The 57671-nt window shown below is 44.1% G+C and carries 52 protein-coding genes, 1 rRNA gene and 1 riboswitch (1 of these 54 running past the window's edge); of the genes, 26 read left to right on the top strand and 27 right to left on the bottom strand.

Translation table 11 applies throughout. From position 1 onward, the window contains the following. Window positions 1–167: ribosomal RNA gene (locus tag VXQ92_RS02765) — 16S ribosomal RNA — on the bottom strand; the annotation flags it as partial. A gap of 541 nt (window positions 168–708) precedes the next feature. On the opposite strand from VXQ92_RS02765, the gene VXQ92_RS02770 reads away from it, so the two are divergent. The 6 genes from VXQ92_RS02770 (at window position 709) to VXQ92_RS02795 (ending at window position 5258) form a co-directional block, all read left to right on the top strand. Continuing rightward, window positions 709–1608 (top strand): VacJ family lipoprotein, encoded by a 900-nt coding sequence (locus tag VXQ92_RS02770; protein WP_064094696.1) that lies wholly within the window; start codon window positions 709–711, stop codon window positions 1606–1608. A gap of 102 nt (window positions 1609–1710) precedes the next feature. Further along, window positions 1711–2679 (top strand): RsbU family protein phosphatase GigA, encoded by a 969-nt coding sequence (gene gigA, locus VXQ92_RS02775; RefSeq protein ID WP_064094697.1) that lies wholly within the window; start codon window positions 1711–1713, stop codon window positions 2677–2679. 112 nt (window positions 2680–2791) lie between these two features. Then, window positions 2792–3310, top strand: a complete 519-nt coding sequence (gene gigB, locus VXQ92_RS02780; RefSeq protein ID WP_064094698.1) for an anti-anti-sigma factor GigB — start codon at window positions 2792–2794, stop codon at window positions 3308–3310. Window positions 3311–3330: 20 nt separating this feature from the next. After that, entirely contained in the window at window positions 3331–4158 is an 828-nt protein-coding gene (locus tag VXQ92_RS02785) for a carbon-nitrogen hydrolase family protein (protein WP_416680312.1), read from the top strand. Between the two features lie 102 nt (window positions 4159–4260). Beyond that, window positions 4261–4686, top strand: a complete 426-nt coding sequence (locus tag VXQ92_RS02790) for an organic hydroperoxide resistance protein (protein ID WP_064094700.1) — start codon at window positions 4261–4263, stop codon at window positions 4684–4686. Between the two features lie 179 nt (window positions 4687–4865). After that, a complete protein-coding gene (locus VXQ92_RS02795) occupies window positions 4866–5258 on the top strand; it encodes a DUF4951 domain-containing protein (RefSeq protein ID WP_064094701.1) in 393 nt (130 codons plus the stop codon). A gap of 50 nt (window positions 5259–5308) precedes the next feature. On the opposite strand, the gene gspE is transcribed toward VXQ92_RS02795, so the two are convergent. Then, window positions 5309–6796: a type II secretion system ATPase GspE gene (gspE, locus tag VXQ92_RS02800; RefSeq protein ID WP_416680314.1), complete on the bottom strand. Its 1488-nt coding sequence runs from the start codon at window positions 6794–6796 to the stop codon at window positions 5309–5311. Between the two features lie 102 nt (window positions 6797–6898). Here gspE and VXQ92_RS02805 point away from each other — a divergent pair, with 102 nt between their 5' ends. Both VXQ92_RS02805 and VXQ92_RS02810 read left to right on the top strand, forming a co-directional pair. Then, a complete protein-coding gene (locus tag VXQ92_RS02805; RefSeq protein WP_416680316.1) occupies window positions 6899–7720 on the top strand; it encodes a hypothetical protein in 822 nt (273 codons plus the stop codon). Between the two features lie 9 nt (window positions 7721–7729). After that, a complete protein-coding gene (locus VXQ92_RS02810; RefSeq protein ID WP_219308520.1) occupies window positions 7730–8653 on the top strand; it encodes a mechanosensitive ion channel family protein in 924 nt (307 codons plus the stop codon). Window positions 8654–8693: 40 nt separating this feature from the next. On the opposite strand, the gene VXQ92_RS02815 is transcribed toward VXQ92_RS02810, so the two are convergent. Then, complete coding sequence (locus VXQ92_RS02815) at window positions 8694–11402, bottom strand: DUF2339 domain-containing protein (protein WP_416680318.1); 2709 nt, start codon at window positions 11400–11402, stop codon at window positions 8694–8696. A gap of 161 nt (window positions 11403–11563) precedes the next feature. Here VXQ92_RS02815 and polA point away from each other — a divergent pair, with 161 nt between their 5' ends. After that, entirely contained in the window at window positions 11564–14326 is a 2763-nt protein-coding gene (gene polA / locus VXQ92_RS02820) for a DNA polymerase I (protein WP_064102321.1), read from the top strand. Between the two features lie 240 nt (window positions 14327–14566). Here the strand turns inward: polA and VXQ92_RS02825 are convergent, their stop codons facing one another. Genes VXQ92_RS02825 through ppx form a run of 5 tightly spaced genes read right to left on the bottom strand, consistent with a single transcriptional unit; the run spans window position 14567 to window position 19683 of the window. Continuing rightward, window positions 14567–15136 carry a YggT family protein gene (locus VXQ92_RS02825; RefSeq protein WP_064094707.1) on the bottom strand — a complete coding sequence of 190 codons (570 nt, stop codon included), beginning with the start codon at window positions 15134–15136 and terminating at the stop codon, window positions 14567–14569. A 19-nt stretch (window positions 15137–15155) separates the two neighbouring features. Next, entirely contained in the window at window positions 15156–15995 is an 840-nt protein-coding gene (proC, locus tag VXQ92_RS02830; RefSeq protein ID WP_064094708.1) for a pyrroline-5-carboxylate reductase, read from the bottom strand. Between the two features lie 2 nt (window positions 15996–15997). Continuing rightward, entirely contained in the window at window positions 15998–17371 is a 1374-nt protein-coding gene (gene tilS, locus VXQ92_RS02835) for a tRNA lysidine(34) synthetase TilS (protein WP_416680320.1), read from the bottom strand. Next, the gene (locus VXQ92_RS02840) at window positions 17308–18132 is read right to left on the bottom strand and encodes an acetyl-CoA carboxylase carboxyltransferase subunit alpha (RefSeq protein ID WP_064102318.1); all 825 of its coding nucleotides are present in this window, start codon (window positions 18130–18132) and stop codon (window positions 17308–17310) included. Before VXQ92_RS02840 ends, tilS begins: the two co-directional genes overlap by 64 nt. A 30-nt stretch (window positions 18133–18162) precedes the next feature. Then, window positions 18163–19683: an exopolyphosphatase gene (ppx, locus tag VXQ92_RS02845; protein ID WP_416680322.1), complete on the bottom strand. Its 1521-nt coding sequence runs from the start codon at window positions 19681–19683 to the stop codon at window positions 18163–18165. A gap of 261 nt (window positions 19684–19944) precedes the next feature. On the opposite strand from ppx, the gene trxA reads away from it, so the two are divergent. The 3 genes from trxA to VXQ92_RS02860 all read left to right on the top strand — a co-directional run bounded on the left by trxA (window position 19945) and on the right by VXQ92_RS02860 (window position 22553). Further along, window positions 19945–20271 carry a thioredoxin gene (gene trxA / locus VXQ92_RS02850; RefSeq protein ID WP_064094712.1) on the top strand — a complete coding sequence of 109 codons (327 nt, stop codon included), beginning with the start codon at window positions 19945–19947 and terminating at the stop codon, window positions 20269–20271. Between the two features lie 324 nt (window positions 20272–20595). Next, a complete protein-coding gene (gene rho / locus VXQ92_RS02855; protein WP_004278267.1) occupies window positions 20596–21864 on the top strand; it encodes a transcription termination factor Rho in 1269 nt (422 codons plus the stop codon). A 401-nt stretch (window positions 21865–22265) separates the two neighbouring features. Further along, the gene (locus VXQ92_RS02860; protein ID WP_064094713.1) at window positions 22266–22553 is read left to right on the top strand and encodes a hypothetical protein; all 288 of its coding nucleotides are present in this window, start codon (window positions 22266–22268) and stop codon (window positions 22551–22553) included. Between the two features lie 99 nt (window positions 22554–22652). Here VXQ92_RS02860 and VXQ92_RS02865 read toward each other — a convergent pair whose 3' ends face one another. The 3 genes from VXQ92_RS02865 to pheS form a co-directional block, all read right to left on the bottom strand. Continuing rightward, a complete protein-coding gene (locus tag VXQ92_RS02865) occupies window positions 22653–22949 on the bottom strand; it encodes an integration host factor subunit alpha (protein WP_004783565.1) in 297 nt (98 codons plus the stop codon). Beyond that, the gene (pheT, locus tag VXQ92_RS02870) at window positions 22946–25327 is read right to left on the bottom strand and encodes a phenylalanine--tRNA ligase subunit beta (protein WP_416680324.1); all 2382 of its coding nucleotides are present in this window, start codon (window positions 25325–25327) and stop codon (window positions 22946–22948) included. Before pheT ends, VXQ92_RS02865 begins: the two co-directional genes overlap by 4 nt. A gap of 134 nt (window positions 25328–25461) precedes the next feature. Next, window positions 25462–26442: a phenylalanine--tRNA ligase subunit alpha gene (pheS, locus tag VXQ92_RS02875; protein ID WP_004278272.1), complete on the bottom strand. Its 981-nt coding sequence runs from the start codon at window positions 26440–26442 to the stop codon at window positions 25462–25464. A gap of 159 nt (window positions 26443–26601) precedes the next feature. Here pheS and VXQ92_RS02880 point away from each other — a divergent pair, with 159 nt between their 5' ends. Beyond that, the gene (locus VXQ92_RS02880; RefSeq protein WP_416680326.1) at window positions 26602–27627 is read left to right on the top strand and encodes a hypothetical protein; all 1026 of its coding nucleotides are present in this window, start codon (window positions 26602–26604) and stop codon (window positions 27625–27627) included. Window positions 27628–27977: 350 nt separating this feature from the next. Here VXQ92_RS02880 and VXQ92_RS02885 read toward each other — a convergent pair whose 3' ends face one another. The 6 genes from VXQ92_RS02885 to VXQ92_RS02910 all read right to left on the bottom strand — a co-directional run bounded on the left by VXQ92_RS02885 (window position 27978) and on the right by VXQ92_RS02910 (window position 30779). Beyond that, window positions 27978–28460 (bottom strand): GNAT family N-acetyltransferase, encoded by a 483-nt coding sequence (locus tag VXQ92_RS02885; RefSeq protein ID WP_416680328.1) that lies wholly within the window; start codon window positions 28458–28460, stop codon window positions 27978–27980. A gap of 152 nt (window positions 28461–28612) precedes the next feature. Then, window positions 28613–28972, bottom strand: a complete 360-nt coding sequence (rplT, locus tag VXQ92_RS02890) for a 50S ribosomal protein L20 (RefSeq protein WP_004647525.1) — start codon at window positions 28970–28972, stop codon at window positions 28613–28615. Between the two features lie 11 nt (window positions 28973–28983). Beyond that, window positions 28984–29178, bottom strand: coding sequence for a 50S ribosomal protein L35 (gene rpmI / locus VXQ92_RS02895; RefSeq protein WP_004278281.1), 195 nt, complete (start codon window positions 29176–29178; stop codon window positions 28984–28986). Between the two features lie 185 nt (window positions 29179–29363). Then, on the bottom strand, window positions 29364–29786 hold the full coding sequence (locus VXQ92_RS02900; protein WP_004278284.1) for a YqaA family protein: 423 nt from the start codon (window positions 29784–29786) through the stop codon (window positions 29364–29366). Between the two features lie 7 nt (window positions 29787–29793). After that, window positions 29794–30084: a hypothetical protein gene (locus tag VXQ92_RS02905; RefSeq protein WP_416680330.1), complete on the bottom strand. Its 291-nt coding sequence runs from the start codon at window positions 30082–30084 to the stop codon at window positions 29794–29796. A 74-nt stretch (window positions 30085–30158) separates the two neighbouring features. After that, window positions 30159–30779 carry a glutathione S-transferase N-terminal domain-containing protein gene (locus VXQ92_RS02910; RefSeq protein WP_064094718.1) on the bottom strand — a complete coding sequence of 207 codons (621 nt, stop codon included), beginning with the start codon at window positions 30777–30779 and terminating at the stop codon, window positions 30159–30161. A 282-nt stretch (window positions 30780–31061) separates the two neighbouring features. Here VXQ92_RS02910 and VXQ92_RS02915 point away from each other — a divergent pair, with 282 nt between their 5' ends. Both VXQ92_RS02915 and VXQ92_RS02920 read left to right on the top strand, forming a co-directional pair. After that, complete coding sequence (locus VXQ92_RS02915) at window positions 31062–31517, top strand: Hsp20 family protein (RefSeq protein ID WP_416680332.1); 456 nt, start codon at window positions 31062–31064, stop codon at window positions 31515–31517. Window positions 31518–31620: 103 nt separating this feature from the next. Next, a complete protein-coding gene (locus VXQ92_RS02920) occupies window positions 31621–32172 on the top strand; it encodes a hypothetical protein (RefSeq protein WP_416680334.1) in 552 nt (183 codons plus the stop codon). A gap of 42 nt (window positions 32173–32214) precedes the next feature. Here VXQ92_RS02920 and VXQ92_RS02925 read toward each other — a convergent pair whose 3' ends face one another. The 5 genes from VXQ92_RS02925 to VXQ92_RS02945 all read right to left on the bottom strand — a co-directional run bounded on the left by VXQ92_RS02925 (window position 32215) and on the right by VXQ92_RS02945 (window position 38195). Next, window positions 32215–32901, bottom strand: coding sequence for an HAD hydrolase-like protein (locus tag VXQ92_RS02925; protein WP_416680335.1), 687 nt, complete (start codon window positions 32899–32901; stop codon window positions 32215–32217). Window positions 32902–33033: 132 nt separating this feature from the next. Beyond that, on the bottom strand, window positions 33034–33531 hold the full coding sequence (infC, locus tag VXQ92_RS02930; RefSeq protein ID WP_004647518.1) for a translation initiation factor IF-3: 498 nt from the start codon (window positions 33529–33531) through the stop codon (window positions 33034–33036). A gap of 59 nt (window positions 33532–33590) precedes the next feature. Further along, complete coding sequence (gene thrS, locus VXQ92_RS02935) at window positions 33591–35513, bottom strand: threonine--tRNA ligase (RefSeq protein WP_416680337.1); 1923 nt, start codon at window positions 35511–35513, stop codon at window positions 33591–33593. Between the two features lie 227 nt (window positions 35514–35740). Further along, entirely contained in the window at window positions 35741–36898 is a 1158-nt protein-coding gene (locus VXQ92_RS02940; protein WP_416680339.1) for an alanine racemase, read from the bottom strand. A gap of 10 nt (window positions 36899–36908) precedes the next feature. After that, the gene (locus VXQ92_RS02945; protein WP_416680341.1) at window positions 36909–38195 is read right to left on the bottom strand and encodes a D-arabinono-1,4-lactone oxidase; all 1287 of its coding nucleotides are present in this window, start codon (window positions 38193–38195) and stop codon (window positions 36909–36911) included. Between the two features lie 233 nt (window positions 38196–38428). On the opposite strand from VXQ92_RS02945, the gene VXQ92_RS02950 reads away from it, so the two are divergent. Further along, complete coding sequence (locus VXQ92_RS02950) at window positions 38429–40069, top strand: acyl-CoA synthetase (RefSeq protein ID WP_416680343.1); 1641 nt, start codon at window positions 38429–38431, stop codon at window positions 40067–40069. Between the two features lie 128 nt (window positions 40070–40197). On the opposite strand, the gene trpB is transcribed toward VXQ92_RS02950, so the two are convergent. Further along, window positions 40198–41442, bottom strand: coding sequence for a tryptophan synthase subunit beta (gene trpB / locus VXQ92_RS02955; protein ID WP_144724093.1), 1245 nt, complete (start codon window positions 41440–41442; stop codon window positions 40198–40200). Continuing rightward, entirely contained in the window at window positions 41423–42067 is a 645-nt protein-coding gene (locus VXQ92_RS02960; RefSeq protein WP_416680344.1) for a phosphoribosylanthranilate isomerase, read from the bottom strand. Before VXQ92_RS02960 ends, trpB begins: the two co-directional genes overlap by 20 nt. Before the next feature lie 144 nt (window positions 42068–42211). Then, window positions 42212–42423: riboswitch (cobalamin riboswitch) on the top strand. A 36-nt stretch (window positions 42424–42459) separates the two neighbouring features. On the opposite strand from VXQ92_RS02960, the gene VXQ92_RS02965 reads away from it, so the two are divergent. The 7 genes from VXQ92_RS02965 to VXQ92_RS02995 all read left to right on the top strand — a co-directional run bounded on the left by VXQ92_RS02965 (window position 42460) and on the right by VXQ92_RS02995 (window position 50078). Further along, a complete protein-coding gene (locus VXQ92_RS02965) occupies window positions 42460–44295 on the top strand; it encodes a TonB-dependent receptor plug domain-containing protein (protein ID WP_416680346.1) in 1836 nt (611 codons plus the stop codon). Window positions 44296–44387: 92 nt separating this feature from the next. Beyond that, window positions 44388–44972, top strand: coding sequence for a cob(I)yrinic acid a,c-diamide adenosyltransferase (locus tag VXQ92_RS02970; RefSeq protein WP_064102308.1), 585 nt, complete (start codon window positions 44388–44390; stop codon window positions 44970–44972). Between the two features lie 142 nt (window positions 44973–45114). Continuing rightward, entirely contained in the window at window positions 45115–45828 is a 714-nt protein-coding gene (locus VXQ92_RS02975) for a glycerophosphodiester phosphodiesterase (protein WP_416680347.1), read from the top strand. Between the two features lie 443 nt (window positions 45829–46271). Then, window positions 46272–47438, top strand: coding sequence for an acyl-CoA desaturase (locus VXQ92_RS02980; RefSeq protein ID WP_064094732.1), 1167 nt, complete (start codon window positions 46272–46274; stop codon window positions 47436–47438). A gap of 133 nt (window positions 47439–47571) precedes the next feature. After that, complete coding sequence (locus tag VXQ92_RS02985; protein WP_416680348.1) at window positions 47572–49017, top strand: protein adenylyltransferase SelO; 1446 nt, start codon at window positions 47572–47574, stop codon at window positions 49015–49017. A gap of 73 nt (window positions 49018–49090) precedes the next feature. Next, a complete protein-coding gene (locus tag VXQ92_RS02990) occupies window positions 49091–49459 on the top strand; it encodes an MmcQ/YjbR family DNA-binding protein (RefSeq protein WP_416680349.1) in 369 nt (122 codons plus the stop codon). Between the two features lie 64 nt (window positions 49460–49523). Further along, entirely contained in the window at window positions 49524–50078 is a 555-nt protein-coding gene (locus VXQ92_RS02995; protein ID WP_416680350.1) for a GNAT family N-acetyltransferase, read from the top strand. A 233-nt stretch (window positions 50079–50311) separates the two neighbouring features. On the opposite strand, the gene VXQ92_RS03000 is transcribed toward VXQ92_RS02995, so the two are convergent. Both VXQ92_RS03000 and baeS read right to left on the bottom strand, forming a co-directional pair. Beyond that, on the bottom strand, window positions 50312–50998 hold the full coding sequence (locus VXQ92_RS03000; protein WP_064094738.1) for a response regulator: 687 nt from the start codon (window positions 50996–50998) through the stop codon (window positions 50312–50314). 13 nt (window positions 50999–51011) lie between these two features. Further along, window positions 51012–52664: a sensor histidine kinase efflux regulator BaeS gene (gene baeS, locus VXQ92_RS03005; protein ID WP_416680352.1), complete on the bottom strand. Its 1653-nt coding sequence runs from the start codon at window positions 52662–52664 to the stop codon at window positions 51012–51014. Between the two features lie 135 nt (window positions 52665–52799). Here baeS and VXQ92_RS03010 point away from each other — a divergent pair, with 135 nt between their 5' ends. The 3 genes from VXQ92_RS03010 to VXQ92_RS03020 all read left to right on the top strand — a co-directional run bounded on the left by VXQ92_RS03010 (window position 52800) and on the right by VXQ92_RS03020 (window position 57460). Continuing rightward, window positions 52800–53405 (top strand): hypothetical protein, encoded by a 606-nt coding sequence (locus VXQ92_RS03010; protein ID WP_416680354.1) that lies wholly within the window; start codon window positions 52800–52802, stop codon window positions 53403–53405. Window positions 53406–53706: 301 nt separating this feature from the next. After that, window positions 53707–55509, top strand: a complete 1803-nt coding sequence (locus VXQ92_RS03015; protein ID WP_416680355.1) for an acyl-CoA dehydrogenase C-terminal domain-containing protein — start codon at window positions 53707–53709, stop codon at window positions 55507–55509. 169 nt (window positions 55510–55678) lie between these two features. Further along, entirely contained in the window at window positions 55679–57460 is a 1782-nt protein-coding gene (locus VXQ92_RS03020) for an acyl-CoA dehydrogenase C-terminal domain-containing protein (RefSeq protein ID WP_416680356.1), read from the top strand. A gap of 57 nt (window positions 57461–57517) precedes the next feature. Here the strand turns inward: VXQ92_RS03020 and VXQ92_RS03025 are convergent, their stop codons facing one another. Next, a protein-coding gene (locus tag VXQ92_RS03025) for a hypothetical protein (protein ID WP_064094743.1) crosses the window boundary here: on the bottom strand, window positions 57518–57671 show its 3' portion. It continues 53 nt past the right edge of the window; only the last 154 of its 207 coding nucleotides appear in the window; the start codon falls outside the window, past its right edge; the stop codon is at window positions 57518–57520.

The raw sequence follows: 57671 nt of genomic DNA on the forward strand, positions 1-57671 counted from the left end.
ATTAGCATCCCTTTCGAGATGTTGTCCCCCACTAATAGGCAGATTCCTAAGCATTACTCACCCGTCCGCCGCTAGGTAATGTAGCAAGCTACATTTCCCCGCTCGACTTGCATGTGTTAAGCCTGCCGCCAGCGTTCAATCTGAGCCATGATCAAACTCTTCAGTTTAAAATCAGTAGTACCTTTAAAGGGTACCAATCTTGACTCATCAATTTTCTGACAAATATTTCTCAAATAAACTTCGAGTAATTTCTACCATCAATCAATGAAAATAATTTCGATCAATCAACCAGTAAAAATCCACACAAGTTGTTCTTCATAATCTCTTAATGATCTTCTTGCTGATTCGTCACCAGCAAGCTAGGTCGGCTATATTACTCTCTATCTCTAGAAAGTCAACCAGTCATGAACATTATTTTTAAACTTTCTTTCTAAAACCCAACTCAATCAATCTTAACTAAGTCACTGTTTTATCAGAAGTTTTAATCTTCATCACCGCCGATGGATGTGCATTCTACAGCATTTCACATCCCTTGCAACCCCATTTTTTAAAAAATCATTTTGTATGTATATTTTTTAATCTTTTCGTGTGTTTTCATTCATTTTTTATACAAATTTGCTTAAATGATGTCTATTCGTGAATATAACGTTTATTATTTTCATCCTAATAAGTAGTGCTACTTACCCAGAAAAGGCCTCAGGTTACTTTATGCATCGTTCTATTTACTTCTCTATATGTTTATTTTCTTTAGCCATAACCCCACAGGTTTTTGCTGAGACGACTACCGATGTGGAAAATCTAAACGACGAGCCTGCAAAAACACCGCTTAGAACGAAAATCTCGAATAAAGCCCAACAATTACAGACACAATTGAAAGTCGATGCTAGAGCAGCACAGGCCGAAGAGGTTAAAGATCCTTTTCAGCCATTAAACCGAAAGATCTATCAGTTTAATGATGTAATTGACCGCACTGTGTTACGTCCTGTAGCCGTACAATATGTGGAAAAGGTTCCTCAAGATGTTCGCGGCAGTTATAACCAGTTCCGCAGTAACCTGGGTGAACCCTGGAATGTGGTCAACCAGTTGATTCAGGGTCGTCCTGCTCGTGCCGCCAAGTCTTTGGGCCGTTTCACGATTAATACCTTAACTACTTTAGGGCTGGCAGACCCGGCACGTCGTCTGGGCTTAAGTCATGAAGATGAAAAGTTTGGAATTACTTTAGGTTATTATGGGGTGCCTTCCGGCCCATATATCATGCTGCCATTTTTAGGTCCAAGTTCTGTTCGTGGAGTAATTGGTAGCGTTGTAGATAGCCAGGCCCGTCCACAAAAATATATTCTCGAAGATAACGACGGTCTTTACTGGAGTGACCAGTTTTGGCGTGTGGTTGATACTCGGTCGGAACTACTGGACGTTGAAGGGGTACTGACGGGTGATCGTTATGCACAGATTCGCGATATTTATTTGCAACGCACCAACTATACGATTGCAGAAAAGAAAGGCACAGAACAGGATACTCTATTCCTGGAAGATGATTTTGAAGACGAAAATTCGGATGATGTACCTTTTAGTGAGGACACTATTGAATCTTCCCCCGACGCTCCTTAAGTTTATGTTTCATGTATGATTGCTAGTGAAATCTCTTCGCTAGCCATCTTTTGCTTGTTATAGTAGCTCTTATAACCAATCCCGGGATTGAATCACTTTTTTATGTACTTCATTCAACCGACTCGTGATATTCCTTATTTAGATCAAGTACTTGATACGCTTCCGCATGTTCAGATGATCTATCTGGATGATCATGAACTTTATGACTCTACAATTATCGCGATTGCAGATGTGCATGACTATCTGCAATACAAATGGAATCTGCCCACGATTGTACTGGCCTTAGAGAATGAAGGTACCGCTTTAGCTCAAGCTTGGGAACAAGGAGCTTTAGCCGGCTGGATCTGGAATAAACTTCCTGATAATCCAGATCTGGCGCTGCAAAAAATTGACGCACAATACAAGCGTAACCAGGATAGCCGGGATCTTCCCTCTGCAGCAGAATTACAAAAAAGATTGTTACCGAATGCGATTGAACTAAACAATTATAAGGTCGAAACCTATTTTCAGCCTTCTGCCTATCTTTCAGGAGATTGGTATGATTATTGGAAAATTAGCGATAAAGAAGTCATTTTCTATTTAGCCGATGTGTCGGGACATGGAGTGACGAGCAGTTTGCTGACCTCCTGGATGGCTGCTTTTCATGGACGCTCCAAAACCCCGCGCGAGCTGATCAAGAAGCTTAACGGAATGCTGATGCAGGAGAATATTGAAAAACACATCACCATGATTGCTGGGATTCTCAATCTGGAAACCCACGTATTGAAATGGTCCAGTGCCGGACATTATCCGCCACCCATTATATTTGAACCCAATCAAGAACCTAAAATTTTTGCTACGAGCAGCTTCCCTTTAGGCCTGACTGAAGAGCTTGAGGTTGAGGAAAATGAATGGGTATTAAGCCGCAATTCCCGTTTTATTATTTGTTCAGATGGTGCACTGGAGCCTTTTGATGGCGGATTAAATGAACAATTCTCGCAATTATTACACCATTTACAACATCAGTCTTTTCAGGTACCAGAACATGTGGCCGACGATATCGCCTTTTTAAGTTTTATAAGAGTGAATTAATACTATATTTACAGACTTTATAAGCACTTAATTTGATTACTACTTTCAGCCACTTGAGTATCCCTGGACCCTATGGGATAATTTAATATCCTTCTCTGCAAATGGCATTTATATGTCAACAGGTCATGTTGAATATGCAAGTCTGAATGGAACGCATATTTTTAAGCTTATCGGCGAAGTGCGTGCCCAGTCTTGTATTAGTCTAGACAAATTACTGAACAGAATTGAACAGCAAGACAACGTAGTTGGCGCTATCGTTGATTTAACCGAAACCACTTTTATTGACAGTACTGTACTGGGTGTTCTGGCAAAGCTAGGCCTAAAGCTCAAACAAGTACATAATATTCAAGCTGTTATGCTTTCTACCAATTCTGACATTACTACTCTGGCCAACAGTATGGGACTGAGCCAAGTGTTTGTAATCCTGAATTATTGTGGCGATCCTAATGTATGCACACGCGCCCTGATGGAAGAACATATTACCCATCAGAATATGTTGAATACTGTTCTGGATGCGCATAAAACCTTGATGAAGCTGAATCAAAGTAACAAGAACATGTTTGAACCTTTAGTCAAACAGTTACAGAAAGAGCAAGATAGTTTGGATAAAGTTTCCGAACAAAAGGTATAACCATCTTCCAAGAGGACACTATGACTTTACTTTCTGTTGTACAAATGAATTCTCAAAATGAAATTAATGCCAATTTCATGGAGATTGAATCTTTAATTCAACAAAGTAAGGCCAATGGCGCTGAACTTATTGTGTTCCCTGAAAACTTTGTCTGTTTTGCCGCAGGAAAACAGCGTGAAACTGCTGCCCAGTTTGAAGCCATTCAGCAACGTCTTGAACAGCTTGCCCATCAATACGAAACCTGGATAGTGGCTGGGACCTTACCCTGTCCCTATCGCCCAGACGGCTCAGTCATTGAAGACGGTCGGGTACGTACTGTCAGTCTTTGTATCAGTCCAGAACGCACTGAAGCGCGTTATGACAAAATTCACCTGTTTGATGTACAAGTGGGTGATGCAGTTGGTGGTTATCAGGAATCCAAGTTCTTTGAGCCTGGCACAGATGTGGTAGTAGCAAAGACCCCTTTTGGCAATATCGGTTTAATGGTCTGCTATGACCTGCGCTTTCCGGAACTGGCTTTAAACCTGCGGGCCAAAGATGCAAATCTTTTAACTGCACCTTCTGCATTTACCTACACCACCGGTGAAATGCACTGGCAGCTTCTGCTGCAAACACGTGCTATGGATACCCAATGCTCGGTGCTTGGTGCAGCCCAGCAAGGCTGGCATGGTGAAAAACGTCAGACTTGGGGTCATGCAGCTGCCACCAACAGTCGCGGTCAGCTTCTGCAGATGATCCATGCAGAGGGTGCAGGTCTGATTACGGTAGACTTTGATTTAAACGAACAACAAAAAGTGCGTGAATCCATGCCTTTAATGCAACATCGTAAATTGCTCCAGCTCTCTTAAAAACTTTTTTATATTTGCATAAAATAACAAAATCCCTGCTTATTCTTCGAGCAAAATAGCTGAGCATGAAAGCTCCATAAAAAATAAGCAGGAATTTATCTCATGTCATTAGAAAAAGCAGTATATACCGCACATGCCAAAGCCACCGGCGGTCGCGATGGCCATGCGACCTCTGACGATCAGATTCTGGATGTACAATTGGCGGTGCCCAAAGAAATGGGCGGCCCAGGCGGTGGAACTAACCCAGAACAACTGTTTGCTGCAGGTTACTCAGCCTGCTTTTTGGGTGCCATGAAGTTTGTGGCCAATCGCGACAAGCTCAATATGACTAAAGATGCTTTTATTGAAGGTGATGTCGGTATTGGACCGATTCCTACCGGGTTTGGTATTGAAGTGACCTTAAATATTCATCTTGAAGGCATGGATCAGGAAGAAGCGCAAAAACTGGTAGACGCGGCTCATATCGTCTGCCCATACTCAAATGCGACCCGTAATAATATTGATGTGAACTTAAACGTCATTACCTAAACTCTTTTGCTTAACTGCTATCCTGAAAAAGAGTTTCAGGATAGCCAAGCTTCAATTATAAATTTCAACTTTTAGTTGCTTCACTTTCCCTGAACATCCAACTTCCTTTTCAAAACAACAGCAAAAACTTAAGAAATTATATATAATGATTCTTATTTTCATTTATCTGATTTATATTGATGTTCAAACCTGTTCTTTTAAGTTCTTTCTTACTGACCGTTGCTACCGCCTCTTTTGCAGATCTTCATCTCTCAGAAAAAATCCGCCCACAGGTAAATTCTCTGATCAATACAGAGATTGAACGCTTGCCCATTCCACCTACCCCAAACAACATGAACTTACCCGAATTTGGTCAAGGAATTATCGGCTGGGGAACAGGTCCCGATGGTGCGCAAGCCCGTTTTTTCAATATCACTCAGGCAGATGTTGAAACAATGAAACAGGAGGGACTGACTTTAGAAATGATTCAGACTTGGCAGACATTTTATGAAAATGAAACTCTGCGCAATCCGGGCAATCCGACTGCACCACTTCGTGCCCAGCTCATGAAAAAAATCGCCAGCCTTTGGTAAATTTCCAAAAGTCCTGACGATCCTTATAATGAAAGTAATAGATTAAAAGATTAATCTGCCGCTTCGTTGGTCACTCGCAATACTTCTTCAATCGTAGTTTTACCTGCCAATACTTTGCGTAAACCATCATCACGAATGGAGCCTGATGACTGTCGGGCATAGCTTTCTATTTCATATTCAGCCGCATTGCCGTGAATTAAACGACGCATATGATCATCGACGGACACAATTTCATAAATTGCGGTACGCCCGCTAAAGCCCATATTGCCACAGCGCTCACAGCCTTGCGGTTGAGGGAGTTTTAAATCCTGGGGATGTTCAATATGTTCAAACAGATTCTTCTCAAAAGCATCTGCTTCACGCCAGGTTGCGCAATGTGGGCATAGGGTTCTGACCAGACGCTGTGCAATCACGCCAATCAGGGAACTTGAAAGCAAAAATGGCTCAATTCCCATATCTTTAAGACGGGTCACTGCACCAATAGCAGTATTGGTATGCAAGGTGGATAACACCAGATGCCCCGTCAATGAAGCCTGTACCGCAATTTCTGCAGTTTCCAGATCACGAATCTCGCCGACCATGACTACATCTGGGTCCTGACGCAGCATTGCTTTTAACGCACGGGCAAAAGTCATATCTACTTTGCTATTAACCTGAGTCTGACCAATCCCTTCTAACTGGTATTCAATTGGATCTTCAGCGGTAAGAATGTTTTTGGAACCATCATTGAGGTCCGAAAGTGCCGCATATAACGTCGTCGTTTTACCCGAACCCGTCGGGCCGGTCACCAGAATAATTCCATGCGGACGATGTACCAGATGAGTTAAGCGTTCATAGTCCGGTTGCATCAAACCCAAATGGGTCATATTTAACCGGCCAGCCTGCTTGTCTAATAGACGCATCACCACCCGTTCACCATAAGAAGATGGCAAGGTGGAAACACGCACATCAACTTCACGCCCTGCCAGACGCAAGGAAATACGGCCATCTTGCGGAATACGCTTTTCCGCAATATCCAGTTTGGCCATGACCTTGATACGTGAAACCAGAAGCGGGGCCAGTTCACGGCGTGGCTGGACAATTTCGCGTAACTGGCCATCGACCCGTAAACGTACCGACAGTTTTTTCTCAAAAGATTCAATATGAATATCGGAAGCCCCGACACGAATTGCTTCGGATAATAGCGCATTGATCAGACGCACAATCGGCGCATCATCTTCCTGATCCATCAGGTCTTCAGCTTCAGGTACGGAATCGGCCAGACTGAGTAAATCCGGATGATCTTCCAGACCGGCAGCCACCTGCTGTGATTCCCCGCTATCGCCGGCAAAACTGGAACTGAGCAACTGGTTAAATTCCTGTTCACTACACAGCTGAAAATGGGCCGGATAGCCGAGCAGACGGCGGGCTTCCTGCAATGCAAGCATAGAGGTATTGTCACGACGCAGAATAAAGGCCTGATCTCCCTCATAACGCAACAGCACTCCATGGCGCTTGGCGAAGCTATATGGGATTTGTAATTGTTTAAGTACTTGCATCGCGAATTATAATAATGATGAAAAAATTTAAATTGAGTGTACTCTAAGCATATGACAGCGTGAAGTATGTTTTCAAAGATTTAGCAAGAAAGGGTGCCAAGATTGCCGCAAGATAAAGATGAATTAATCCCGAATATAGCGAAAATACGCTGGTGGGGAGAACAGAATTTTGAAATAAATCAATCCAAAGCCTGGCAGTTTGGCTCCTTGCTGTTTCGTCTGACCCGAGGCATTCAGGAGTGGCGACTGGAATATTATCGTCCTTCCGTACAATACGATTATGAGCAGCAATGGCATCAGATTGATGATCCAAATTTTGCCTTTCCACCGCCCGTGAAAATTGAACGCTATATGTTCAAATCCACACAAAATAACCTGCAACTCATGCCACGTCTTGCAGACCGTTCTGTGGTGATCAAGCCAGTCGATCCGATTTATATTCCTGCCGGACAGCGCGGTACGCTTTATATCAGCACGCCCTTATGGATTGCCGGTTTTGTCGAGGGGCAGCGCGAACCGATTTTCGATTTGCCGGTAATCTTGCCAAAAGACACCTGGTTTGGACCCAATCACCGTTCGGGGGAAATCTGTTATGCCACCGCAGTCGATGGCAGAACCGAACTGAAACAGTTACATCCGCGAGCCTTTCGTGCAGTCACGCCAATTGAATTTCACAATACCAGTAACCAGCAATTGCGCTTTGACCGAATGAATGTGCCAGTGCCTGCCCTGCCGCTTTTTTACAGTGAAAGTACCGGCCGCTTATGGACCTCACAAATCCGGGTCTTGCATGAGAGTTCGGATCGTCCGCCGCGGATCCGGGTGGAAAACCGCACGCCACCAAATGCTGGTGAAGTGGCCTATTTGCATCCACCGCGTGATCCAGCAGGTGCATTATTTAATATGTTTGATTCATTTTTCTAAGGGCGTCTGATGCCAAGTTCAAATATTCCGACCGAAGTCACCAATAGCCTGAAGGGAGTATTTACCAATATCAATACCGATCGTTTGACCGAAGTTCTGGTGGCGGTGGTGTTGTGCTTTATTGGTTTCCTGATCGCACGCTTTATTTCCAATACCTTTATTCGCACCATTGGTGTCCGTTTTAATGCCCATCAGAAACTGGTCTGGCGCCGCGGAATTTTCTATTTTATCTTCCTGCTGTTTGTGATGGCTAGTCTGAAAGAAGCCGGTTTTAAACTCAGTGTCTTCCTTGGCGCTGCAGGGATTTTAACGGTCGCACTGGGTTTTGCTTCGCAAACCTCAGCATCCAACCTGATCAGTGGTCTGTTCCTGATTGGTGAAGGTTCTTTTGAAGTCGGTGATACCATCCAGATTACCTTGATTCGTGGGCATACCATTGAAGGCGAAGTGATTTCGATTGATCTGCTCTCGGTTAAGCTTTTGACCCAAGATAATATTTATGTACGGTTGCCAAATGAACAGCTGATTCGGGCACCGGTACAGAACCTGTCAAAATTTCCGATACGGCGTATTCCAATTACTTTGGCAATCAATTTCCATGAAGATATTATCAAGGTACGCGAAGTTCTGCTGGACGTTGCCAATAAGTATCCACTGGTTCTGGCCGACCCGAAACCGGCCGTCACCGTTACTGCGTTCCGTGAATCTTCGATTGAACTGCTGTTTGCGGTGTGGTGCCAACAGGAAAACTACCTGAAAGTACGTGATGAAATGCAGGAACGGATTCGCAACGGCTTTGTCGATAACCAGATTGAAATTCCGGTGCCAAAAATGGGCTTTGTCGATCCTCCACTTTCCCGTCCTCTAGAAAATGAAGAAATTGATCAATACGCCAATGACAAGGCTCTCAAAAGAGAGTCTGGTCTGAAATAATCCTTAGATTCCCTCTCCTTTTTTAGAGGAGAGGATTCAATCAATCAGTTTTCTCTGGCATCGGTGCAATATACGCAATCAGCAGCATTACCCCGCCCGCCAGCAAGAAGGAAATCACCCGGGTCAGGGTGCCAATATGTGACAGGTCAAATAGTACGAGCTTCAAGGTCACAATCACCAGAATACTGCCGCCTAAAATCCACATCGGTTTCAGTTTTTTGAGTGTCGCCGTCCACATGGTAATCCAAGCCAGTAATACCCAGAGTATGGTCAGACTGAGCTGAACTGTTGCATTGTTCCATAATGCCAGCTCATTAAACGGTGTCTGCAGGTACACATGCAAAGCTCTTAAAACAATATAACTGGAAAGCCATAACAGGCTTAGTACCATTAAAACTGCAATCATGCCTTTATCACGTCCCACCTTGATTTGCTGTAACAGCATCCAGATAAAACTGGCAAACATGGCAATACTGATCAGGTCAAAAGGATTGAGAATCGGCAGCCAGTAATATTGAAAAGCTTGCTGGCTAAACAGCTGTGAACAAACCAGCCAAGTTGCCATCAGCAATAAACAGCTCTTGGTTTGCCAAAGCTGCTGCCAGCCTGACTGCACATCCTGCCGATAGCACCACAGGCAGAATAATAAAGGTAAAATCACCATGCTCAGATAAGGCATGTTCGGGATCAGGCATAAACTTGCCAGAGCCAGGCTGCTAAAAACACCAAAGCTCATCCATTCCTTGGAGAGCTGCAAGCCAGCCAGCGGTCTAAGCCACAGAATGGCCAATAATATCGCTGAAAGTGCAGAAACTCCACGTTCCAGATCACTATTCCAGACAATCACCGCATTTTGACTGCGATCCAGGGTCAGAATCGCTGCAATGACCAGCAAAGGCGAGATGCCGCTCCACTTCGGCAGTAACCAAGACCATTCCTGATTTTTGCGCAGGATCATTTCATTGAACAGTACATAACCCAGTGTGATGATAAATAAACTCAGCACATAGGCATGCTGACTCGGGAATTCATCTTCCAGCAAGGCAAATAGCATCAGACTGGCCGCGACACTCACGCTGCTTAAAAAACTGACACTCAGACTATCCATCTGCTGCTGGTATTGCTTTTTAAGCTGGCTGATGACCACGACTGCCACATAGCACAGACTCAAAATCCAGAAAATGATTCGCGGTGTTGGATTAATCTCGACCAGATAATACAGACTGCTGAATCCGGCCATCAGTAATAAGCCCATGCTCAGATAGTGTGCTACCCGGACATTTTTTTCCAAGGCCCATAAATAAATCAGCACACCTTCAACTGCCCAGCCAATCACACTCCATTGTTCTGTCAATAAGATCGGTGGCACCAAGGCCAGGAAAATCAGCATCAGGCTCAGATAGCTCTGCGAAATGAGCTGGATAGTTTGTTTACGGCGCAGCAGTGTCCAGCAAGCGGCAAAGACCAGTGCAAAGAACAGGCTTAATCCAGCTTGCCAGAGTTTTTGATTGGGCTGATTAAAATGAATCAGATACAGAAAAATATATGCCGTGATCGGTGCAGCGAAAATCAGCGCTAAGTCCAATACCGGTTTTAACTGAAAACGTGAGAGATCCTGTCGTGCCAGCAACTGGCTAAAGCGGAAACCTAGCCAGATAAACAGCGCACTATGTGCCAGAATCAGCGCAGTCATGGCATAACGCTCATATGTATAACCATGAATCAGGCTATATATCCCGCCCACGACCGCAGTCACTAAAAAGGCAATTTGATTGAGAATCTTCCATGGCCGGAAACTGCTCAGTACTGCCACCCCGATATTGATCAGCAGATAATAGCTGATCAACTCAACAGCAGAAGCATCGCGGGTCGGCAAGGTAAACGGCGCCAGATAAGCAATCAGCAAAGCCATCAAGGCCAGTTCGATGCTTTCCTGTTTCAGGCTTAAATATAGAGTGATGGCCAGAATGATGATGAATAACAAAGTCGCCAACGGTAACGTGGGAATCACCAGATTGTAATAGGCAAAAAATAAGGTCAGGAACAGACTCCCCAAACCTAGCCCTTCCAGTGCCAGAGCAAAACTCCGATTTTTCTGCATCAGGCGATAACCCAGCCCTGCTATACACCCACTTGCTAGTGCAACAAGGCCTAATTTTGCAGCCAGACTGAGTTGCCAGTGCTCAGTGGCAAAACGCAGCAGTAAAATAATCCCAATCACTAAAATACTGATTGCGACTTTTAAGACTGGATTTCCCTGGAAAAGCCAGCGCTGCAGTTGATCTACCAGATGAGGAGAGTCATTTACCTCTTGGGCAGGCTCAGTTTTCACGAATGGAACAGAATCGGATCGATCCGGTGATCGCTGTAAGGGATCGGCAGAATGGGATTGCGATTGCAGCTGTATCAAACGCCCTTCCAGACGTTGCAGCCACCTGAGCAAAAAGAATACCCAGGCCGTAATCCCGATGCCCATCAGCCAATCCAGTTCAGCCAGTCCACCAACAATGGCAGTAATTGAGGAAATATATAAAGGAACTTTAGAGTTATGCTCCAAGGACATCTGCTGCTGTCCGGCCAATTGATTCATCGATGCTTCTACCGCAGTGACATATTGCATCACGCTAAAGATAAACCCCAAACCACACAGATAAGTCACAATCTGATAACCCAGATACCAAGCGCTGATCCCGGCAATCAGCAGGGTAATCAGCCAGATCATGCGCAACTCATTCCGTCCTGCAGCCATTCTTATATTTCTCTTTCCTGAATCGCTCCATCATACAACAGCTTGTGCTGCTTATTTCATCTTCGGCCGATATTCGCTAAGCTGTAAACTCAGACTCGTCTCAGCGAGCGCGGTAAAAATCACGTACAATAGCGCTGTATTTTGAATAAGGAATTGATTACATGCCACCATTTGTCTTGGTCGATGGCTCTTACTTTTTATTTCGTGCCTTTCACGCACTGCCACCATTAACCACGTCAACCGGTTTACATACCAATGCAATTCGTGGTGCGATTTCTGCTATTCAAAAACTGATGCGCCGGACCCAACCGACCCATATGGCGGTGATTTTCGATACCCCAGAACCGACCTTCCGGCATGAGCTGTCACCGATTTATAAAGGTGACCGTCCCAGCATGCCAACGGAATTATCCGAACAGATTCCTTATCTGCATGCCTTGATCCGTGCTTTGGGCATTCCGCTGCATACCTTGCCGGGTGCCGAAGCCGATGACATTATCGGGACACTGGCCAAACGTGCCGAGGCGATGGGACATCAGGTGCTGATCTCTACGGGCGATAAAGATATGGCGCAACTGGTGACCGAAAAAGTTACCCTGGAAGACAGCTTTAAAGAAAAACCGCTGGATGTCGACGGCGTGTTTGAAAAGTTTGGCGTTTGGCCAAATCAGATTATTGACTATCTGACCCTGATGGGCGATGCATCGGATGGCATCATGGGCGTGCCGGGTGTGGGTGCCAAAACTGCAGCAAAACTGCTTAACGAATATGGCTCGATTGGTGGCATTTTAGAAAATGTCGACAAGATCAAAGGCAAAGTCGGTCAAAATATTAAAGAACATGTCGATGGCATTGCACTGGACCATCAACTGGCCAGTATTGTCATCGATCTGGATCTTAACTTTGGTTATGACGATTTAAAACTGGGTGAGCCGAATGTCGAGACCTTACGTCATTTATACACCGAGCTGGAATTCCGTAACCAGCTGCAGTCCTTAGATCACCCGAACAACCCGAATAATTCAAACTACAAGCAGGCGGCAAAATCTATTAACGCCAAAGCGGTTACAGTACCAGAACCTCTGGAAGACCATGCGTCTGTGACCAGCAGTGATGACCAGTTAGGACAAGCCACCTATCACACGGTATTAAGCCAACAAGATTGGGACACACTGTTTGGGCGCTTAAGCACCGAAAAACGTTTTGCCTTTGATACCGAAACCACCAGTCTGGATTATCGTATTGCACAGATTGTCGGTTTCTCGGTCGCCTTCGATGCGCAGGATGCTTATTATGTTCCCTTGGCACATGATTATGAAGGCGCACCGGAGCAGCTGAATCGTGAAGTAATTCTGGCGCAAATCAAACCAATTCTGGAAGATGAGTCTGTAAAGAAAATTGGTCATCATCTGAAATATGATGCACATGTCCTAGAAAATCATGGCATTCATCTGGCAGGCTGGTATTTCGACACCATGCTAGCTTCCTATGTCCTGAATTCTGTCGCAACCCGTCATGGCATGGATGATGTGGCCCGTCTGTATTTGAGTCATCTGACCACGACTTATGAACAGGTAGCCGGTAAAGGTGCCAAACAGAAGACCTTCAACCAGATTCCACTTGAAACTGCAGCGCATTATGCTGCAGAAGATGCACATGTTACCTATCGTCTTTATGAAGTCTTGAGCAGCAAATTACAGGCACATCCTGAACTGGTAAATATTCTGCATAATATTGAAGTTCCGGTCGCACGTGTACTGACGCAAATGGAAGAAAACGGCATCGAACTGGATCTTGCTTTTCTGGATCAGCTTGGGGGCGAATTTTCCAACACCATGCAAAATCTGGAAAACCAGATTATGGAAATTGCCGGTGAAAGCTTTAATGTCAGCTCACCTAAACAGGTCGGTGAAGTGTTATTTGAAAAGCTGGGCCTAAAAGGCGGTAAAAAAACCACCACCGGACAATACAGTACCAGTGAAAGTGTACTGGAAAAAATTGAACATCCGATTGCCCAGCTGATTCTGGAGTATCGTGGTTTGTCCAAGCTGAAAAGTACCTATACCGATGGCTTATGCAAACAGGCCAATCCTGATACCCACCGGGTGCATACCAGTTATCATCAGGCATTGACTGCAACTGGCCGTTTATCATCGACTGATCCAAACCTGCAGAATATTCCGATTCGTGCCGAAATTGGCCGTCAAATCCGCAAGGCATTTGTGGCACCTGAAGGCCGTGTCTTGCTGGCAGCCGATTACTCACAAATTGAATTGCGTCTGATGGCCCACTTATCTCAGGATGAAGCCCTGCTGGATGCATTTATTCATGGTCAGGATGTACACCGCCGTACCGCAGCGGAAGTTTTGGGCATTCCTTTGGAAGAAGTGACCAATGACCAGCGCCGTCAGGCCAAGGCTGTTAACTTCGGCCTACTTTACGGCATGTCCGAGTTTGGTCTGATCCGACAGTTAGGTTTTACCCGTCAGGAATCACAGGATTATATCAAGCAGTATTTCCACCGTTATCCGGGCATTTATGAGTATATGCAACGTACCCGTCAGGTTGCATTAGAACAAGGTTTTGTTGAAACCCTGCTCGGACGCCGTTTATATACCCCAGATATCGATGCCCGTAATATGATGGTGCGTAAAGCGGCAGAACGTGCCGCAATTAATGCCCCGCTACAAGGTTCGGCTGCAGATATCATTAAAATGGCGATGATTGAAGTCGACAAGATGTTGCCAAAAGATCAGGCCAAAATGCTGCTACAAGTGCACGATGAACTGGTGTTTGAAGTCGATGAAGACATTGCCGATGAACTGGCACCTAAACTGGCTGAAGTGATGCAATCGGTACTACAGATTTCTGTACCGTTAGTGGTAGAAGTCGGTAAAGGTAAAAACTGGGATGAGGCGCATTAAAGGGTTTCCTCACCCCAGCCCTTCTCCCTCTGGGAGAGAGTGTGAAAACCAATATATTAAAGGTATCCACTCTCCTCTCAGGAGGGGGTTAGGGAGAGGTTAATATCCCATCTTCTTCTTGTACTGCGCTTAAAACTTATTCACGGTTGGGGAAGTTTAACAAATCCCTACACCTTCCTTTTCTAAAGGGAGGAGCAAATTAAAAAAGGACGCTTCAGCGTCCTTTTCTTTTCATTCAGATTAAAAACCCGTTAACAATACAATTGCTACCTGGTTCATGATCATTTCAATCACAATCAAGGCCAGAATCGCCAGGATTGGAGACAGGTCAATCATGCCCATATTCGGCATAATCCGGCGGAAAGGTGCCAGCAATGGCTCGGCAAGTTCCTGAACTACTTCAATATAAGGTGAACGGGATTGGGTAAACATCACCACCCAGCTTAAAATAATGGTAGCGAAAATCAAGTAACGACAGAAACGGATCAAATCCTGCATCATGGTGACAAAAGTCAGAATGAGCAAATGCACAGGACCATTCGGCATGCCACCCGACAGATACATCATGCCGAAAATTTTCAGCAAATACAGCACCACTAAAAGTGCCAATGCCGCAGTATTAACCCGCCCTTTGCCCATCGTCGGGAAAATACGCCCGAATACATCTACAATTTTGGTTGCTTTGACGGTAGACAGAACGACGGGATTGTAAGGACTTACCGCAGCCAATTGCATTAAAAAGCGGAAGAATACGAGCAAAATCGCGACGTTAATGATAATGCCAAAAATTAGCGCAGAATTTGCACCCATACTTGAACTTTCCTAAAAATTAAACTGAAGATTTGCTGCTTTCACTGAGCTCTTGAGCCAGTTCCTGACTGCGTTTTTGCGCAGCAGCAAGTGCTGCCTGAATATTCTGAGAAATTTGCGCACGGTCGAACACTTCTAGTGCTGCCTGAGTCGTTCCATTTGGAGAGGTGACGTTTTTACGTAGCTCAGCCGGTGTATTTGAACTGGTGATGGCCATTTGTGCCGCCCCCAAAGCCGTTTGCAAAGTGAGTGCTGTGGCTACTTTTTCATCCAGACCTAAATTCTTGCCAGCACGAATCATACTTTCCATCATATAGAAAAAATAAGCAGGTCCCGAACCAGATACTGCAGTGACCGCATCAATCTGAGCTTCAGAGTCTACCCAAATTGTCAGGCCGGTAGAAGCTAAAACCTGACTCGCCAGCTCGCGATCTTCTGCCTTTACTTCATCTTTAGCAAATAGGCCATGTGCACCGGTTTGTACGAGTGCTGGTGTATTTGGCATGACACGGACAATACGGTCAGTCCCCAATAGTGCAGACAATGTAGCAATCTCGGCACCCGCAACGATCGAAATAACCAGCTTGCCGTCCAGCAAACCCTGCAATGGTTTCAATACCTCAGCCAATACCTGTGGTTTGACTGCAAACACGACAATATCCGCATTTTTGATAGCAGCACGATTATCATCGGTGACATTCACTTCTTTTTCTGCAAGCAGTGAACGTACTTTCTCGACCGGATCAGAAACTGTAATACGTGTTGGTGGCAATCCCCGTGAAATCAGCCCGCCAATCAAGGCTTGAGCCATATTACCGCCACCAATAAAGCCAATATTACAATTTAAAGCTGCACTCATGTTTAATGCTCGTCGTTGAATTCTAAAGTTGAAGAAACCGAAATGGGTAGCCACCCCCCTGCTTCACAATATGCAGATTGAGCTAACCAAAATCCTTTAGGTGTAAACACGCCTAGCATAACATTATCTGTGCTTAATATTTGAATAGTATGCCGAGTCCATGGAAATATTTGCGCTTCCTGAATGGCTTTCTTCAGAGGCCAGTGTCCAATCCGGCCATGCAGATGAATTTTCTCCCCGCCTTTGCGTGTGCGCAAATATAAGCGTTGACCGAATAAGGCGGCAGATAATCCGAAAGTAGCTGTTTGAATCTTAAATTGTCCTGAAGGCAGCTGAACCTGATCCTGTTCACGTAAAATAATCTGCTGTTCGGCTAGCTTCGGTTGCTGATCCGCCCGATAGACCTCAGCTTTTAGACGATGCAAATGCTGCTGATAACGCACATAATAAAAGCCTTGCCAATGTAAAGCTGCCTGCGCATCCAGTTTTGCCGCAATTACTTCATTCTGTACTCGCTCAACCATTTCTAGAGAAGGACGATATTGCCCTTCTCCTTTCATCCAGACAGAAAGTAGTTGGCGCTGCCGGGCTTTAGATAGGTTTAAAAATGCAGATAAATTCAGACTTTCGGCATTGCCACAGCATTTTAAATCCTGCTCCAGCACTTCCTGCAGAATATGCTGTGCATCCTGCATCAGCTCGCTGGTACGTACCAGGGCAGACTGCATTTTAGGATAACGTTCACTTAACATCGGCCAAAGAGTTTGACGGGCCCAAGCCCGGTCATAATGTATGTCCTGATTGGTCGGGTCTTCGATATTCTGAACATTCAGACCCGATGCCCATTGGCAAATCTGCTCACGGGAAACATCCAGCAGTGGCCGCCAAATCGTGAGATTTTCACGTATATCCAGCTGTTTCATTGCAGCCAGACCATCTATACCGGCACCCGATAATAGACGCAGCATCAAGGTTTCCGCCTGATCCTGCTGATGATGTCCGAGCACCAGAATTTCATCTTGCTGTAAATGTTGTAGATAGGCCTGATAACGTGAATTACGCGCTTGCTGTTCCAGGTTGCCATGAGCCACATGAACAGGCTGGAGGATGCAGGGAATATCCAGTTGCTGACACTGCTGCTGGACAAAAGTGCCCCATGCCCTGCTGATACTTTGCAGCTGATGATCCACATAGATTGCCCGAATTTTTCCCGGGCATAAAAAAAACATCAGATGCAGAAGCAGCATAGAATCTACGCCGCCACTGCATCCGATGAGAAATTTTGTTCCTGCAGGAAACTCCTGCAGCTGCTTTAAGATGCCAGACCTAAATTGTCGCTGCCAAACTTCATTAAACGCTGGTAACGTGCTTCGCATCGTGCTTGTGGTTCCATAGCTTGCAGTTCATTTAAGGCTTCTTTCAGTACCGCTTTCAAGCTGTTCATGACCTGATCCGGATTTAAATGAGCACCTTCACCCTCATCCACCACATATTCTACAATACCCATCTTCTGCAGTTTTTCTGCAGTCAAGGCTAAGGCTTCACTGGCCTGTTCCGCTTTTTCTGCAGTCTTCCATAGAATGGAGGCACAACCTTCCGGTGAAATTACCGAATAGATACTATGAGAGAGCATTACCACACGGTCAGCTACGCCAATACCGAGTGCACCACCTGAACCTCCTTCACCCAGGACAGTCGCAATTACAGGTACTTTCAGGTTAGACAGTTGCGCTAGACTGGTTGCAATGGCTTCAGCCTGACCACGTTCTTCTGCACCTACACCCGGGTAAGCACCCATGGTATCAATAAAGGTGAAAACAGGCAGATTAAAACGTTCTGCCATATCTAGCAGACGTTGTGCTTTACGGTAACCTTCCGGATTACTCATGCCAAAATTATGCTGTAATTTTTCACGGGTACTACGACCACGGTGCTGACCTACGATCATCACTGGCTGTCCATCAAAACGTGCCAGGCCACCGATCATTGCACCATCATCACCATAGAGACGGTCACCATGTAAAGCATCAAACTCAGTGAATATTTCACCAACATAGTCCAGAAATTGTGGACGTTCCGGATGACGAGCAATCTGTACTGTCGTCCATGCTTTTGATGGGGTAGCTTTATTTTTCATAGGTCAACCGTTTTCATCCCTATAAAGGTATTAATTAACAAATTGTTCAGATAGAACCGAGAGCTCAATCTCCCAATTTTTAAACTGCACCTGTTCATCATGCAGTTCAGCAATCAATAATGGCCATTGTTTGGCATCACCCGAAATGCTGAGGTGCCATTGTTGCGCATTTTCAACCTTGAGTTCAATGGCAGGAAGCATCTCATCGCTACGACTGTGATTGACCAAAACCGACAGACGAAGCAGCAAACATAACCATAAAAGTTTAGATCCACCGACTTTCATCACATCAATCTTGGCATCAGCGCGCAATTTACGCCGATGATGCGCGACCAAATGTGACAAATGATTCTGATCAACCTGTGAAAAACCGGCAATGTCAGAATGCTGCAATAAATAGGCACCATGACGATGGTAACCACTATGACTAATCGCCAGACCGATTTCATGGAGATACGCGGCTCGACGGAGTAGGTCACTATCATCACTATTCAGGCCAAGATCAGCCGCGACATCATCAAACAGTTTTTGCGCCGTTTGTACCACACGTTCTGCCTGCTTGGCATCGGCATTATAACGACCAATCAGGGCATGGACTGAACGATCACGGATATCTTCATGTTTGAAACGGCCTAACAGGTCATACATGACACCTTCACGTAATGCCCCATCAGAATAAGTCAGATACTCAATATCCAGCACATCAAAGACCGCATATAAAATGGCAATTCCTGCCGGCAAAACTGCACGGCGATCCTCTTTCAGACCTTCGAATTCCATATCCGAGACATATTTATATTTGAGCAGCTTATCTTTAAGCTTTTCCAGGCCTTCTCGCGTCAGCTGTTCGCGATCATTGCTCCATCCCATATTAATACAGATTTGGCGGCAGGCTTTAATTGTACCACTCGATCCGACGACAGCATCCCAACCGGCAGATTTATAGGTATTGGCAATTCCGGAAATTTCTTTACGTGCCGCAGTGACTGCTTTGTCAAAAGCTTTGGCACTGATTTCCCCATCCTGAAAATAGGCCTTAGTAAAGGCTACGCAGCCCATCTGTACTGATTCAGTATAAATAGGCTCGAACTCTTCACCGATAATCAGCTCAGTCGAACCACCGCCGATGTCAACCACCAGACGACGGCCGCTATTGGCCATGGTATGCGATACCCCCAGATAAATCAGGCGGGCTTCCTCACGGCCGGCAATAATTTCGATCGGTTTCGGCAAAATTTCTGCGGCTTTCTGGATAAACTCATGACCATTTTTGGCTTGCCGTAGAGCATTCGTTGCCACGATCCGCAAGCGGTTCGGCTGAACCGCACCTAAACGCCCGACAAAACGGGCCAGACAGGCCAAACCGCGTTGCTGTGCGGCTTCCGTTAAATTTTTATTTTCGTCTAGTCCTGCGGCAAGCTGAACTTTTTCTGACATTGATGCCACTTTCTTCACTTCGCCATGATCTACACGAGCGATGGCCAAATGAAAGCTATTTGATCCCATATCGATGGCGGCAAGTAATTCTTCATCAATCAAAAAGTCAGACATTCCAGAAATAAACCTTTAACGAATTGTGCTTAGAGTAATTCACATGCATGCAATTTAAAAGCCATTTGTAACGACATTTTTATGCCTTATTCTTTTTATGCATCGGGAATAATAGTGAGACACGATCATCACTATCGTGATCATCCATTAGACAAAATAACATTAAGCATTGAAAATTTACAGATTCCCCTACATTGTTAAAGATGGCTATGTAATACTAATAATTAGTTATCTTTAAAATATTAATCTGGAGCACATTCCATGTCTGGCAACATCGTAAACACTACTGACGAAAACTTCGAAGCAGACGTTCTTCAATCAGACGTTCCTGTACTGGTCGACTTCTGGGCAGGTTGGTGTGCACCATGTAAAGCAATTGCACCTGTACTAGAAGTACTTGCTGATGAATATCAAGGCAAGGTTAAAATCGTGAAAGTTGACGTAACTTCTTGCGAACAAACTGCTGTAAATTTCAACATTCGTAACATCCCGGCTTTGCTGATGTTCAAAAATGGTGAAGTTGTTGCGACTCAAGTCGGTGCTGCACCAAAATCTAAACTGACTGCATTTATTGATGACAATATCTAAGCAGATCATTTTTTAGTAAAAAAATACGCGACTTATGCTCGCGTATTTTTTTCGGCTATAAATTGACAAAGTCAGCATTTTCTCTTATATTTGCTACTCAAGAGATAAAGGATCCTAAATCCTGCCAATTTCTTACAAGACACATTACATAAGATGCCGCTCGGCAATAGAAATTGTTTTTCACATTTTTCTTTGAAACACTCAAACAGATCTCTGAATTGTTCTTTTTCAAATTCAATGGCTTTCGTTTGAATGCTTGTATGCGGCCGAATGTTACTCCCTTTCCAACCTGTACCTCAGAACTTTGATTCTATCTGACCACCTATGAATTTAACCGAACTCAAGAAAAAACCGATTGGCGAACTCATCAAGATTGCCGAGTTTATGGGCCTTGAAGGTATGGCCCGTAACCGTAAGCAAGACATTATTTTTGCCATCTTAAAACGTCATGCAATGAATGGCGAAGAGATTTTTGGTGATGGCGTTCTAGAAATTTTGTCAGATGGTTTTGGCTTTTTACGCTCAGCCGCAGGTTCTTATTTAGCAGGCCCTGACGATATCTATGTCAGCCCTTCTCAAATTCGTCGTTTTAACCTACGCACTGGCGACACCATTACCGGCACCATTCGTCCACCAAAAGAAGGCGAACGTTATTTTGCCTTACTTAAAGTCAACCAGATTAACTACGACACTCCTGAAAACTCACGTAACAAGATTCTGTTTGAAAACCTTACGCCATTATTCCCGACTGAACAGTTGGTGATGGAATTAGGCAATGGTACCACTGAAGATTTAACCACGCGTGTGATCGACTTAGTCGCACCGATTGGTAAAGGCCAACGTTCAATTATTGTGGCTCCGCCGAAAGCCGGTAAAACCATGCTGCTGCAAAGCATTGCTCAATCGATCGTTCGCAATAATCCTGAAGTCATCCTGATCGTTCTGTTAATTGATGAACGTCCAGAAGAAGTAACCGAAATGGAACGTACGGTTCGCGGTGAAGTCGTGGCTTCTACCTTTGATGAATCACCTGCGCGCCATGTTCAGGTTGCAGAAATGGTCATTGAAAAAGCGAAACGTCTAGTTGAGCATAAAAAAGATGTGGTGATTCTGCTTGACTCAATTACCCGTCTGGCACGTGCCTATAATACCGTGATCCCTTCATCAGGTAAGGTATTAACCGGTGGTGTGGATGCACATGCCCTAGAACGTCCCAAACGTTTCTTTGGTGCGGCACGTAATATTGAAGAAGGTGGCTCTCTAACCATCATTTCTACTGCCCTGATTGAAACTGGTAGTAAAATGGATGAAGTGATCTACGAAGAATTCAAAGGTACAGGTAACCAGGAAATTACCCTTGATCGCCGTATTGCTGAAAAACGCGTCTTCCCTGCAATGAACATCAAGAAATCTGGTACTCGTCGTGAAGAGCGCCTGATGTCAGAAGATAATCTTCGTAAGGTCTGGATTCTGCGTAAGCTGCTGCATACGCAAGATGAATTGGCGGCAATGGAATTTTTGCTGGACCGTATGAAAGAAACCAAAACCAATGATGATTTCTTTGATCAGATGAAACGTAAAGCTTCAAATTAAAATTTCAAATGAAAGGTCACCTAAGCGGTGGCCTTTTTTAAGTTGACATGAATTACACAATGAAACAATCGAGCTCTATTTATGTAAACTTATTTTTAAGTTTTTGATTAATAAAATAATCAGATTAAAAATTGTATAACTTTTAAAAACTTACCAAGCCTTTCTCCAATCTAAATGTTTCATTCCATTGTTATTTTCTGTTAAAAACTTCTTACTTTTTAGCATATTTCAGTACTTTTTTAAGCCTTGCTAGTAGCATTTAAAAAGGCGCAGTGATAGCATATTTGCAGACCAGTTAGACTGCTCCTGCATTGTTAGTACCTAACATAATTAGGAATAATAAAAGCACTTAACAGACTAACTTAGGTTTTTTTTAATCTCAATTTTTAGAGAGTGATGCCATGTTATTCAAAAAAATCGCTATTGCTGCTGCAGTTGCTACTACTTTAGCTTTCGTTGGTTGTGCTAAAAAAGCTGACGACGCTGCTGCTGACGCTAACCAAGCTGCATCTGAAGCTGTAGAAGCTGCATCTGAAGCTGAAGCTGCTGCTGACGCTGCTGCTGTAGAATCTACTTCTGAAGTTGCTGCTTCTGAAACTGCTGCTGTTGCTGAAGCTGACGCTGCTGCTGCTGTTGCTGTTGACGCTGCTGCTGACGCTACTGCTGCTTCTGAAGCTGCTGCTCAATAATCTTTTAGATTATTCAGTATAAAAAAAGAGAGCCTTGGGCTCTCTTTTTTTATTTTAAATACTGAAATTTAAAAAATAGCAGAATTTAAAAAAAGCAGATCAGTTGATCTGCTCATTTCCCACACGTTGACGAAACTTCTGTCCCGCACGGAAGGTCACTACACGGCGTGCAGAAATCGGAATCTCTTCACCCGTTTTCGGGTTACGGCCTGGACGTTGACGCTTGTCACGCAACTCAAAATTACCAAAACCCGAAAGTTTTACTTGCTCGCCTGAGATGAGCGCCTGGCTAATCTCATCGAAGAACAACTCAACCATTTGTTTTGCTTCACGACGGTTTAAACTCGTGAGCTCACTTAAATGATCAGCCATTTCTGCTTTAGTTAGTGCTGTCATGAAGCCCTCAATGTCGCTTGGTAAGTGTTTTCTAACACTTGAAGGATATTATCCATACCTGATTTAATTTCAGCATCTTCCAGTGTACGGCTTGGATGCTGCCAGAGAAGTGCAAATGCCAGTGAGCGTTTCCCTTCTTCTACTCCTTGTCCAGTGTACACATCGAACAACCAAGTTGAGTCTAAAAGCTCTCCGCCTGTTTTTTCGATAAGTCCCTGAATTTCGCTAACATTAATCTTATCATTAATTAAAAGAGCAATATCACGTCGAACCGATGGAAAACGTGATAATTCTGTAAAATTAGATACATAAGTTTGCAAAACAGCCGCTTGATCCAATTCTGCTACCCATGTGGTTGCCAGATCAAGCTCGTCTTCAAGTGAGGGATGTAAACGACCCAAGTAACCAATTGATTGACCATTCACGAGAATCTCTGCGGATTGTCCTGGATGCAACCAGCTACGCTCTGAACGTATATATTCCACTTTGACACGACCAGCAGCCAGAATTTCCTCTATATCGCCCTTAAAGTCAAAGAAGTCCATTGGCTGTGCCTTGCCATGCCAAGACTCAGGGGTACGTGCACCCGTTGCAATCAGGGCAAAGGTTGGAATCTGTTTTAAATCATGAATACTGTTCGCTTCTTGATAGTCAAAACGCAGACCTAGCTCGAAGAAACGTACCCGACTTTGCTGACGATTGATATTGTATTGAACACAAGGAATCAGGCTAGAGAGCAAGGTTGAACGCATTACCGCTAAATCACTTGAAATTGGATTCGCTAATGCTAAAGGTTTCACATGAGAATTAAGTTGCTTTTCAAGTTTTAGGTCTGCAAAACTAAAACTGATTGCCTCTTGGTAACCCAAAGTTACCGCGGTTTGACGAAGTTGGCCCAATTCGAATTGATCTTGATATTTGGCCAGCTTCACATCAATCACAGGCAAACTGATTTGAATATTGTCATAACCATGAATACGAGCGACTTCTTCAATCAAGTCTTGGTAAATCACCATATCATAACGATGTGATGGCGGCACTACAGACCACTCGCCTTCTGCTTTTACTGTAACTTCACAACCTAAACGGCTTAAAGCATCAGTAATGAACGCTGAGTCAACACTATAACCTAGCAGTTGATCAACTTGGGCTTGATTCAACTCAATTGCGTCGCGTGTTGGCAATAGGGCTGCATTTTCGGCAACTGTAATTGGCCCGAACTCACCGCCCGCAAGTTCCGCAATCAATTGTGATGCGCGGTGCATAGCGATCAATGGTAATTCAAAATCGACACCACGTTCATAACGCTGAGAAGCATCAGTATGCAGGCCAAAGCTACGCGCACGACCGGCAATATGCAGTGGCGCGAAGAATGCAGATTCCAGGAAAATTTCAGTGGTTGCATCGCTGACTGCTGAAGACAAGCCGCCCATAATACCAGCAATGGCCAATGCTTTTTCATCATCTGCAATCACCATCACTTTTTCGTTGAGTTCAACTTCTTGTTCATTGAGCAAAACTAACTTTTCAGCTTCTGTCGCTTGACGTACATGTACCGCACCTTGCACTTTACCACCATCAAATGCATGTAGCGGTTGACCCAGCTCCATCAGCACATAGTTGGTAATATCTACCAGAATGCTGTGCTGACGAATACCAGAGCGAGCCAATGCTCGCTCCATCCATACAGGAGTCACAGCCTTGGTATTGACGTTCTTGATCACACGACCCAAGTAGCGTGGGCAGCCTTCAGTCGACACAACGACTTTCTTTTCGTCGCTAATAGTCGCAGCTACTTCTTTAATTTCAGGGGCAGTCACTGGCAATTGGTTGATCACCCCAATTTCACGTGCGATCCCGCGAATACTGAAGCAGTCCCCACGGTTCGGCGTAATGCTGATGTCAATCACGTTGTCATCAAGATCCAGATATTCACGAATGTTCATACCCACTGGTGCATCTGCAGGCAGCTCTAAAAGACCGTCGATTTTATCTTCCAGATCAATTTCTGAAGCGCCGCACAGCATACCTTGTGACTCGATACCACGTAGCTTGCCTTTCTTGATTTTGAAATCGCCTGGAAGTACTGCACCAATGGTCGCAACTGGCGCTTTCATGCCGGCACGTACGTTTGGCGCACCACATACAATTTGCAGTGGCTCACCTGAACCGATATTGACAGTGGTCACACGCAAGCGATCTGCATCAGGATGTTGTTCTACTGTCAGGACTTCACCAACCACTACACCAGTAAAGGGTTTAGCTGCAGGTGCAAGCTCATCGACTTCCAGACCCAACATGGTCAATTGATCAGAAAGTTTTTCGCTATCGATGGCTGGGTTGACCCATGTGCGTAGCCAATTTTCGCTAATTTTCATTGATATAAAACCTGTAATTCAAATCTCTAGAATCCCCTCTAACTCCCACTTTCTTCCAAAGAGGGAGAGCCCTATGTCATATCTAGACACCCGTCTCCTTTTAGGAGAGGTTAGGGAGAGGTATAAATTTGTTTTTAAGCAAACTGGCGTAAGAAACGCACATCGTTTTGGAAGAACATACGTAAGTCATTCACGCCATAACGCAGCATTGCAAAACGTTCAACACCCAGACCAAAAGCAAAGCCTTTGTATTTTTCAGGATCAATGCCTGCAGCTTGCAGCACATTCGGATGCACCATACCGCAGCCCAGTACTTCCAGCCAGCGACCCCGTTCATCCATAATATCCACTTCCGCACTTGGCTCGGTGAACGGGAAATAAGATGGACGGAAACGTACTTTCAAATCTTTTTCGAAGAATTCGTTCAGCAGGTTAATCAGCAAACCTTTCAGTTCCGCGAAGCTGGTATTTTCAGCCACGTATAAACCTTCGATCTGATGGAACATCGGCGAGTGGGTTTGATCCGAATCACAACGGTAAACACGGCCTGGACACACGATCTGGATTGGTGGCTGCTGGGTTTCCATGGTACGAATCTGCACACCAGACGTATGCGTACGCAGCAAATGGTTCACATCAAAATAGAAAGTATCATGCATAGCACGCGCTGGGTGATGACCTGGAATGTTCAGTGCTTCAAAGTTGTGATAGTCATCTTCAACTTCAGGACCTGTTGCAACCGTAAAACCTGCCTTGGTAAAGAACTGGCAAATACGCTCTTGCACTTGGGTCACTGGATGGATACTGCCCACCTGCTGACCACGACCTGGTAAAGTAATATCAATGGTTTCGCTTGCCAGTTTTTGTTCTAAGGCAGCTTTATGCAGTTCTGCCTGACGTGATGTCAATGCAGCGGTAATGGTTTCACGTACAGCATGGATTTGTGCGCCGAAGACTTTACGTTCTTCAGGATCCATTTTACCAAGCGACTTAGATTGTTCCGCGAGCTGGCTTTTTTTCCCCGTAAATTGCACTCGTACTTGATCAAGTGCAGCAAGGTCTTGAGCTGCTGCAATCGCAGCGAGCGCTTCAGTGGTCAGGGCTTCCAGTGACATAGTAACTCTCAAAGCAACAGGTTAAAAAATATTTTAAAAACCCCACATTCTAACAGTTTTTAGACACTTTGATGAAGATGCGTTTTAAGGAAAATTAGATTGGCATGATTAAATATAAAAAGTATAAGATAAACACAATATCAATCAGATCAAATCACTATGGCACTCGATCAAATTTGGAAACAGCAACTGACCCTGGTCACTTATGGCAATGAATATTTGTCTCAGGGCCTGAGTTTCAATCGTTGGATTCAACATGCCATTTTTAATCAGCATCAGTTTGCCTTTCGGGATCTGATGTCACAACACCTGCTGGCTCAGCATTTTCAGATCTGGCTGGAAGGCCTGAAAAAACAAGGCGTACGCCGACTGAGCTTGCATCGCTCTGATTTACTGATTGATGAAAAAAATCCGAATGCCAATATCGAGCTATTACCACTGGCGCATTTTATTGTCAGTCATGGTGCCAAAACCAAAACAGCTTGGATCATCGGCAAGGAACTGCCTGAATGGTACAGCGCAGACAATGATTACGAAGCTCCTAAATCACAGCAGTCCCCTTTACGCCATGAAACTTTCTGGTGTTATGAGTTAAATCCTAAACTGGCCAAGCGCATTGATGTCGATCTGGAAGCCCCAAACTGGGATGATATCCAGGCTTATACCGATCATGAACTGTTTGAAAGTAGCCTTGCCCAAGATTTTACCGAACCAGCGTATACCAATTTGCCCTATTACGGCACCATGCCTGCCATTCAGGCCGATAACGAAAGTCATTTGGCCTTAATTCCCACTGACTATTCAGCGGATTATGCTCACCAGACTTTGTACCGCCTAGACGCCTTAAATGACTTTATTCAAACAAAAATCCAGCATCCCTATCGTGCAGATGGCGAAGTACTCAGCCCGGAGCAGCAACTTAACCTGCGACATTTTTCGCAAAAAATTGATGATTTAAGTGCTAAATTCATCAGCAAAGTCGCCAACCACTATAAAACGGCACAGCTAACACCTAAAGTTGCGCCTGATCCATTTGTGGGTATGAGTACCGAAGACCGCTCACCAAAAATTTCTAAAGCAGAAAAACCTCAGGACCCAGGAAAATCCAGTTCGTCTGCAAATGTGCTGACCTTAATTGTGATTACCGTGATTATCTGTCTGATTGGCTACTATTTCGGCCTTTAACATTTTGCCAGAAAAGCTTACATCCCGGGCAGAATTCAATAGAGACGTTGATACTCAGGAGCAGACATCAGCTTGAAATAATGCTGAAGATTTTGTGATAGGTTTTGATTATCCAACCTATGATGGAATTAAGGTCAAGCAGCTGTCTGAAAATTGCAGCATTGTCGGAATGAGACCAAAGCTGTTATTTATGCTGATCGCCCGGAAATGCCCTTTTGATTGACTGGTGGAGATATTGAGATAAAAGGATAAATCAGCCCTACAGTGCAAGGGCTGATTTATTTCCCATCGTCTTTTTCCAGGGTTTAGATTTTTCTACGTTGAGCCAGCTTGCCCAGAGTCTTCAAAAATTAAATGTCCCACTGATAATATAAATCTTTAAGATTCTCACCCAGATCACTGGCATCTCCTTCACTGACAAAATAGGCGCCGGTCTTTTCATAAAAATAACGACTGGAATTCAGGTTCAATACGCTACATTGCATATGCTGATAGGATTTTTCTCGACTTAAGCCCAGACCCAATTGAACCAAATCACGTCCAATGCCGCGACCTTTAATATTTTGAAGCAAATAAAGTGCTCTCAATTCACTGATGGGTGCATCTACCGGAAAATTGAAAGCAGCAAAGCCCAGCACCTGAGCATTTTCTTCATAGACAAATACCCGTCGATTTTCCTGTTCAAGCACAGAACGCCACAAAGCGGTTCTTTGTTCTACACTCAACTTATCGAGAATTTCTTGTTTGATGATGTTTTTATAGCTTTCACGCCAGCTTTGTACGTGCACTTGAGCAATCGGCAGGACATCCTGTTGAGTGGCAAGTCGAATCATTATTTTTAAGCCTTATTTTTGATTATGCAATTTAACAATGACTAAAAAATATAGGATTTACAATACTGATTTTTAAATAATATTTAAAATGACTACTTTTATTTAAGCATAAAAAAGACCGCTAAAAGCGGTCTTTTTCAAGTCATAAAGACTTATGCAGCCAATGCATCTTTAGCTTTAGAAGCTAAAGCAGCAAACGCAACTGCGTCATGCATAGCGATGTCAGCAAGTACGCGACGGTCGATAATCACTTGAGCTTTTTTCAAGCCAGCGATCATACGGCTGTACGACAAACCATTTTGACGAGCACCAGCGTTGATACGTGCAATCCACAAAGCGCGGAATTGACGTTTCTTCTGACGACGGTCACGGTAAGCATATTGACCAGCTTTGATTACCGCCTGGAACGCTACGCGGTAAACGCGTGAACGAGCACCATAGTAACCTTTAGCGCGAGCAAGAATTTTTTTGTGACGGCGATGAGCCTGTACACCACGTTTTACACGAGCCATTTATAATCTCCTTAGATGTACGGGCACATACGACGAACTGAAGCAACGTCACTTACGTGAACCATTACACAGCCGCGCAATTGACGAATACGCTTAGCAGATTTTTTGGTCAAAATGTGGCGTTTGAACGCTTGTTTACGCTTAAAACCGTTAGCAGTCGCTTTAAAGCGTTTAGCTGCACCACGGCGAGTTTTCATCTTAGGCATAACAACCTCTTTTGAACACCTGTTCGGCTCGTTTGCACCATTACAAAACGACCTGCAGGTAAGGGAGCGAGTATTCTAAAGCATCTTTGTTTAAAACAAAAGCATCTTCAGCCAATAAGCGAATTTAAAGAATGATTTCGCTCTGAAATAATATCCAAGACTGAATCAAGAAAATAGCTTCAGGCTTAGAATAAGGCAAAGGCCGCATAGACAAACAGATAACGTCCAATTTTAGCGATGCTGACCATCAGCAGAAAACGGGCGAAGTTTTCTTTTAATAGTCCCGCAATCAGGGTAATCGGATCACCAATGATAGGCACCCAGCTCAGCAGTAAAGACCAGTAACCATATTTCTGATAGGTCGTTTGCGCCTTGAGCATCTTGTCTGCCGAAACCGGAAACCACTTTTTATTCTTATAATGTTCAATCTTGAGGCCCAGATACCAGTTCACACACGACCCCAGAATATTCCCCAGACTGGCCACCGCAATTAACAGCACTGCATGCTGCTTGTTCTGCACTAAAAGACCCAGCAAAACAGCTTCAGACTGTAAAGGCAATAAGGTCGCTGCACCAAAGGCCGACAGAAATAGCAGCAACAGACTCATACAGCTATTAACGGCTCAAACCCAACTTTTTCTTGGCTTTGCTGTATTCCCAACTCGACCAAATTACTGCTGCTACCATGACAATAATCCGCCCCCATTTATACTGCTGAGTAATGGGTTCAATCGCTGCACGGAGAATTTGCTGATCTTTGGTATTCAAGGCTGCAATCACCTGATCAATATGCACAATTTCAGCAATGTAAAGCACTAGACATGCAGCAATTCCAAAGAGGATACTCCAGTAAATTTGGGTATTACTTTCAATAATCTTGGTAAAGTTCAGAAGAAAATCGTTCATATATCCATCCAATAAAAAACCACCGTAAGGGTGGCTTTATTTGCTTAAGACTATTTTAGCATAAAGGCTACAGCTTAACTGACCTGTATCGCCAGCGCTTTCTGAACTGCAGGACGTGCATTCAAGCGATCAATATATTTGGAAACCTCAGGATAATCTTCCAGGTTGATCTGCTGCCAGTCATATCGCAATAACCACGGAAATATCGCCATATCGGCAATCGAGTATTCGCCAGCCACATACTCCTGCCCGACCAGCTGTTTATTCAGCACACCATACAGACGTTTGCTTTCATTGACATAACGATCTGTTGCATAAGCAATCCGCTCAGGCGCAAAACGGCTAAAGTGATGATTTTGTCCGAGCATTGGTCCCAGACCGCCCATTTGCCACATCAGCCATTGTTCCACCTGAACACGCTTTACTTCATCAACTGGATAAAACAAACCTGTTTTTCGACCCAGATACTGCAAGATCGCGCCTGACTCAAAGATTGAAATCGGCTGACCATTCGGCCCATTCTGATCAACGATTGCTGGGATTTTATTGTTGGGAGAAATAGCCAGAAAATCGGACTGGAACTGATCATTTTCTAGAATATTGATGGGAATAATTTGATATTCCAGCCCCATTTCTTCCAAGGCTATACTGATTTTGTGGCCATTCGGAGTGCCCCAGTAATATAAATCGATCATTTTCTTTTAATACTCCCTGCACTTGTCACGTGCGATGATGTCTCCAACATAGAGGATTTAGAAGGAAACAACAAGCCTAGAGATAAAAATTATTTTATAATAAAAATCAATATATTATTAAAATTTTATATTTTTTATATTGGATATCTTGAAAATTTCAGCCACATACACATATTTATTTTTGCATAAGAATTAAGTCAGTCTTCTGCACTGTAGATGCCTCACCTGACAGATCTTATTTTCTTGTTTTTATAACTTTACTTAAATGAGAAGGTTCTAATCATGAGTAACTTAAATCTTCATCCCTTGTTTCGTCGTAGTATTGGTTTTGATCGCCTGAATGACTTTATTGATTACGCCATGCAAAGCGATACACCGAATTATCCGCCGTATAATATCGAAAAGCATGGTGAGAATAATTACCGCATCGTGGTGGCAACTGCGGGTTTTCGTCAGGAAGAACTCGACATTCGTCTGGAAAACAGGTTGCTGACCATCTTGGGGCAACCTGAAAATCAGGACAATAACGCTATCGAATTCCTGCACAAAGGAATTGCACGACGCGCGTTTAAATTGTCTTTACGCCTAGATGAGTATATTGAGGTACAACAGGCAGACTATGAAAATGGGTTGCTGATCATTGACTTGCAGCGCATTATTCCAGAAGAGAAATTACCTCGACAAATTCCGATCGGCAAGAAACTGCTCATTGAAAATATTGAAAAATCAGTGGAATAAGCTTGATTAGGCTAAAAAGCAAGGTCCGAAAGGGCCTTTCTTTTTGGCTACGGATTACCTAAGCTCATTGAGGCAATACGCTTTCTGATCATTAAAATAAGCCATGAATGCGCCAGAAAATATCCTGTTTCATCAAGCCAGCCCGATCATGCGCGCAACTGGATATCTGCTACTGTGCTGTCCGGTTGGAATATTCAGCATTTTCTATTTGAGCAGTACGGGTAGCAATTCCAGTTTTCTTCAAGGGCTGCTATTTTTATGGCAGGAGGCTCCTGGCTTTTATATTTATATTGGTGGCTTTCTTGGTCTTGCCGTACTTATGCTTGGAACTAAATTAAAAATTACCTCACACGCCATTTATTATACTCTGGCAGGTTTCCGAATCAGCCTGTGCTTAAAACGGCACTCGGTACAGTATAGTTTTCTGAATCCACACTATGATTCTCTCAAAGCACATCTCAAACGCTGGCTCTATAACATGCCAGCGCATGTCATCAGTCAACGCGATGGCACTTTGGATTTTAAATTGCACCACCCCGGTCGGATAAATCAATTTTGTCTTGGATTTTTCCGGATTCAACTGTCGATGTTTTCTCGTCAGCAGGCTCAACAGATTATGCAGGCCATACAAAGTGCCTGGAATTTCAGAGCATAAAAAAGCCATCAACTGAATACTTTTTTATACCGGGTAAACAGGTTATGGTAATAAACACGCTGTCAATTCATCCACTGTTTGACACAAATAGGTTGGTTTGGCCTCTGCCAATGCATGTGCATGGTTAAATCCCCATGTCACCGCGGCCACAGGCATACCTAAGGCTTGTGCGGAATGAATATCTGAAATTTGGTCACCAATATAAATGGCGCGTTGTGCTGAGCAATGGGTATGGCGTAATACCTTTCTAATTTGTCGCTGTTTACCATAAATTGAGGCATTTGGTATAATCCAGTCGAACAGAGCAAGACGCTGTTGGCCAAGACTGGCATGACAGTTCTCCAGCGAATTGGAGGTCACGACCGCCAAGCATATACCAGCTTGCTTTAACTGTTGCAGCAATTGATCTATTCCGTCGAACACAACAGGTTGCGGGCTGTGCTGTATACTCCGTTTACAATCCAAGGCTAAACGAATCGCGCTTAAACGTGACAAGCCCAACTCTCTACGAATGGTACGCGGTGGAAAAGATCTTAAATATTCAATGCGCTCAGCATTCAACTCAGCATATTGGTACTTGCTAGCATGCCGGTTGAATAAACCAATGAAGAGCGGGAAAGAATCGACCAAAGTACCATCCACATCAAAAATCACCACTTGATAGGGCAAGTGATGCTGATAATCTATCATCGAATCATTTTTAAAAAACTCTTTAACCCACTGCATCATAAAAAAATTATTAAATAATAAACGAATCAGGCTATAACAATTTTAATCTATCTGATTGTTTTATACTTTACATTTTCTGATTTTAATAAAAAAAGCCCTGCTGATGCAGGGCTTTTTTCGCTTAATGAGAGCTTACTTTTTCTTTTTAGGACCAAGCAGCATACCCATTTGACGGCCTTCCATTTTCGGCATCTGTTCAACAGTACCGAATTCAGCCACGTCAGCTTCAATTTTTTGCAATTGAGCTAGACCCAACTGTTGGTGTGCCATCTCACGACCACGGAAACGAAGCGTGATTTTCACCTTGTTACCTTCTTCAAGGAACTTGATGATTGCACGTAGTTTTACGTTGTAATCACCAACATCAGTACCCGGGCGTAGCTTGATTTCTTTCACCTGGACTTGATGTTGTTTTTTCTTCGCTTCTTTCTGCTTTTGCTTAAGATCAAACAAATGCTTGTTGAAGTCCATGATCTTACATACAGGTGGCTCAGCATTTGCTACGATCTCTACAAGATCAAGTTCAACACTTTCTGCTGCACGTAGGGCTTCAGCTAAGCTTACAATCCCTTTTTGCTCACCATTTTCGTCTACAAGACGGACTTCTTTCGCACGAATTTCATCATTCAAGGCAGGACGGTTTGATTTGTTACCGCCCTGTTGATTACGGTCAGGCTGTTTAATCGCTGTTACTCCACAATGTACCGGCCGCGTTCGGCTACGGCTGTTTTTACTAGATCAACGAAAGCATCGATTGACATAGTACCCAAATTTTTTCCTGAGCGGGTACGTACGTTTACTGTACCTTCCTCTACTTCACGGTCCCCAAGTACCAGTAAGTATGGAATACGCTCTAATGTACGTTCACGAATCTTAAAGCCGATTTTCTCATTTCTCAAGTCAGAAATTGCACGGATACCGTTTTCTTTAAGTTTTGCGACGACTGACTCACATGCCTCAGCTTGAGAATCGGTAATGTTCATTACACATGCTTGCATTGGTGCCAACCAAGGTGGCATGAAGCCTGCGTAGTGTTCGATCAGTATACCAATAAAACGCTCGAAACTGCCAAGAATTGCACGATGTAACATTACTGGCTGATCGCGGTCATTATCTTCAGTGACATAAGACGCATCCAGACGTTCTGGCAAGTTAAAGTCACACTGAATGGTACCACACTGCCAGACACGACCTAAGCAGTCTTTCAGAGAGAATTCAATCTTCGGACCGTAGAATGCGCCTTCGCCTGGTTGAAGTTCCCACTCAAGACCTGCAGCATCTAAAGCATCTGCCAAAGATTTTTCTGCCATATCCCAAAGCTTGTCATCACCCACACGTTTTTCAGGACGCGTCGACAACTTCATTTGTACTTCTTCAAAGCCAAAGTCTTTGTATACATCCAGTGTCAATTTGATAAAGTTTGCAACTTCAGGACCAATCTGTTCTTTGGTACAGAAAATGTGCGCATCATCTTGGGTAAAGCCACGTACACGCATAATGCCGTGTAATGAACCCGATGGCTCGTTACGGTGACATGAACCGAACTCTGCCAAACGAATTGGAAGATCACGATAAGATTTCAAACCCTGGTTGAACACCTGCACGTGACATGGGCAGTTCATTGGTTTCACCGCATAATTACGGCTTTCTGAATGCGTGGTGAACATGTTGTCTGCGTAGTTCGCCGCATGACCCGATTTTTCCCACAAGCTAAAGTCTACGATTTGTGGTGTTTTAATCTCTAGATAGCCATTGTCCTGCTGGACTTTACGCATGTACTGTTCAAGGACTTGGTAAATGGTCCAACCATTTGGATGCCAGAACACCATACCCGGTGCTTCTTCCTGCATGTGGAATAGGTCAAGCGCTTTACCGATTTTACGGTGATCGCGTTTTTCTGCTTCTTCAATACGCTTGATATAAGCTGCAAGCTGTTTCTTGTCTGCCCAAGCTGTACCGTAGATACGCTGTAACTGTTCGTTTTTAGCATCACCGCGCCAGTACGCACCTGACATCTTGGTGAGTTTGAACGATTTCAAGAATTTGGTGTTTGGCACGTGTGGACCACGGCACATATCCACATATTCCTGATGATAGTAAAGACCCATTTGAGTCTCGTCTGGCATATCTTCAATCAGACGTAGTTTGTAATCTTCGCCGCGCTCGGTGAACACTTTGATCACTTCGTCGCGTGGTGTCATTTTTTTGATGACATCGTAGTCCTGATCGATGAGCTTTTTCATGCGCTCTTCAATCGCAGCCATATCATCTGGGGTAAATGGTTTTGCATTGAAGATGTCGTAATAGAAACCATCTTCAATGACAGGACCAATCACCATCTTCGCTTCTGGGAACAGCTGTTTAACCGCATGACCCACCAAGTGCGCACATGAGTGACGAATAATTTCGACGCCTTCATCATCTTTAGGCGTGATAATCTGTAAAGTTGCGTCTTCGGTAATTAAATCGCATGCATCAACCAGACGGCCGTTAACGCGTCCAGCGACTGTATTTTTTGCAAGACCAGGACCGATGCTTTGAGCAACTTCCATCACAGATACGGCATGATCAAACTGTTTTTGATCGCCATTTGGCAAAGTGATAATTGGCATAAGAAAATCCTTAAGGAGTGATGCCCCGTACCATGGAGCATATCACCGCGAGATTATGATCGAGGGAAAACCTCAAAAGATAAAAACGGTGGATAAATAAAAATCGATTCGAATTTTACACGGCTTGGCCGCATGATTAAACCTTTTCCCCAATAAAAATAAGATTTATCACCAAAACCATATCTGATTTAAAAAAACTTAAGCTCATTTTTTAGTTCAGAATTTTATTATTCCCGAAAAGTGTCCCACGCCATAAATTTTCCCTTGCTGTAGCTATAAAGCTGGGCAAATTGCGGAATGACAGCTTCACTTTGTGTCGGTCTCAAAAAGACATAATCATCCACTTGTAGCCCGCAGTATTTAGGCACCAAAACCATTTCCTGATTACTGCTGCGACCATACAACATATGCGGTCGACTTTTTTCAGGATAACAGTAACTTGCCTGCCAATAACCGCCATAAATAAATAATGCTTTATACGGATGTGGCAGATAATCAAGTACTTCGAGACCGGGAAGCTGACTATAAGGCAATACTTTTAGAATTGGTGCAGCAATCCATAAAGCGCAGTTCAAGGTAGAGAGATGATCCAGATCAAAATCACTCGGTTTGAGCAGCATGGAACCAAAAGCCAAATCATTGCAGACACTTTGCTGGCAATGCTGCATAAAAGTAGTGCTTCCCCCACCATTAAAACACAGACCTTCATGCCATAAATCAGGGAATTGCTGCTGCAAAATAGTTTTATAGTGCTGATAAATCTGCTGCGATTGCCGATAGCTTTTTTCAGGACATTTCAGTATTTTTGGCAGTTTTGCCACATGCGCATCATAACCCATCAAGCCAGACAGTTTCAGATATGAGGAATATTGCTGAATCAGTTTAAGTAAGGCGACAAACTGTGCCTGACTGCTTACACCTCCGCGATGCAGGCCCACATCAATTTCAATGTTGACATTCAGGCAAAGATTCAGGCTTTTCGCGAGTTGCAGATATTGCTTCAAACGCTCTATATCATCAATCAGCCACTGGATATTTGCTTTATTCTGACTAGAGGATTTTTGGTAAAAATGTTTTAGCGCCTGAACCGGCATGGGTTTTCCCAGCAAAATATCGGCCTGTTGAAATGTCCCTATAATCTCCAGCAGATGGGGCAAATGAAAGACCATAAAGCGCCGGGTATTCAGTTTCTCACTGGCCAGTTGAAGTAACGGGGGACTCGCCAAGGATTTTACTACCAGACGTGGTTTTAACTGCGCAGGTAATCTTGATTGTACCAGACCCAGATTATGCTGATATTGGGTCAAATCCAGAATCAGTTGCGGTGTACCAGTCCCCTGCTGTTTTAAGTCCTGCGTCAGTTGCTGAAAATACTCTGTTTGCATCTCCCAAGCCTCAGTTTCCAGATAAAAATAATTGTTTTAGGTACGGATTCAGCCATTTTTGCTGTGGATCCAGTTGCTGACGTACTCTCATAAAATTATCCCATTTCGGGTAGAGATCACGTAGCGAAGCGGTGTTCATGCTATGCAATTTGCCCCAATGCGGCCGTCCCTGATATTTCTGTAAAATCGGTTCAATCAGATCAAAGATGGTCCGGTAATCCTGTTTATAAAACTGGTGAATCGAAATTGAAACCGCGTCACGCTGATAAAAAGGACTCAGCCAGATATCGTCAGCTTTGACATAACGAAACTCGATGGGAAAAAACATCGGCACCTGATGTTTACGTAAAACATGCAGAATCTCGTCCAGACACTGCAATCCCGAATCGACCGGAATCTGATATTCCATTTCATTAAACCTGGTCTTACGCGGAGTTGGAAAAATCCTGGATGACCAGTCTACATAACGAGTCGGTTTGACAAATACACCGAGCAGTTTTTGCAGATAAGGATTCGTCTGGGGGAAAAGCCGTGTCAACTCGGAACATAAGGTCAATAAAGTATCTTCCGAAGGCCAGCTCTCTTGCCTCGGCTGAACGTCATCTTCTGTTTCATCCAGAGTTTTCAGCATCACCTGATCAGCATGCAGAAAAGCCCAAAACTCAATATGTCGATGCTGATATTTCCATTGCTCAATATGCGTAAAAACATCTTTTAATGAACACAAACGGATTTGTTCTTTTAATTTGTAGCGTGGCCGATTTTGCAGGGTAATTTTGGTCAACACCCCCAAACTACCCAGTGCTACCCGTCCAGCCTGAAATATCTCGGTATTCTGCTGGGCATCGCATTGCAGCAGCTCTCCCGCTGCAGTCAGTAATTCAAAGCCTTCCACAAAAGCAGATAAACAGGGTAAATCGATACCGGTGCCATGGGTTCCGGTGGAAATTGCACCAGCCAGACTTTGCTGGTCAATATCACCCTGATTGATTAAAGCCTGATTAATGGCTGCCAGCTCTTTACCTAGATTATATAAACGGGTACCGGCCTGGACAGTGCATTGGGATTTCGCTTGATTAAAGGCAACCACACCTGTGAACTGATCAAGATTAAGCAGTCCTTTATCTGTTTTGGCGAGTGGGCTAAAGGAATGCCCTGCACCCACTGTACGCATCTGCGCCTGGGACTTCACCAAATTTTGTAATTCATTCATTTCTCCAGGCTGAAAAATGTGAGGAGAACTCAACTGGCTTCCTGACCAGTTTCGCCATGTGGCATCTGCCTGTTGTATTTTCATTATTATTCCTTGGTTTATATAATTTGAATGGCTCAGTTAGAGTAAAATACCTAAAAAATCAAACATGGGAACCCATGGGTTCAAAACATTTAAACAGGATTAAATATTTTTATTAATATTCAATTACTTAAAATTATTAAAATCGTACTCGACTAAAGCATAAATGCAAGATTTCCAAGAAGTACATATCTTTTCAGCAGGATATCAAAATAAATATAGAACGGAGTTTTACCATGGTTAGCGCATATGATGAATTACCGCGTACCCCCGCGAATTTTGTAGCTTTGTCACCTTTACGCTATCTGGATCGTGCAGCTTATATTTATCCAAATCAGAATGCGATTATCCACGGAAAGCGTCGGATCACCTGGCGTGAGAAATATAACCGTTGCCGTCAGTTTGCTCACCAGCTGCAGAAATTAGGCATCGATAAAAATGACACTGTTTCTGTCCTGCTGCCTAATGTCCCTGCCATGATTGAAGCACATTTTGCCGTACCGATGGCAGGTGCAGTCCTCAATACCTTAAATACCCGTCTGGATGCCAAAACCCTTGCCTTCATGCTGGAACATGCTGAAAGCAAAGTCTTGCTGGTCGACCCCGAATTTACTGCACTTGCAGCAGAAGCCCTCGCCCTGATTTCACACGATATCTATGTCATTGATGTGGCTGATGAAGAGTTTGAAGGTGAAGAGCAGCGTATTGGTCAAATCGAATATGAAGACTGGATTGCCCAAGGCGACGCAAACTTTGAATGGCATTTACCCCAAGATGAATGGGATGCCATCAGCTTAAGCTATACCTCCGGCACCACCGGCAACCCAAAAGGTGTGGTCTATCATCATCGCGGTGCCTACATTAATGCAGCCAGTAATATTATTGCCTGTGGCATGACACCCCGCGCCACCTATTTATGGACCCTGCCGCTATTCCACTGTAATGGCTGGTGCTTTGCCTGGACCATGGCGGCCAACGGCGGAACCAATGTCTGCCTGCGTAAAGTCGATGCTGAACTGATCTTTAAGCTGATCGCTGAACATAAGGTTGATTACTTCTGTGGTGCACCGATTGTCCTGTCGATGCTGATCAACATGCCTGAAGAGAAAAAGACCAAGTTTGAGCACCGGGTCGAGGTCATGGTGGCAGGTGCTGCTCCTCCTGCGGCCATTATTGAGGGCATGCGCAATATCGGCATTAATGTAACGCATGTCTACGGCTTGACAGAAACCTATGGCCCTTCTGCACTATGTGCATCTCAGGCAGGCTGGAGTGATTTATCCATTCAGGAACAGGCACAGTTGCACTCCCGTCAGGGCGTACCTTATCCGTTGCAGGATGGCATGAAAGTGCTTGATCCCGACACCATGCAGGAAGTACCACACGATGGACAGACCATGGGTGAGATCATGTTCCGTGGCAATATCGTGATGAAAGGCTATCTGAAAAATCCCGAAGCCACCGCGGAAGCCTTTGCAGGAGGCTGGTTCCATACTGGCGATCTGGCGGTATGCCAACCGGATGGTTATGCCAAAATCACTGACCGCTCCAAAGACGTGATTATTTCCGGTGGGGAAAATATTTCCTCGCTTGAAGTCGAGGAAGTATTATATCGACATGCGGCCGTACTCACTGCAGCAGTAGTTGCCAAGCCTGATCCACGCTGGCAGGAAGTGCCATGTGCCTTTATTGAACTTAAAGAAGGTACCCAGGCCACTGAAGAAGAAATTATGGAATTCTGCCGTGAGCATCTGGCCCGCTTTAAAGTGCCTAAGGATGTGGTGATTACCGAGATTCCAAAAACTTCGACCGGCAAACTGCAGAAATTTGTTTTACGTGAATGGGCTAAAGAACGCGCACAAGGTGAGTTCTCTTAACTCCAGATAAGCAGGTTCCCGCAAAATCTGTCCGATAAAAAAAATCGTGCTAAGTTTTATTAGCACGATTTTTTATTTGAAATAACCTCTCCCAAACCCTCTCCTATAAGGAGAGAACTTTAAGGAACTTACATCTCAACCATTTCTACGCCATCAATGCGTGCCACAGTCATCAAGTCCTTATCACCACGACCTGAAACCGTCGCAATAATAATCTGATCCTTGTCCATGGTCGGTGCAAGCTTGGACACGTATGCCATGGCATGTGCACTTTCCAGCGCCGGAATAATGCCTTCAATCTTGGTCAAGTCACGGAAACCCTGTAATGCTTCAGTATCTGTAATTGGTACATAGTTCACACGCTCCATATCTTTCAGGAAGCTATGTTCCGGACCCACACCCGGATAGTCCAAACCTGCAGAAATTGAATGGGTTTCAATGATCTGACCTTCTTTATCAGACATCAGGTAAGTCCGGTTACCATGCAGTACACCGACATGTCCGGCATTTAACGGCGCAGAGTGCTTACCAGTTTCAATACCCAGACCTGCTGCTTCTACTCCGTACATTTTCACGTCCTGATCATTCAGGAATGGATAGAACAAGCCCATGGCATTGGATCCACCACCGACACATGCGACCAGTGCATCTGGCAGACGGCCTGCCTGTTCCTGAATCTGACGGCGTGCTTCACGACCGATGATCGACTGGAAATCACGAACCAGTTGCGGATATGGATGTGGACCTGCCACGGTACCAATGACGTAGTAAGTTGAATCCACATTGGTCACCCAGTCACGCATGGCTTCGTTCATGGCATCTTTCAATGTTTTAGATCCACTTTCTACCGGCACAACCGTCGCGCCTAATAAACGCATACGGTAGACGTTCATCGCCTGACGTTTTACATCGTCTGCGCCCATGAATACTACGCATTCAAGACCTAAACGTGCTGCAATCGTTGCCGTTGCTACACCGTGCTGGCCTGCCCCTGTTTCGGCAATAATACGTTTCTTGCCGGAAAGCTTCGCCAGTAAGGCCTGACCGATTGTATTATTTACTTTGTGAGAACCGGTATGGTTCAGGTCTTCACGTTTCAGGTAAATCTGTGCGCCACCCAACTCTTTCGACCATCGTTCAGCATGATATAAAGGACTCGGACGACCGACGTAAAACGCCATGTCACGGTCAAATTCTGCCAAAAACTGCGCATCATCTTTCATACGAAAATAGAGCTTTTCCAAGTCTTCTAAAGCCGCCATGAGTGTTTCTGACACAAAACGTCCGCCATGAATACCGAAATGCCCGCGTTCATCCGGGAATTGGGTATAGTCAACTGCCTGACTGTTCTGGCTAGTACTTTGCTGATCCACGATGGACTCCTTGCATAAAGCGTTCTATGAGTTGTTGGTCTTTAATACCTTTTGCGGACTCGACACCGCCACTCACATCCACGGCATACGCCTGTGTGGTGAGAATTGCCTGTTCGATATTGTCAGGATTTAAACCGCCTGCCAAGATCAAGGGAATATTGAGTTTGGGAAATGTATCCCAATCGAAGCTGTGCCCTGTGCCACCTTTCAGGTCAGGATGCCATGCGTCTAACAGTACTGCACTTGCACCTGCATCTTGATAACGCTGAATTTCTGCAACCACATCCAGATCAGGTTGCACCTGAATGGCTTTATACCAGCGGCGCCCCACCTGCTGGGCGATGGCCTGACATTGTTCAGGTGTTTCATCGCCATGAAATTGCAAAATATCCAGCGGTACTTTATTTAAAATCGCCTGGATTTCATCTGCGCGACTATTTACAAATAAACCTACGGCCTGCACATAAGCTGGAACCGCCCGGATCAGGATTTCAGCCTGCTCTAAAGTGACATGCCGCGGACTCGGTGGATAAAATACAAATCCTATCGCATCACAGCCAGCATTGACTACGGCATGTACATCTTCAACTCGGGTGATTCCACAAATTTTGGCACGGGTTCGCATATTATGTTGGCTCTATATCTACCAATGTATTGAACAATCTATAAGATTGGGGCAAATCATTGTAATGCAATTTTCCTGACTTGCGTAAAGTTCATCCGGATTATTCTTGATGCAGATTGTGTATCCGCCATCCTGACTTTATACTGCGCTCACTTTGCAGCAAGTCCAAGCCTTCAGGCTTTAGGGAAGCTGGTGTAAATCCAGCACTGCCCCCGCAACGGTAAAAAATGAAACGTATCTCAATTTAAACCCTTCGGTTTACACCACTGCATCTTGATGTGGGAAGGTGGATATACAGCAAAGTCGCTGCTTTGCACATTTAAGTCCGGAAACCTGCTTGTTGTGTTCTATAACTCAATCATTCACGGGGAAGTGAATGTATGGAGCATTTCATGTCTATTCAATTTCAACCTACTGCCTTGGTAGGTGCGATCGCACTTGCGTTGGGTACCACTTCATCTGTTCATGCCACCGAGCAAAAAGTTGCAAAAGCATCTTTAGATACCATTGTAGTCACTGCGACTCGCTCTGGAGAAAAAATTGAAAATGTGCCAGCGCGTATTTCGATTATTGAACCTGCAATTCTTGAGCAGTCACCTCTTAAAGCACTACCAGATTTACTAAAAACAGACCCAAGTATTAATGTCGTGCAATCGGGTGGTTATGGCCAGCAAACTTCTATTTTCTTACGCGGCACCAATTCCAATCAAGTTTTGGTACTACGTGATGGTGTTCGTTTAAATACAGCCACCACAGGTGCAGCGTCTATTCCATTTTTAGACACCACAGATCTTAAACAGATTGAAGTCTTAAAAGGCCCTGCATCTGTGCTTTATGGTACAGATGCAATTGGTGGTGTAGTACAGTTTGTAACAAAAACGCCTGAAAAAACAGGTGCCTTTGTAACAGGTGAAATTGGCGAGAATCAAACCTACAAATCAATTATTGGTGCTGACCTGGCAGAAAATGGGGTGTATGCACAGATTCGCGGTCAGGTTTTAGAAACTGACGGCACACCTGTATTCAATATCAATGACAACCGTAACTACAGTTATGATCAAAAAGGCTATAGTGCAAAATTCGGTATTGAAAAAGAGCGTTATGCAACATCACTCGATTACAGTCAAAATTCAGGAAATGTGCAATACAGTAATTGGGGTGCATTTTCCAGCCAAGATTTTGAAAATGAAATTGTAAATTTAAAAGGTCGTATTAACCCAACACAAACTACTGAAATTAATGCACGTCTATCTCAGTTTAAAGATGACTTAGATCAGGTCACCTCAAGCAGCTTTGTACATAGCACCACGCAAGAAGCAGAAATCTATGGCAAATGGAATTTCACGGCAGCACAAAATGTTTTACTGGGCATTACCCAGCGTAATACCGATGCAAAAACCCAGGCTCTTGATGAAGACATTAATTCAACAGGCTACTATATTCAGCACCAGTATCAGACAAATAGCTTAAGCACTCAGGTGGGTGTGCGTATCGAAGATAACGAAAAATTTGGCTCACATACCGTTGCACAAGGTGGTATCCGTTACCAACTGCTCCCTAATACCAGCATTTATACCAATATTGGTTCAGCATTTAAGGCACCGACTTTAAATGATATGTATGCTTTTGGCGGCAATGATCAATTGAAGCCTGAAGAAAGCATTTCGTATGAAATGGGGATAGATCAAAAACTTCCATTAAATATTTTGGCAGGTGCTTCCGTTTTCTATACGGAAGTCGATAATTTAATTAATTCGGTATGTATTATTGATTGTGGAGAAGGATGGTTTCCAACGACCGTTTACCAAAACCAGAACATTGATGAAGCCAGGATGACTGGCGGCGAATTGACGGCACAATGGGCAAAAGATCAGTTCTTTATTAATGCCGGTTACACTTATGTCAAAACTGAAGATACGAAACAGAATTCAGAGCTGTTACGTCGCCCTCGTCAGTCATTCACTGTATCGACAGGTCTACAAAATGCGGATTACGGTTTAAGTGCTGCACTGGTAGCAAAATCGAAAGCGAAGGACTTTAGTCGTGATATTCCAGGTTATGCACGTGTTGACTTAAATGCCTATTGGAATATTAATCCAACAGTTAAACTGTTTACTAACATTGAAAATGTCGGTGATGTGAAATACAAAACTGTGCATAGTGCTGGCGACCAGTACTATGTGAACGGTGGCCGACTCGCTTCTGCGGGTGTGACCTTTAAATACTAAGTTCAACCTTTTTAGAAATACTTTTGAGAATCATGTCATGCCTATGGCATGATTCTTTTTATATTCAGCATTTAAAAAATCAAGGAATTCAAATGGGTCACCGTTTAAGTAAAATCTACACGCGCACAGGCGATTCGGGTACTACAGGGCTTGGTGATGGCTCACGCGTTGCCAAAGATGACTTGCGTATTACCGCGCTGGGTGATGTCGATGAGCTGAATGCAGTAATTGGCGTATTACGCGCGCAGATTTCTGCAAGCACTATTGAAGATAAAACTCCTTGGGATAAATCCTTAAGTCTGATCCAGCACTGGCTATTTGATCTGGGTGGTGAAGTGTGTATTCCGGGTTTTAATCTGGTGCAACCGGTATCGATTGAGTTTCTGGAAAATGATATCGACCGTATGAATGAAGCTTTGCCGATGTTAAAAGACTTTATTCTGCCTGCTGGAACGCTGGTGTGCAGCTTTGCCCATCAGGCTCGTGCAGTCTGTCGTCGTGCCGAACGCAGCGTGATGTCAGTCCACCACCGTGACCAAAATATTCAGGCTGCATCGCTACAACTGCTGAACCGTCTATCCGACTGGTTATTTGTCGCATCGCGTACCCTGCAACGCGCTGAGGGTGGTTCTGAAGTGCTCTGGCAAAAAAATATCAATGACAGCATCGAAAAGTAAAATCAGCTTCCAGATTAGCATCTAAAAATACGCGTCAGATGTGTCTTGATTTTATAGGGCATCTGACGAAAATAGATAGTGTCATCCTTCTGTCACGTAGCCCTCGCAAAATGAACTTAACTTTCCCACTCATGAGCATCTTATGCGCATAATTGGACATCGTGGTGCACGTGGCGAAGCCCCTGAAAATACCTTGGGCGGTTTTCAGTATATTCAGGAAATCGGCATTCGCGCCGTTGAGTTTGATGTTCGTCAACTCAAAGACAATGCTTTAATCATCATGCATGACGACAATTTTGTTCGTACCACCGGCTTGCAGAAGCCTTTGTATGAGTGTAACCGTCAAGATCTTGTCCAGTATAATCATGCAGTCAAATGGTCAGAATGGAATAAAATCGAAGCCACTCCGCTCCTTGATCAAACCTTAAATGTCATTCGAAATTTTGAACATATTGAAGTTGAAATCAAAAGTGTTGACTCAGAAGCAGCAGCCGAAAAAATAGCATTAGAAGTCGAACAACAACTGCAAGGCTATGAGCAGGCAGCTATTGTTACCAGCTTTGATGCGAAAATCCTGAATGCATTGAAACAGCAAAACTCCCGCTTAAAACGCGGCTTGTTGATTGAAACTGATGTCAAACATCAAGCCATTGATCAGGCGTTGGAACTGGGATGCTGTCATATTGGCTGGATGAATGAACTGGTTAGCCAAGGCCTGATCCAGGCTACGCAGGCGGCCGAGCTAAATATCAGTGTCTGGACGGTCAATGATGTGACGCGTGCCAAGCAGCTTCGGGACTGGGGTATTCAGGGCTTAATTACAGATTATCCAAAACTGATGCTGCAACAGCTTTAAAGTACTAGCCTCATTTACATAATAAATTTGCAGTTATCTTCTTGTTGATATCTTTACCCTCATCAATTTTTAAAAATAGAGAATCTGCTTAAACTTATGCTAAGTCTAGGTTAACTTAGGTTTATTTTCCGCATCTGTCTGCAAACCGACATGTAATCTTGTAGAAATTATGAACAACCCTTTCAGCTATCCTAACCCAAAAATAAAAAAATAAAAGGTTGATGATCCTCAGTCACTTAGACAGAAATCAGGGTTTATCCAGCTTGGAAAAATGGCAGTTTTTGTCGGCTTATTCCAAGACTCATAAGTACAATACAACCGTACAATAATGCTAGTGCAGCCCTAGACCACATGCTAATATGAACAAGATAGGCTGCTGTTAAAACGAACAGCGGTTTCTGCTTATTGTTAAACCTTTCGAGGTTCTAGGAGTGCTGTTGGAGATGAATGCTCCCTTACCCAAAGCCCCCATCAACTGGATTGCTGTGTTTGCATTGGTATTTTTACCAATCGTAGCCCTGATTGCGATTCCGTTGTATGCGTATCACCATGATTTTAGTGTTGCCGCTTGGATCAGTATGTTTGTTTTACTGGGCGTAAGCAGCCTTGGCATTACAGCAGGATACCATCGCCTGTGGGCACATCGTGCTTATGAAGCCACCTTACCATTAAAAATCATCTTGATGATCATGGGTACATTTGCAGTACAGAATAGTATTTTATTCTGGGCATCTGGTCACCGTACCCATCACCGTCATGTTGATGACGTGGAGCAAGACCCGTACTCGATCAATCGAGGCTTCTGGTATGCACATATCGGCTGGATGTTACGTGATTATCCATCCGGTGTAGCCAACTACAAAAATGCGCCAGATCTGTTAAAAGATAAAGTAGTGATGTTTCAGGACAAATACTACGTTCCATTAGTGATTGCCGTTCATGCCGCAATTTTATTACCTATTGGCTTGATGGTAGGCGATGTCTGGGGTGTATTGCTGTTAGGCGGATTAATGCGTTTAATTTTGAGCCATCACGTCACTTTCTTCATCAACTCACTGTGCCATATGTGGGGGAATCGTCCATATACTGACGAAAATACTGCGCGTGACAATTTTGTACTTGCAATCGCAACTTGGGGTGAGGGTTATCATAACTATCACCACATTTTCCAGTACGACTACCGTAACGGCGTGAAATGGTGGCAGTATGATCCAACCAAATGGTTGATCTGGACCTGCTCTAAACTCGGTTTAGCAAAAAACTTGCGCCGTATTCCTAGCTTTAATATTAAAAAAGCGGAATTGGCAATGAAGTTTAAATATGCTGAACAGGATCTTGCAGTTTATGGCCATGACGTTTCTGAAGATATCTCGACAGTGAAAACCAAGATTGCACAGGAATATGATGCTTTTACCCAAACTTTAAATGACTGGGCGAAGTTGAAAGAACAGGAAATTCAGGTCAAGAAAGCATCGATGGCTGAAAAGATTCACCAGATGGATGACAAATTGAAAGTTGAATTCCAGCTGGTAGAACAACGTCTTTCCCATCACCGTGAGACCTTGAACTTACTGGTTCGTAATTTGAAAAAATCTGCAGTTTCTCAATAAAAATCTGTCAAAACGAAAAGCCTCGCTCGGGGCTTTTTTTATGCTGAAAGATAACGTGAACTCTCGCTTATACAACAGTTTTATACAACTATCTTTGTTATAGTTCATTTACTCCTAGCCTGTACTGAATGCCATGTATTTTAATTCTCGCTATCAAACACTTCCGTCCTGTCTCTATCATCATCAGCTTCCCCTTCCGTTAAAAGGCGCAAAAGCCGGACATTTTAATGCTGCATTGGCAGAACAGCTGCAATGGTCGGAGGAAGACAAGGCAAAATGGGTCGAGATTTGTAGTGGTCAGAAAGTCTTTGCTGAGTTTGAACCCTTAGCCATGGTCTATGCAGGTCATCAGTTTGGACAATGGGCAGGACAATTGGGAGATGGTCGCGGGCTGCTGATTGCACAAATTCTGGATAAAAATAATCAGACCATTGATCTACACTTAAAAGGTGCTGGGTCTACGCCTTATTCGCGTATGGGAGATGGCCGGGCCGTACTGCGTTCAGTGATCCGTGAGTATCTGGCGGGTCATGCCTTAAATGCTTTGGGTGTGGCATCCAGTAATGCAGTTGGTTTCACTTCATCTACTCAGGGGGTACAGCGCGAAAAGCTAGAGCCGGGCGCGATGATGTTGCGTAGCTCAGACTGCCATATCCGTTTTGGCCATTTTGAGTGGATCAATCAATATCAGCCAGATGTATTAGCTGAGTTCACGCAAAAATGTATCGAGTGGCATTATCCGGAATGTCTGCAAGCTGAACAGCCAATATTAGCCTTTGCCACCAAAGTCATTCAGCGTACTGCCGTCATGATTGCCAAATGGCAACTGGTCGGTTTTGCACATGGCGTCATGAATACTGACAACCTGAATATTACCGGCTCAACACTCGACTTTGGCCCTTATGGTTTTATGGAACGCTTCCGTCCGAACTGGATCAATAACCATTCCGATTATCAAGGCCGTTACACCTATCAGCAGCAGCCCAGTATCGGACACTGGAATTTATGGATGTGGCTGAATAACCTGATTTCGCTCTGCCCTATAGACTATGATAAAGAACAATGGAAACAGGATCTGTCCCAATGTCTGGAACACTATGAACCAACTTTCCTGGAACATTATGAGCATGGTTTAAACCAGAAAATGGGGTTGCCAAGTTTCCATAAAGACAGTTTTGACTGTGCAATGGCCTTCCTGCGAATTTTGCAAAGTGAGCAACTGGACTACACCCAGAGTTTTATCCGGTTGCAAAATAAAGACTATGAAGCCCTTAAAGATGATTGCCTGGACCGACGCCAGTTTGAAGCATTCCTGGCGCAATATGAATCTATCCGTGAACATCAGGATATAGAAGAATTGGATGCCGCCATGCAACTGGCCAATCCGCATTATATTCTGCGAAATCATATGGCACAGAAAGCCATTGAACTGGCAGAGCGGGATGATTTTTCTGAAGTAGACCGCCTGTTTAAATTATTGAGTCAGCCTTATCAGAAACATTCAGATCTGGAACAGCCTGAAGATTTAGCACCATTGCCAAGTGATGTGCCAGAAGTAATGGTCAGCTGTTCTTCTTAATTTATTCACATCTAAAATAAAAACTGTGGATAATTTAAACACTATCCACAGTTTTTTTATTTATTCACAGCTTATGACCTTACACACTCTTACTGCCCAAACTGCTTTAAAACTTCCTGAACTAAAAGTCACCCAGCCTTTTGGTGAGGGCTGCGATGTTTATAAAGTCATGGATAAAGTCTTTATGCTGACTTTTCATTTGCGAGGTAAAGCTGCCATTAATTTAAAAGTCGAGCCTGAGCACGGTGCAATGCTGCGGGATATTTATCCATATATTCGTACTGGCTGGCATATGAATAAACAGCATTGGATTTCAGTTTACGAGAGTGAATATCTGGATGAAGCTTTGATCCAAGATTTGGTACTGAATTCTTATGAGCGGGTGGTAGCAAAGTTAAATAAAACAGATCAACAGAGAATTAAATTACTTAGGAGCATTTAAGCTGTACTTGAATAAACTGATCATATATTTTTAAACTAAGGCTAGAATTTTAAATTAAATAACTATGAAAACTCACAAAGTATTAGCTTCGCCTATAAAAACTGATCGTCTAAATTTACGTAAATTTCAGACTGGGGATGAAAATTCTCTCTTTACTGAATATTTCGGAGACTGGGAAGCGAGCAAATATCTCCAGAGAATGCCACATAAAAATATAAGTCAGACAAAAAACATGTTGGAAAATTGGTGTGGGGTCAACTGGGAAGACCCAGATAAAAATTTTGCCTGGATTGTTAGCGACAAGAAAACGGATTTGGCTCTGGGAATTGTATTGCTTTTTAATAAAGAGAATTGTGGGGAAATCCACTTTGGACTAGGAAAAAAATTTCAAGGACAAGGGTTCATGCAAGAAGCCCTAAAAGCTGTAATTACTTATTTAAAAAATAACAGCACTCTTGAAAGAATTGAAACTTTTTGTGATGCAGAACATAGTAGATCGCAAAACGCCCTGATTAAATCAGGTTTCACCCAAACAGGCATTTTAAAAAATTGGGCAAGATTTCCTTTAATCGGTGAGGATACTAGAGACTGTATTCATTATTATATTGAAATAAATTAAAATATTGATAGCCAACAGTTTTTCGCACTCAATCAGAATCTAAAAAAGTAATAAATAATTTTCAGAATAAGTTCTTAACCATCAAAAACCCTAGGTTTCAGAACCCTCTAAAAATGATCCAGAAGGCATTATACACGTGTCCTGTTCTTTTCATAAAATCAAAAGAATAATGCTTTATAAAAAAAGCGAATAAGTACTCACCCATTCGCTTCTCTTAAACATTAAAAACTTAATCAGTCTTCAGGATATTCAAAACGGTAACCGACCCCATACACCGCCTGAATCCACTCATGACGGTTACCGGTTTCAGCTGCATCGGAAATCTTGCGGCGCAGGTTTTTGATATGACTGTCAATGACCCGGTCTGCGACATCAAAACTGTCCGGATTGATATGATCCAGCAATTGCGCACGAGAATAGACCTGTCCAACATGTTCCAGGAATAATTCCAGTAAACGGAATTCAGTCGGTGTCAGGTTCAAAGCTTTTTGCTGGTACCAGATTCGTTGCTGGGATTTGTCCATGCGGAACAGGTCATTGCTTTCCGGTTCTGATTTACGGTCCAGACGACGTAACACAGCCTGTACCCGTGCTACCAGTTCCTTTGGACTAAATGGCTTACAGATATAATCATCAGCCCCCATATTCAGCCCCAGCACGCGGTCAATTTCTTCGGTACGCGCGGTCACCATGATAATTGGCAAATCTGACTGTTCTCGCACTTTACGGCAAATGGTCAGACCGTCCATACGCGGCACCATCAGATCCAGAATCATCAGACTCGGTTTACGCTGGGTAAAGCTGTTATATGCTTCCTGCCCATCATGAAACATACTGACCTCAAAACCAGCAGCTTCCAGATAGTCTCGCACCAACTGTGCAAGTTCGATTTCATCTTCAACCAGCATGATATGTTTCATCAATATATTCCCTTCATGGTTTCATTTGTTTAGGAAAGCTCAGCTTGCATCGCAAGCCACCCAACGGTGAATGTGCAAAGCTTAAGCTGCCGCCCAGCGCCTGAGTAATTTTACATGATAATGCCAAACCAAGGCCGGTTCCGCCAGTGGCCCGGGTACGTGAATCATCGACACGGTAGAAACGCTCACCAATACGCGCCAGTTGTTCATCGGTCAGGCCATACGGACTGTCATCGACATACAGGGTCCATTCTTTATCATCCTGTGTGGTATGAATATGAACCTGCCCGCCTGCTTCAGTATAGCGAATACTGTTGCTCAGCAAGTTCGCCACAATCTGTTTAAAACGATCCAGATCCAGATTTAACTCAGTACCTTCACCCTCTGCAATGACTGCCAATTCAGCCTGTTCAAAGTTCGGCTGGAAGTTGATGAGTTCCTGCTGTACCACTTCCCACGGATTGACCGTCGAGAAATAAAATTGCAATTGCTGGGCGTCTGCCTGTGCCAGTGCAGCCAGATCTTGAGTCAGCTTTTTCAGGCTACTCACCTGCGCCAGCATGGAAGCAAAATGCTCAGGGGTCGGTTTACGGATTCCATCCTGCATTGCTTCAATCTGCGCCTGCAATACTGCCAGCGGGGTTTTTAATTCATGCGAAGTATCTGCCACCCACTGACGGCGTGAGGTTTCATGCTGATCCAGAATTACCGCCAATGCATTTAGTTCATTGGATAAATCACCCAGTTCATCATTGCGGTTCACTTTAATCTGATATTGATAATTACCCTGGGTTAAGGCTCGCGTACCATTCAGCAGACGTTGAATCGGCTTTTTAAAATAAGTCGCCAGTAACAGGGAAGCAATCAGACTTGCCAGAACGCTGAGTGCATATACCAGAAATAAATAACGCTTCTGGTTACTGAAGAAATTGATACTTAAGGCATCATCTTGGTCCAGTACCGGTTTTAAGCCCAAATAGCCGACAATCTGGTTATTTACCATAATCGGACGATAGGAGACCTGCTCATCCGAAGCCTCACCGACCACAAAACGACGCTTGGCATCATACAGGGAAAGACGTGAACTGAGACCAAGACGATCCGGCATCTGGATAAACTGCTTCTTGCCGGTCGGTTGCTGTGCTGGCTGTTCCCCATTCTTGCGGTCAGCTCTAAACAGATTCTGATTGGAGCTGAGCGGGAATTTCAAACCTTCAAAGGGCTGAAACTGGGACGGCAAATTAGATGCCAGCACACGTAATTCTTCTTCATTGACCTGACGTTGTGGCAGCGCCGGATCTACCATACTGGGTGCGACCTGAGCCAAGGTCTGTTCCTGAAAATAACGCTGCTGCAAGGCAATATCATACTGACGGCGCAGCCACCAGCGTGATAAACGGTCATAATCATCCGGTGCAGCTTCACCTTCTATCTGGAGAATCTGTGCCTGAATCGCATTACCCCAGTCCTGATAGACCGCATAGACATCTGCCAGATTTTCAATCACATAATCCAGCTTCTGCATTTCGACATCGGCGACATAGCGGGCAAAATTACGCTGCATATTCAGATGCAATACACCCAGACTCACCGTGGTAATGACCAGCGTGGTCAACAGTACAGTCAAAAATAGACGTAATGCAATGGGAATACGGCGAATGTTCAAAATAGAAATCTCAATTTTTCTTCTATATTCATTATTGTAGCGAACACTGCATCAAAAAACCCTTCATTGTTTCTACATCTTTATTGTTTAATCTTTAACGATCAAAAGAATCAGACCTTTAACGGGATAAATCATATGCAAACCATGACAAAAATAGCATTAATCAGTGGCAGTGTTTTATCAATGGGTGCCTTGACTGCCTGTCAATCTACCAGCAATGTGCAAAGTAGTGATCACCCCCACATGATGAAACATCATGAAGGTAAAAAACATCATCTGAGCCCTGAACAGCGTGAGCAGTTTAAGGCGAAACGTGCAGAACGGATGCAGTTTGCCAAACAGCTTCAACAGGCCTGCGACAATAAAGCTGCTGGTTCAGCCATTCAGGTCAAGAGTGGCGATAAAACCATAGATGGTACCTGCCAGATGGTCTTTAAAGCAGACCGTAAAGAGATGAAGAGTCAACGTGGCGAATATCGCGGCATGCAAGCTGAATATGGTCCAATTCGTGGTGACATGCGTGGAAGCATGATGCGTGGCGAAGTCCTGACTGATGCCCAACGTTCAGAATTAACCAAACAGTTTGATCAGCGTCTGGCTCAACGTCAGGCACATCAACAGGCAATGCGCCAAGCCTGTCAAGGTAAAAAAGACGGTACTGCAGTACAGATCAAGATGGGTGAACACACCATCAATGGCAAATGCCTTGTTCGTTTCCAGCCTAAAGCGCCTGCCTATTAATACATAGGAATCAATGCGTCACTATCAGCACCTTCGGGTGCTTTTTTATTGGGGGCACTTTCTTGCATGCAGTTGACTATTCCTTTCCAGCAGAATATGACTAAAGTCTTTATACGCAAGACATTTAAGGCACTATTCAGATTAATCTTTGACTTTACAGTCACCAACAAATCACCTCAAAAAGCTTGTACCGCAAGGGAAGTTGTTGCACGATTAGACTATTCCAAACCATGTCAGTGACGACAGGTTTTAGTTCATCTAAGATTATAACGCTGGTTCAACCAGTATTGAGGAACCCGATATGCCACAATACAAAGCGCCTTTACGTGATATGCAATTCGTTTTGCATGAGTTATTAAATGCTGAACAACACTATGCAAATCTCCCTGCATTCCAAGAAAACGTAAGCCGTGAGCTGGTGGATCAGTACTTAGAAGCTGCAGCAGACTTCTGTGAAAATGAATTATCTCCTATTAACCAGACCGGTGACCGTGAAGGCTGTACCTGGAATGATGGCGTTGTCACCACTCCAACTGGTTTTAAAGAAGCATACCAAAAATATATCGAGCTGGGCTTCCCTTCTCTTTCTGCTGAAGAGCAATATGGCGGCCAAGGTCTTCCTAACTCTTTAGGCATCACAATTTCTGAAATGGTCGGTACTGCGAACTGGGCATGGGGTATGTACCCGGGTCTGTCTCACGGTGCAGTTCGTACTTTAGAACACCACGGTTCGCAAGAACAAAAAGATACCTATCTGCCTAAACTGGTTTCAGGCGAGTGGACGGGTACCATGTGCCTGACCGAATCTCACGCAGGTTCTGATCTGGGTATTATCCGTACCAAAGCCGAGCCACAAGCTGACGGCAGTTATGCAATCTCTGGCGAGAAAATCTTTATCTCTGCTGGTGAACATGACATGGCAGAGAACATCATTCATATTGTACTGGCTCGCCTTCCTGGCGCACCGAAAGGTACCAAAGGTATTTCTCTGTTCATCGTACCAAAATTCAACCTGAATGCTGACGGTTCAATCGCTGACCGCAATGGCGTACGTTGTGGTTCGATCGAACACAAAATGGGTATCCATGGTAACGCAACGTGTGTGATCAACTTTGATAATGCAAAAGGTTACCTGATTGGGCCTGAAAACCGCGGTCTAAACTGCATGTTCACGTTCATGAACACAGCACGTATCGGTACAGCAGTTCAAGGTCTTGCAGCATCTGAAGGTTCATTCCAAGGCGCACTTGCATATGCAAAAGACCGCCTGGCAATGCGCTCTCTTTCTGGTCCTAAAGCACCTGAAAAAGAAGCAGATCCAATCATTGTGCATCCTGCGGTACGTAATATGCTGTTGACGCAAAAAGCATATGCAGAAGGTGGTCGTGCACTAGTTTACCTGTTAGCACAATATGCTGACGTGGTTGAACATGCACCGGAAGAAGCAGACCGTAAATTTGCAGACAACATCTTGTCTCTGCTCACACCTATCGCAAAAGCCTTCCTGACTGAAACTGGTTCTGAAGCTGCGAAACACGGTGTACAGGTATTCGGTGGTCATGGCTTTATTTCTGAGCACGGTATGGAGCAAATTGTACGTGATACACGTATCGCTTGCCTGTACGAAGGTACGACTGAAATCCAGGCACTGGACTTGTTAGGCCGTAAAGTTCTGGGTACTCAAGGTGCAATGTTGAAAGACTTCACCAAGATCATCCATAAATTTGCTGAAGCAAACAAAGACAATGCTGCAATGAAAGAGTTTGTTGAACCGCTTGCGGCATTGAACAAGGAATGGGGTGACCTGACCATGCAGATTGGTATGCGTGCGATGCAAAACCCTGAAGAAGTGGGCGCAGCTGCGGTTGACTACCTGTACTTCTCTGGTTATGTAACCCTTGCCTACCTATGGGCACGCATGGCACTGGTTGCTCAGGAAACACTTGCTGCCGGTACAACTGAAGCAGACTTCTACAATGCCAAGTTGACTACTGCACGTTTCTACTTCAAGAAAATCCTGCCACGTGTTCGTGCACACGTTGACGTGATTGCAACAGGTGTAGAGCCGTTAATGACTTTAGATGCTGAACACTTCGCATTCTAAGTTAGTGCAGTTTTAAATGCATAATAAGAAAAAGGACGGTCATCATCAGGCAGTCCTTTTTCTTTATAAAGCGTTACAGAATTAACCTTTAGTCGTCTAACATTCAGATTTTTAATGCTTTAGACTGACTCAAAACAACCCAATCAAACAATAAAACAGGTGACACACTATGCCAATTTATAACGCGCCACTTGCTGACATGAAATTCATTCTGAACGATGTTTTCAATGCAGAACAGTTCTGGCAAGCCAATGAAAACCTTGCCCACTTGGATACTGCTACAGCAGAAGCTATTCTTGAAGAAATGGCGAAGTTTGCACAAAATGTCACGCTTCCTCTGAACCGTACAGGTGATGAAGAAGGTGCAAAATATGAAAATGGCAATGTCACCACACCTGCTGGTTTTAAAGAAGCATTCAAACAATATGCTGAGGGCGGCTGGATCGGCCTGGGTGCTGATGCTGAATGGGGCGGCCAGGAAATGCCAAAAATGCTGACCGTTCTGTCAGATGAAATGCTTTTTGCCACCAATCCATCTTTCATGCTCTACCCGCTTCTTTCAGTGGGTGCTGGTATGGCACTGAACAGTTATGGTTCTCAAGCGCAAAAAGAAACTTACCTGCCTAAAATTTACTCTGGTGAATGGTCAGGTACCATGTGTCTAACTGAACCGCATGCAGGTACCGATCTTGGTATTATCAAGACCAAAGCTGAACGTAATGATGATGGTACTTATAGCATTACTGGTACCAAGATTTTCATTACTGGCGGTGACCATGACCTGGCTGAGAACATCATTCATTTAGTTCTTGCAAAAACGCCTGATGCGCCTGCCGGCTCTCGTGGTATTTCCCTGTTCATCGTACCGAAATTCCTGGTCAATGCAGATGGTTCACTAGGTGAGCGTAATCCGGTTGGCCCTGGTTCAATTGAACATAAAATGGGGATCAAGGCATCTGCGACTTGTGTGATGAACTTCGACGATGCGAAAGGTTATCTGGTTGGTAAAGAAAACGAAGGGCTGGCGGCAATGTTCGTGATGATGAACTATGAACGTCTGTCAATGGGTATCCAGGGCTTGGGCGCTTCTGAGTTTGCTTACCAAAATGCTGCGCAATATGCCACAGACCGTTTACAGGGCCGTAGTGCGGCTGGCGTTCAGTCGCCAAACAAACCTGCGGACAGTATTCTAGTGCATGGTGATGTACGCCGTATGCTGCTGAATGTACGTGCCAATAATGAAGCTTCACGTGCATTCGCCGTGTATGTAGGTCAACAGTTGGATATCACCAAATTCTCGACCGATCCGGAAGCTGTGAAAAAGGCCAATGACCGTGTTGCGCTATTAACACCAATCGCGAAAGCGTATCTGACCGATACTGCATTCCAGGCAACCCTGGATGCACAAATGGTCTTCGGCGGTCATGGCTATATCCGTGAATGGGGTCTAGAGCAATGTATCCGTGACCTGCGTATTTCCCAGATCTATGAAGGCACCAATGGCGTACAGTCACAAGACTTGATCGGCCGTAAAACCATTAAATGTGGCGGCGAATATATCTCTGAATATATCTCTGAAATCCGTGACTTTGCCAATAGTCTGGATGCGGACCTGAACTTCATTAAAGATGCCACACTGGATGCCGCGACTGAAGTTGAATCAGTGACTCAGTACATTCTGGAAGCAGCAAGAGAAAGCCATGACTTTCCGAATGCGACTGCAGTGGACTATCTGCACGCTGTAGGTCTGTTGAGCTTCTCTTATATGTTCGCGCGCATTGCCAATGCAGCGAAAAACAAAGAGGGTGAGTTCTATCAAAATAAACTCGCTCTGGCACGTTATTTTGTGCAACGCATTTTGCCTGAACTGGCATTACGCATTACTAAAGTGAAATCAGGTTCTGACGTCATCATGAACTTCTCTGAAGATTATTTCACGACTCAAGCTTAAACTGAAAATCTGCAATAAAAAACGCCTGCTGATGCAGGCGTTTTTTAAACTCCAAAATTAAACTTTTTGGATCAGTAGTGTATCTGGTTGATTATTCGTTTTCGGGTTCAAATGTTTATTTACAATTTTGATATTCCCCTCTGACTCCAATGACTCACAAAGTTCCACCACCTTTTGCATATCCTCAGCCTTAATGCCTACGCCGAGGATT

The sequence above is a fragment of the Acinetobacter sp. 228 genome, from assembly GCF_048147885.1.

Bases quoted from the DNA above. Each gene is read 5' to 3' on its own strand.
- VXQ92_RS02770 (WP_064094696.1), top strand. From the start codon at position 709: ATGCATCGTTCTATTTACTTCTCTATATGTTTATTTTCTTTAGCCATA.
- gigA (WP_064094697.1), top strand. From the start codon at position 1,711: ATGTACTTCATTCAACCGACTCGTGATATTCCTTATTTAGATCAAGTA.
- gigB (WP_064094698.1), top strand. From the start codon at position 2,792: ATGTCAACAGGTCATGTTGAATATGCAAGTCTGAATGGAACGCATATT.
- VXQ92_RS02785 (WP_416680312.1), top strand. From the start codon at position 3,331: ATGACTTTACTTTCTGTTGTACAAATGAATTCTCAAAATGAAATTAAT.
- VXQ92_RS02790 (WP_064094700.1), top strand. From the start codon at position 4,261: ATGTCATTAGAAAAAGCAGTATATACCGCACATGCCAAAGCCACCGGC.
- VXQ92_RS02795 (WP_064094701.1), top strand. From the start codon at position 4,866: ATGTTCAAACCTGTTCTTTTAAGTTCTTTCTTACTGACCGTTGCTACC.
- gspE (WP_416680314.1), bottom strand. From the start codon at position 6,796: ATGCAAGTACTTAAACAATTACAAATCCCATATAGCTTCGCCAAGCGC.
- VXQ92_RS02810 (WP_219308520.1), top strand. From the start codon at position 7,730: ATGCCAAGTTCAAATATTCCGACCGAAGTCACCAATAGCCTGAAGGGA.
- VXQ92_RS02815 (WP_416680318.1), bottom strand. From the start codon at position 11,402: ATGGCTGCAGGACGGAATGAGTTGCGCATGATCTGGCTGATTACCCTG.
- polA (WP_064102321.1), top strand. From the start codon at position 11,564: ATGCCACCATTTGTCTTGGTCGATGGCTCTTACTTTTTATTTCGTGCC.
- VXQ92_RS02825 (WP_064094707.1), bottom strand. From the start codon at position 15,136: ATGGGTGCAAATTCTGCGCTAATTTTTGGCATTATCATTAACGTCGCG.
- proC (WP_064094708.1), bottom strand. From the start codon at position 15,995: ATGAGTGCAGCTTTAAATTGTAATATTGGCTTTATTGGTGGCGGTAAT.
- tilS (WP_416680320.1), bottom strand. From the start codon at position 17,371: ATGCGAAGCACGTTACCAGCGTTTAATGAAGTTTGGCAGCGACAATTT.
- VXQ92_RS02840 (WP_064102318.1), bottom strand. From the start codon at position 18,132: ATGAAAAATAAAGCTACCCCATCAAAAGCATGGACGACAGTACAGATT.
- ppx (WP_416680322.1), bottom strand. From the start codon at position 19,683: ATGTCTGACTTTTTGATTGATGAAGAATTACTTGCCGCCATCGATATG.
- trxA (WP_064094712.1), top strand. From the start codon at position 19,945: ATGTCTGGCAACATCGTAAACACTACTGACGAAAACTTCGAAGCAGAC.
- rho (WP_004278267.1), top strand. From the start codon at position 20,596: ATGAATTTAACCGAACTCAAGAAAAAACCGATTGGCGAACTCATCAAG.
- VXQ92_RS02860 (WP_064094713.1), top strand. From the start codon at position 22,266: ATGTTATTCAAAAAAATCGCTATTGCTGCTGCAGTTGCTACTACTTTA.
- VXQ92_RS02865 (WP_004783565.1), bottom strand. From the start codon at position 22,949: ATGACAGCACTAACTAAAGCAGAAATGGCTGATCATTTAAGTGAGCTC.
- pheT (WP_416680324.1), bottom strand. From the start codon at position 25,327: ATGAAAATTAGCGAAAATTGGCTACGCACATGGGTCAACCCAGCCATC.
- pheS (WP_004278272.1), bottom strand. From the start codon at position 26,442: ATGTCACTGGAAGCCCTGACCACTGAAGCGCTCGCTGCGATTGCAGCA.
- VXQ92_RS02880 (WP_416680326.1), top strand. From the start codon at position 26,602: ATGGCACTCGATCAAATTTGGAAACAGCAACTGACCCTGGTCACTTAT.
- VXQ92_RS02885 (WP_416680328.1), bottom strand. From the start codon at position 28,460: ATGATTCGACTTGCCACTCAACAGGATGTCCTGCCGATTGCTCAAGTG.
- rplT (WP_004647525.1), bottom strand. From the start codon at position 28,972: ATGGCTCGTGTAAAACGTGGTGTACAGGCTCATCGCCGTCACAAAAAA.
- rpmI (WP_004278281.1), bottom strand. From the start codon at position 29,178: ATGCCTAAGATGAAAACTCGCCGTGGTGCAGCTAAACGCTTTAAAGCG.
- VXQ92_RS02900 (WP_004278284.1), bottom strand. From the start codon at position 29,786: ATGAGTCTGTTGCTGCTATTTCTGTCGGCCTTTGGTGCAGCGACCTTA.
- VXQ92_RS02905 (WP_416680330.1), bottom strand. From the start codon at position 30,084: ATGAACGATTTTCTTCTGAACTTTACCAAGATTATTGAAAGTAATACC.
- VXQ92_RS02910 (WP_064094718.1), bottom strand. From the start codon at position 30,779: ATGATCGATTTATATTACTGGGGCACTCCGAATGGCCACAAAATCAGT.
- VXQ92_RS02915 (WP_416680332.1), top strand. From the start codon at position 31,062: ATGAGTAACTTAAATCTTCATCCCTTGTTTCGTCGTAGTATTGGTTTT.
- VXQ92_RS02920 (WP_416680334.1), top strand. From the start codon at position 31,621: ATGAATGCGCCAGAAAATATCCTGTTTCATCAAGCCAGCCCGATCATG.
- VXQ92_RS02925 (WP_416680335.1), bottom strand. From the start codon at position 32,901: ATGATGCAGTGGGTTAAAGAGTTTTTTAAAAATGATTCGATGATAGAT.
- thrS (WP_416680337.1), bottom strand. From the start codon at position 35,513: ATGCCAATTATCACTTTGCCAAATGGCGATCAAAAACAGTTTGATCAT.
- VXQ92_RS02940 (WP_416680339.1), bottom strand. From the start codon at position 36,898: ATGCAAACAGAGTATTTTCAGCAACTGACGCAGGACTTAAAACAGCAG.
- VXQ92_RS02945 (WP_416680341.1), bottom strand. From the start codon at position 38,195: ATGAAAATACAACAGGCAGATGCCACATGGCGAAACTGGTCAGGAAGC.
- VXQ92_RS02950 (WP_416680343.1), top strand. From the start codon at position 38,429: ATGGTTAGCGCATATGATGAATTACCGCGTACCCCCGCGAATTTTGTA.
- VXQ92_RS02960 (WP_416680344.1), bottom strand. From the start codon at position 42,067: ATGCGAACCCGTGCCAAAATTTGTGGAATCACCCGAGTTGAAGATGTA.
- VXQ92_RS02965 (WP_416680346.1), top strand. From the start codon at position 42,460: ATGTCTATTCAATTTCAACCTACTGCCTTGGTAGGTGCGATCGCACTT.
- VXQ92_RS02970 (WP_064102308.1), top strand. From the start codon at position 44,388: ATGGGTCACCGTTTAAGTAAAATCTACACGCGCACAGGCGATTCGGGT.
- VXQ92_RS02975 (WP_416680347.1), top strand. From the start codon at position 45,115: ATGCGCATAATTGGACATCGTGGTGCACGTGGCGAAGCCCCTGAAAAT.
- VXQ92_RS02980 (WP_064094732.1), top strand. From the start codon at position 46,272: ATGAATGCTCCCTTACCCAAAGCCCCCATCAACTGGATTGCTGTGTTT.
- VXQ92_RS02985 (WP_416680348.1), top strand. From the start codon at position 47,572: ATGTATTTTAATTCTCGCTATCAAACACTTCCGTCCTGTCTCTATCAT.
- VXQ92_RS02990 (WP_416680349.1), top strand. From the start codon at position 49,091: ATGACCTTACACACTCTTACTGCCCAAACTGCTTTAAAACTTCCTGAA.
- VXQ92_RS02995 (WP_416680350.1), top strand. From the start codon at position 49,524: ATGAAAACTCACAAAGTATTAGCTTCGCCTATAAAAACTGATCGTCTA.
- VXQ92_RS03000 (WP_064094738.1), bottom strand. From the start codon at position 50,998: ATGAAACATATCATGCTGGTTGAAGATGAAATCGAACTTGCACAGTTG.
- VXQ92_RS03010 (WP_416680354.1), top strand. From the start codon at position 52,800: ATGCAAACCATGACAAAAATAGCATTAATCAGTGGCAGTGTTTTATCA.
- VXQ92_RS03015 (WP_416680355.1), top strand. From the start codon at position 53,707: ATGCCACAATACAAAGCGCCTTTACGTGATATGCAATTCGTTTTGCAT.
- VXQ92_RS03020 (WP_416680356.1), top strand. From the start codon at position 55,679: ATGCCAATTTATAACGCGCCACTTGCTGACATGAAATTCATTCTGAAC.